The sequence below is a fragment of the Chthoniobacterales bacterium genome, assembly GCA_035274845.1.
GTDB lineage: Bacteria > Verrucomicrobiota > Verrucomicrobiia > Chthoniobacterales > UBA10450 > AV80.
In genome coordinates this window covers 230,686-286,544 of sequence record DATENU010000010.1, presented here as the reverse complement: position 1 = coordinate 286,544, position 55,859 = coordinate 230,686, and the positions used below count along the sequence as shown (strand labels likewise).

At 59.2% G+C, this 55,859-nt stretch carries 58 protein-coding genes (2 of these 58 only partly in view); 29 read left to right on the top strand and 29 right to left on the bottom strand.

Translation table 11 applies throughout. The features are described from left to right. On the bottom strand, positions 1–1,083 hold the 5' portion of the coding sequence (gene dnaK / locus VJU77_06540) for a molecular chaperone DnaK (GenBank protein HKP03010.1). Its footprint begins 873 nt before the window's first position; 1,083 of the gene's 1,956 nt are visible here — the first part of the coding sequence; it begins with the start codon at positions 1,081–1,083; its stop codon lies off the left edge, out of view. Positions 1,084–1,367: 284 nt separating this feature from the next. Between dnaK and VJU77_06535 the strand changes: the two genes are divergently transcribed. Next, positions 1,368–1,733, top strand: a complete 366-nt coding sequence (locus VJU77_06535; protein HKP03009.1) for a hypothetical protein — start codon at positions 1,368–1,370, stop codon at positions 1,731–1,733. Between the two features lie 110 nt (positions 1,734–1,843). On the opposite strand, the gene VJU77_06530 is transcribed toward VJU77_06535, so the two are convergent. Beyond that, positions 1,844–4,387, bottom strand: coding sequence for an ABC transporter permease (locus VJU77_06530; protein HKP03008.1), 2,544 nt, complete (start codon positions 4,385–4,387; stop codon positions 1,844–1,846). A 141-nt stretch (positions 4,388–4,528) separates the two neighbouring features. On the opposite strand from VJU77_06530, the gene VJU77_06525 reads away from it, so the two are divergent. Genes VJU77_06525 through VJU77_06515 form a run of 3 tightly spaced genes read left to right on the top strand, consistent with a single transcriptional unit; the run spans position 4,529 to position 5,994 of the window. After that, on the top strand, positions 4,529–5,119 hold the full coding sequence (locus VJU77_06525; protein HKP03007.1) for a hypothetical protein: 591 nt from the start codon (positions 4,529–4,531) through the stop codon (positions 5,117–5,119). A gap of 31 nt (positions 5,120–5,150) precedes the next feature. Next, entirely contained in the window at positions 5,151–5,537 is a 387-nt protein-coding gene (locus VJU77_06520; protein ID HKP03006.1) for a hypothetical protein, read from the top strand. A 43-nt stretch (positions 5,538–5,580) separates the two neighbouring features. Beyond that, positions 5,581–5,994: a hypothetical protein gene (locus VJU77_06515; GenBank protein HKP03005.1), complete on the top strand. Its 414-nt coding sequence runs from the start codon at positions 5,581–5,583 to the stop codon at positions 5,992–5,994. Between the two features lie 247 nt (positions 5,995–6,241). Here the strand turns inward: VJU77_06515 and VJU77_06510 are convergent, their stop codons facing one another. From VJU77_06510 to VJU77_06500, 3 genes are read right to left on the bottom strand one after another with little or no spacing between them, the layout of a single operon-like run. Beyond that, complete coding sequence (locus VJU77_06510; GenBank protein ID HKP03004.1) at positions 6,242–8,971, bottom strand: hypothetical protein; 2,730 nt, start codon at positions 8,969–8,971, stop codon at positions 6,242–6,244. After that, a complete protein-coding gene (locus VJU77_06505; GenBank protein ID HKP03003.1) occupies positions 8,968–9,849 on the bottom strand; it encodes an SIR2 family protein in 882 nt (293 codons plus the stop codon). The genes VJU77_06510 and VJU77_06505 overlap by 4 nt, the downstream gene beginning before the upstream one ends. A gap of 3 nt (positions 9,850–9,852) precedes the next feature. Next, a complete protein-coding gene (locus VJU77_06500; protein HKP03002.1) occupies positions 9,853–13,401 on the bottom strand; it encodes a CHAT domain-containing protein in 3,549 nt (1,182 codons plus the stop codon). A gap of 376 nt (positions 13,402–13,777) precedes the next feature. On the opposite strand from VJU77_06500, the gene VJU77_06495 reads away from it, so the two are divergent. Together VJU77_06495 and VJU77_06490 are read left to right on the top strand one after the other, a co-directional pair. Beyond that, entirely contained in the window at positions 13,778–15,406 is a 1,629-nt protein-coding gene (locus VJU77_06495; protein HKP03001.1) for an FAD-dependent oxidoreductase, read from the top strand. Positions 15,407–15,463: 57 nt separating this feature from the next. Next, entirely contained in the window at positions 15,464–15,796 is a 333-nt protein-coding gene (locus VJU77_06490; GenBank protein ID HKP03000.1) for a (2Fe-2S) ferredoxin domain-containing protein, read from the top strand. On the opposite strand, the gene VJU77_06485 is transcribed toward VJU77_06490, so the two are convergent. Further along, on the bottom strand, positions 15,793–16,182 hold the full coding sequence (locus tag VJU77_06485) for a DUF488 family protein (protein ID HKP02999.1): 390 nt from the start codon (positions 16,180–16,182) through the stop codon (positions 15,793–15,795). The two genes, VJU77_06490 and VJU77_06485, sit on opposite strands and share 4 nt — an antisense overlap. A gap of 245 nt (positions 16,183–16,427) precedes the next feature. On the opposite strand from VJU77_06485, the gene VJU77_06480 reads away from it, so the two are divergent. The 3 genes from VJU77_06480 to VJU77_06470 all read left to right on the top strand — a co-directional run bounded on the left by VJU77_06480 (position 16,428) and on the right by VJU77_06470 (position 17,920). Then, entirely contained in the window at positions 16,428–16,679 is a 252-nt protein-coding gene (locus VJU77_06480) for a hypothetical protein (GenBank protein HKP02998.1), read from the top strand. A 207-nt stretch (positions 16,680–16,886) separates the two neighbouring features. Continuing rightward, positions 16,887–17,525, top strand: a complete 639-nt coding sequence (locus VJU77_06475) for a TMEM175 family protein (GenBank protein ID HKP02997.1) — start codon at positions 16,887–16,889, stop codon at positions 17,523–17,525. Further along, positions 17,522–17,920, top strand: coding sequence for a VOC family protein (locus tag VJU77_06470; protein HKP02996.1), 399 nt, complete (start codon positions 17,522–17,524; stop codon positions 17,918–17,920). The genes VJU77_06475 and VJU77_06470 overlap by 4 nt, the downstream gene beginning before the upstream one ends. A gap of 6 nt (positions 17,921–17,926) precedes the next feature. Here the strand turns inward: VJU77_06470 and VJU77_06465 are convergent, their stop codons facing one another. Then, positions 17,927–18,775, bottom strand: coding sequence for a hypothetical protein (locus tag VJU77_06465; GenBank protein ID HKP02995.1), 849 nt, complete (start codon positions 18,773–18,775; stop codon positions 17,927–17,929). An 11-nt stretch (positions 18,776–18,786) separates the two neighbouring features. Here VJU77_06465 and VJU77_06460 point away from each other — a divergent pair, with 11 nt between their 5' ends. Further along, positions 18,787–19,281 (top strand): hypothetical protein, encoded by a 495-nt coding sequence (locus VJU77_06460; GenBank protein ID HKP02994.1) that lies wholly within the window; start codon positions 18,787–18,789, stop codon positions 19,279–19,281. Positions 19,282–19,420: 139 nt separating this feature from the next. After that, the gene (locus tag VJU77_06455) at positions 19,421–19,741 is read left to right on the top strand and encodes an STAS domain-containing protein (GenBank protein HKP02993.1); all 321 of its coding nucleotides are present in this window, start codon (positions 19,421–19,423) and stop codon (positions 19,739–19,741) included. Between the two features lie 12 nt (positions 19,742–19,753). Here VJU77_06455 and VJU77_06450 read toward each other — a convergent pair whose 3' ends face one another. After that, positions 19,754–20,905 carry a serine hydrolase domain-containing protein gene (locus VJU77_06450; protein HKP02992.1) on the bottom strand — a complete coding sequence of 384 codons (1,152 nt, stop codon included), beginning with the start codon at positions 20,903–20,905 and terminating at the stop codon, positions 19,754–19,756. A 69-nt stretch (positions 20,906–20,974) separates the two neighbouring features. Between VJU77_06450 and VJU77_06445 the strand changes: the two genes are divergently transcribed. Beyond that, the gene (locus tag VJU77_06445; GenBank protein ID HKP02991.1) at positions 20,975–21,571 is read left to right on the top strand and encodes a hypothetical protein; all 597 of its coding nucleotides are present in this window, start codon (positions 20,975–20,977) and stop codon (positions 21,569–21,571) included. Between the two features lie 40 nt (positions 21,572–21,611). On the opposite strand, the gene VJU77_06440 is transcribed toward VJU77_06445, so the two are convergent. Both VJU77_06440 and VJU77_06435 read right to left on the bottom strand, forming a co-directional pair. Beyond that, positions 21,612–22,160 (bottom strand): hypothetical protein, encoded by a 549-nt coding sequence (locus VJU77_06440; GenBank protein ID HKP02990.1) that lies wholly within the window; start codon positions 22,158–22,160, stop codon positions 21,612–21,614. A 146-nt stretch (positions 22,161–22,306) separates the two neighbouring features. Continuing rightward, positions 22,307–22,891, bottom strand: a complete 585-nt coding sequence (locus tag VJU77_06435; protein ID HKP02989.1) for a peptidoglycan-binding domain-containing protein — start codon at positions 22,889–22,891, stop codon at positions 22,307–22,309. Positions 22,892–23,294: 403 nt separating this feature from the next. On the opposite strand from VJU77_06435, the gene VJU77_06430 reads away from it, so the two are divergent. Then, positions 23,295–23,786: a hypothetical protein gene (locus VJU77_06430; GenBank protein HKP02988.1), complete on the top strand. Its 492-nt coding sequence runs from the start codon at positions 23,295–23,297 to the stop codon at positions 23,784–23,786. Positions 23,787–23,836: 50 nt separating this feature from the next. Here the strand turns inward: VJU77_06430 and VJU77_06425 are convergent, their stop codons facing one another. Beyond that, the gene (locus VJU77_06425) at positions 23,837–24,427 is read right to left on the bottom strand and encodes a L,D-transpeptidase (protein HKP02987.1); all 591 of its coding nucleotides are present in this window, start codon (positions 24,425–24,427) and stop codon (positions 23,837–23,839) included. A gap of 300 nt (positions 24,428–24,727) precedes the next feature. On the opposite strand from VJU77_06425, the gene VJU77_06420 reads away from it, so the two are divergent. The 4 genes from VJU77_06420 to VJU77_06405 all read left to right on the top strand — a co-directional run bounded on the left by VJU77_06420 (position 24,728) and on the right by VJU77_06405 (position 28,530). Then, positions 24,728–26,359 carry an ATP-binding protein gene (locus tag VJU77_06420; protein ID HKP02986.1) on the top strand — a complete coding sequence of 544 codons (1,632 nt, stop codon included), beginning with the start codon at positions 24,728–24,730 and terminating at the stop codon, positions 26,357–26,359. Between the two features lie 118 nt (positions 26,360–26,477). Continuing rightward, positions 26,478–26,801: a hypothetical protein gene (locus VJU77_06415; protein ID HKP02985.1), complete on the top strand. Its 324-nt coding sequence runs from the start codon at positions 26,478–26,480 to the stop codon at positions 26,799–26,801. A gap of 120 nt (positions 26,802–26,921) precedes the next feature. Next, on the top strand, positions 26,922–27,779 hold the full coding sequence (locus VJU77_06410) for a peptidoglycan-binding domain-containing protein (GenBank protein ID HKP02984.1): 858 nt from the start codon (positions 26,922–26,924) through the stop codon (positions 27,777–27,779). 277 nt (positions 27,780–28,056) lie between these two features. Then, positions 28,057–28,530 carry a YidB family protein gene (locus VJU77_06405; protein HKP02983.1) on the top strand — a complete coding sequence of 158 codons (474 nt, stop codon included), beginning with the start codon at positions 28,057–28,059 and terminating at the stop codon, positions 28,528–28,530. 54 nt (positions 28,531–28,584) lie between these two features. On the opposite strand, the gene VJU77_06400 is transcribed toward VJU77_06405, so the two are convergent. Further along, positions 28,585–29,214 (bottom strand): L,D-transpeptidase, encoded by a 630-nt coding sequence (locus VJU77_06400; protein HKP02982.1) that lies wholly within the window; start codon positions 29,212–29,214, stop codon positions 28,585–28,587. A gap of 236 nt (positions 29,215–29,450) precedes the next feature. Between VJU77_06400 and VJU77_06395 the strand changes: the two genes are divergently transcribed. Beyond that, on the top strand, positions 29,451–30,758 hold the full coding sequence (locus tag VJU77_06395) for an aminotransferase class V-fold PLP-dependent enzyme (GenBank protein ID HKP02981.1): 1,308 nt from the start codon (positions 29,451–29,453) through the stop codon (positions 30,756–30,758). A 41-nt stretch (positions 30,759–30,799) separates the two neighbouring features. On the opposite strand, the gene VJU77_06390 is transcribed toward VJU77_06395, so the two are convergent. Further along, positions 30,800–31,192, bottom strand: a complete 393-nt coding sequence (locus tag VJU77_06390; GenBank protein ID HKP02980.1) for a hypothetical protein — start codon at positions 31,190–31,192, stop codon at positions 30,800–30,802. Between the two features lie 395 nt (positions 31,193–31,587). Between VJU77_06390 and VJU77_06385 the strand changes: the two genes are divergently transcribed. Together VJU77_06385 and VJU77_06380 are read left to right on the top strand one after the other, a co-directional pair. After that, positions 31,588–32,067: a hypothetical protein gene (locus tag VJU77_06385; protein ID HKP02979.1), complete on the top strand. Its 480-nt coding sequence runs from the start codon at positions 31,588–31,590 to the stop codon at positions 32,065–32,067. A gap of 265 nt (positions 32,068–32,332) precedes the next feature. Continuing rightward, on the top strand, positions 32,333–33,379 hold the full coding sequence (locus tag VJU77_06380) for a WD40 repeat domain-containing protein (GenBank protein HKP02978.1): 1,047 nt from the start codon (positions 32,333–32,335) through the stop codon (positions 33,377–33,379). A gap of 82 nt (positions 33,380–33,461) precedes the next feature. Here the strand turns inward: VJU77_06380 and VJU77_06375 are convergent, their stop codons facing one another. Beyond that, positions 33,462–34,073, bottom strand: coding sequence for a DUF2726 domain-containing protein (locus VJU77_06375; GenBank protein ID HKP02977.1), 612 nt, complete (start codon positions 34,071–34,073; stop codon positions 33,462–33,464). 88 nt (positions 34,074–34,161) lie between these two features. Between VJU77_06375 and VJU77_06370 the strand changes: the two genes are divergently transcribed. Next, a complete protein-coding gene (locus VJU77_06370) occupies positions 34,162–34,734 on the top strand; it encodes an isoprenylcysteine carboxylmethyltransferase family protein (protein ID HKP02976.1) in 573 nt (190 codons plus the stop codon). Positions 34,735–34,839: 105 nt separating this feature from the next. Here the strand turns inward: VJU77_06370 and VJU77_06365 are convergent, their stop codons facing one another. Then, the gene (locus VJU77_06365) at positions 34,840–35,052 is read right to left on the bottom strand and encodes a DUF2188 domain-containing protein (GenBank protein ID HKP02975.1); all 213 of its coding nucleotides are present in this window, start codon (positions 35,050–35,052) and stop codon (positions 34,840–34,842) included. A gap of 164 nt (positions 35,053–35,216) precedes the next feature. Between VJU77_06365 and msrB the strand changes: the two genes are divergently transcribed. Next, positions 35,217–35,816: a peptide-methionine (R)-S-oxide reductase MsrB gene (gene msrB, locus VJU77_06360; protein ID HKP02974.1), complete on the top strand. Its 600-nt coding sequence runs from the start codon at positions 35,217–35,219 to the stop codon at positions 35,814–35,816. A gap of 225 nt (positions 35,817–36,041) precedes the next feature. Here the strand turns inward: msrB and VJU77_06355 are convergent, their stop codons facing one another. Both VJU77_06355 and VJU77_06350 read right to left on the bottom strand, forming a co-directional pair. Next, on the bottom strand, positions 36,042–36,608 hold the full coding sequence (locus VJU77_06355) for an HIT family protein (protein ID HKP02973.1): 567 nt from the start codon (positions 36,606–36,608) through the stop codon (positions 36,042–36,044). A gap of 216 nt (positions 36,609–36,824) precedes the next feature. Further along, positions 36,825–37,223, bottom strand: coding sequence for a hypothetical protein (locus VJU77_06350; protein HKP02972.1), 399 nt, complete (start codon positions 37,221–37,223; stop codon positions 36,825–36,827). A 949-nt stretch (positions 37,224–38,172) separates the two neighbouring features. Between VJU77_06350 and VJU77_06345 the strand changes: the two genes are divergently transcribed. Next, a complete protein-coding gene (locus VJU77_06345) occupies positions 38,173–38,424 on the top strand; it encodes a hypothetical protein (GenBank protein HKP02971.1) in 252 nt (83 codons plus the stop codon). Between the two features lie 507 nt (positions 38,425–38,931). Here VJU77_06345 and VJU77_06340 read toward each other — a convergent pair. Both VJU77_06340 and VJU77_06335 read right to left on the bottom strand, forming a co-directional pair. Next, on the bottom strand, positions 38,932–39,447 hold the full coding sequence (locus VJU77_06340) for a DinB family protein (protein ID HKP02970.1): 516 nt from the start codon (positions 39,445–39,447) through the stop codon (positions 38,932–38,934). Between the two features lie 85 nt (positions 39,448–39,532). Then, positions 39,533–40,024: a hypothetical protein gene (locus VJU77_06335; GenBank protein HKP02969.1), complete on the bottom strand. Its 492-nt coding sequence runs from the start codon at positions 40,022–40,024 to the stop codon at positions 39,533–39,535. 254 nt (positions 40,025–40,278) lie between these two features. On the opposite strand from VJU77_06335, the gene VJU77_06330 reads away from it, so the two are divergent. After that, positions 40,279–41,022: a hypothetical protein gene (locus VJU77_06330; protein ID HKP02968.1), complete on the top strand. Its 744-nt coding sequence runs from the start codon at positions 40,279–40,281 to the stop codon at positions 41,020–41,022. 194 nt (positions 41,023–41,216) lie between these two features. Here the strand turns inward: VJU77_06330 and VJU77_06325 are convergent, their stop codons facing one another. Then, entirely contained in the window at positions 41,217–41,396 is a 180-nt protein-coding gene (locus tag VJU77_06325) for a CsbD family protein (protein HKP02967.1), read from the bottom strand. 306 nt (positions 41,397–41,702) lie between these two features. On the opposite strand from VJU77_06325, the gene VJU77_06320 reads away from it, so the two are divergent. Together VJU77_06320 and VJU77_06315 are read left to right on the top strand one after the other, a co-directional pair. After that, a complete protein-coding gene (locus tag VJU77_06320; GenBank protein ID HKP02966.1) occupies positions 41,703–42,947 on the top strand; it encodes a peptidoglycan-binding protein in 1,245 nt (414 codons plus the stop codon). A 254-nt stretch (positions 42,948–43,201) separates the two neighbouring features. Next, positions 43,202–43,486: a hypothetical protein gene (locus tag VJU77_06315; protein ID HKP02965.1), complete on the top strand. Its 285-nt coding sequence runs from the start codon at positions 43,202–43,204 to the stop codon at positions 43,484–43,486. Positions 43,487–43,755: 269 nt separating this feature from the next. Here the strand turns inward: VJU77_06315 and VJU77_06310 are convergent, their stop codons facing one another. Continuing rightward, the gene (locus VJU77_06310) at positions 43,756–44,190 is read right to left on the bottom strand and encodes an SET domain-containing protein-lysine N-methyltransferase (GenBank protein ID HKP02964.1); all 435 of its coding nucleotides are present in this window, start codon (positions 44,188–44,190) and stop codon (positions 43,756–43,758) included. 235 nt (positions 44,191–44,425) lie between these two features. Between VJU77_06310 and VJU77_06305 the strand changes: the two genes are divergently transcribed. Continuing rightward, positions 44,426–46,360: a choice-of-anchor Q domain-containing protein gene (locus tag VJU77_06305; protein HKP02963.1), complete on the top strand. Its 1,935-nt coding sequence runs from the start codon at positions 44,426–44,428 to the stop codon at positions 46,358–46,360. An 80-nt stretch (positions 46,361–46,440) separates the two neighbouring features. Further along, entirely contained in the window at positions 46,441–46,791 is a 351-nt protein-coding gene (locus tag VJU77_06300; protein ID HKP02962.1) for a hypothetical protein, read from the top strand. Positions 46,792–46,823: 32 nt separating this feature from the next. Here the strand turns inward: VJU77_06300 and VJU77_06295 are convergent, their stop codons facing one another. The 3 genes from VJU77_06295 to VJU77_06285 all read right to left on the bottom strand — a co-directional run bounded on the left by VJU77_06295 (position 46,824) and on the right by VJU77_06285 (position 50,551). Further along, positions 46,824–47,825 carry a Fic family protein gene (locus tag VJU77_06295; GenBank protein ID HKP02961.1) on the bottom strand — a complete coding sequence of 334 codons (1,002 nt, stop codon included), beginning with the start codon at positions 47,823–47,825 and terminating at the stop codon, positions 46,824–46,826. 160 nt (positions 47,826–47,985) lie between these two features. After that, positions 47,986–48,567 (bottom strand): ORF6N domain-containing protein, encoded by a 582-nt coding sequence (locus VJU77_06290; GenBank protein ID HKP02960.1) that lies wholly within the window; start codon positions 48,565–48,567, stop codon positions 47,986–47,988. Between the two features lie 19 nt (positions 48,568–48,586). After that, positions 48,587–50,551, bottom strand: coding sequence for a cytochrome c peroxidase (locus tag VJU77_06285; GenBank protein ID HKP02959.1), 1,965 nt, complete (start codon positions 50,549–50,551; stop codon positions 48,587–48,589). Between the two features lie 280 nt (positions 50,552–50,831). Between VJU77_06285 and VJU77_06280 the strand changes: the two genes are divergently transcribed. Then, positions 50,832–51,227, top strand: a complete 396-nt coding sequence (locus VJU77_06280; GenBank protein ID HKP02958.1) for a hypothetical protein — start codon at positions 50,832–50,834, stop codon at positions 51,225–51,227. 93 nt (positions 51,228–51,320) lie between these two features. On the opposite strand, the gene VJU77_06275 is transcribed toward VJU77_06280, so the two are convergent. The 5 genes from VJU77_06275 to VJU77_06255 form a co-directional block, all read right to left on the bottom strand. Continuing rightward, positions 51,321–51,767 carry a hypothetical protein gene (locus VJU77_06275; protein ID HKP02957.1) on the bottom strand — a complete coding sequence of 149 codons (447 nt, stop codon included), beginning with the start codon at positions 51,765–51,767 and terminating at the stop codon, positions 51,321–51,323. Between the two features lie 61 nt (positions 51,768–51,828). Continuing rightward, positions 51,829–52,062 carry a hypothetical protein gene (locus VJU77_06270; protein HKP02956.1) on the bottom strand — a complete coding sequence of 78 codons (234 nt, stop codon included), beginning with the start codon at positions 52,060–52,062 and terminating at the stop codon, positions 51,829–51,831. An 84-nt stretch (positions 52,063–52,146) separates the two neighbouring features. Next, on the bottom strand, positions 52,147–53,016 hold the full coding sequence (locus VJU77_06265) for a peptidoglycan-binding protein (protein ID HKP02955.1): 870 nt from the start codon (positions 53,014–53,016) through the stop codon (positions 52,147–52,149). 142 nt (positions 53,017–53,158) lie between these two features. Further along, positions 53,159–54,319 (bottom strand): ferritin-like domain-containing protein, encoded by a 1,161-nt coding sequence (locus VJU77_06260; GenBank protein ID HKP02954.1) that lies wholly within the window; start codon positions 54,317–54,319, stop codon positions 53,159–53,161. A gap of 248 nt (positions 54,320–54,567) precedes the next feature. Then, positions 54,568–55,859 carry the 3' portion of a formylglycine-generating enzyme family protein gene (locus VJU77_06255; protein HKP02953.1) on the bottom strand. 346 nt of this gene lie beyond the right edge of the window, so 1,292 of the gene's 1,638 nt are visible here — the last part of the coding sequence; its start codon lies beyond the right edge, outside the window; the stop codon is at positions 54,568–54,570.

Here is a 55,859-nt window from a genome sequence, read left to right as displayed (position 1 = left end):
GCCTTTATGCGGCTCCTTGCCAATCAAAGTGCGTGCGGTCTCGATGACTTTCGGCATACGAGTCATACCACCGACGAGCACCAGCTCGTTGATGTCTTTCTCGGCCAGCTTCGCGTCAGCGAGACAGGCCTTCACCGGCGGAACCGTCCGCTGGAAGAGTGAATCGGTGAGCTGCTCGAGCTTCGAACGGGTGAGCTTCTTTTGGATGTGCTTCGGCCCGCTCGCGTCCGCCGTGATGAACGGCAGGTTGATCTCGTATTCCTGGGAAGACGAGAGCGCGATCTTTGATTTCTCAGCTTCTTCCTTGATGCGCTGGATGGCGTCCGGCTGCTTCGAAAGATCGATGCCGCTGTCCTTCTTGAATTCGCCGACGATCCAATCGACCAGGATGTTGTCCCAGTCGTCACCGCCAAGGTGAGTGTCGCCGTTGGTCGCCTTCACTTCGAAGACGCCGTCGCCGATTTCGAGCACGGAAATATCGAACGTGCCGCCGCCCAGATCGTAGACCGCGATCTTCTCGTCCTTCTTTTTATCGAGACCGTAAGCGAGCGAAGCCGCCGTCGGTTCGTTGATAATGCGGAGCACTTCGAGGCCGGCAATCTTGCCCGCGTCCTTGGTCGCGTTGCGCTGTGAGTCGTTGAAGTAGGCCGGCACGGTGATGACGGCCTGCGTGATTTTCTCGCCGAGCTTTGCTTCCGCGTCTGCTTTCAACTTCGCGAGAATCATCGCGGAAACTTCCGGCGGCGAAAAAGTCTTCTTCTCGCCGTTCACTTCCACCTGCACGTGGGCGTCGCCGTTGGCCGCCTTCACGACTTTGTACGGCACGCGATGCTCTTCCTCGCGAACTTCATCAAACTTGCGGCCCATGAACCGCTTGATGGAAAAAACTGTGTTGGCCGGGTTGGTCACCGCCTGGCGTTTCGCGGCCTGACCGACGAGCCGCTCGCCGTTCTTCGCGAACGCGACGATCGACGGCGTGGTGCGCGCGCCTTCGCTGTTCTCCAAAACAACAGGATCGCCGCCCTCCATGACAGACATACAGGAGTTCGTCGTCCCCAAATCGATACCTAAGACTTTAGCCATAATTAGAAAAATCCTTTCGTGAACCGAGAAATGGTTCGCGCTTCTTTTAGCAATCCATATTCCGATCACGTCTCGGCAACGTAAGTAACTATTGTAAAGGCAGTTATACTATTGGACCGAATAGGCGTTTGTCCGTAAAACGGGACATCGTGTCGCGAAATCCAGCGCAGATGGTGCCTGTGTGTCACACCTCTCCTTTTCCTTGGCCGAGTCGCCCAAACCAGCGGATAATCCGCAGACTTTCTCCGAAATTCCGGTATGTGTTCTGCTTAATTCTCCGGTCCATGCAACCCACGGGCGGCTCGACTACTTCCATCCAGGCGCCGAGCAGCGACATCGTGTTCGCCTGCTCGAACTGCGCCACCTCCTACGTCGTCGATGCGGCTGCAGCCGGGATGACCCTGACCTGCCAGAAATGCGGCAAGCCGACCACCGTTCCGAAAGCGACTATCGTGGCCGCGGCCGAGAATGCGGTCCGCATTTCCGATCTCCAGCATCAGTTGAAGGAAAACGAGTCGCAACGGACCGAGATCACGAGCTACATCAATCAGCTCAGCATCCAGTTGCATCGTTGGCAGCTGCGCTTGCAAAGCCTGAACGAGCGCCAGCAAAAACTGGAAGCGGAATTGGCCGCCGCGCGCCAAGGCTAATTCTTCTGTAGCCGCGCATGGTAGGGACGGCGCGCTGCGCCGTCCGCCGTTGCAACGTTTGGCACTCGGACGCCGCAGCGCGGCGTCCCTACCAAAACAAAAACCAACACCTACTCCGTCCTGAGCGCCGTCATCGGGGTGACTCTCGTCGCGCGTTGCGCGGGAAAGAAACAGGCGAGGAGCGACGCAAACGCGAGCATCACACTCGAAGCGAGGAGCGCGAACGGATCGTTGGGGCTTACTTCGTAGAGAATCTGGGAAAGCACCCGACCTACCGCCAGCGCCAGAAGCAATCCGAATACAACCGCAAGCCCGGTCTGCATCGCGCCCTGGCGCATGATCAAACCGAAGACGTCGCTGCGTCTCGCGCCGAGCGCCATTCGGATTCCGATCTCGCGGGTCCGGCACGCGACCGCGTAGGCCTTCACGCCGTAGACGCCGACCACCGCGAGGAGCAGCGCGATGCCGCCAAAAACACCAAACAGAACCGCACCGAGGCGCACGATCCAAAGCCCAACGCTTTTTTCCATGAGATCGACAAACGGCGCGATACCGAGGATCGGCAGGTCCGGATCGACTGTGCGCAGCATCTGGCGAACGGTCGGAATCATCGCCGCGACCGCGCGCCGGTCTTTGCTCGCGATCCGCACGTGGAGATAAACATTGCCGCTTTGCGCCACGGCCAGGGGCACGAAAATGCGGCGGAGCAGCGTGTCGTTCTGGACATCGTGGCGATGGGTGCCGACCACGCCGACCACTTCGAAGTCGTTAGGCGAACCGTCCCGCGGCGCCTGCGTGTAACGAACGTGCTGGCCTATGGCGTCCGTGTTCGGGAACAGCTTCTTCGCCATGGATTCGTCAATGATCGCGACCCGCGGCGCCTGCTTGTTCTCCGCTTCGGCCTGGGTGAAATCGCGGCCGCGGAGAATCCGCACGCCGATTGCGTCGAAGTAACCTGGCGTCGTGGCAGTAAACAAAGCGCCCGCTCCCGGGTCCGGCGCTTTCGGATCGGTTGGCATCGTTTCGCGGGTGGACATGATCCGGCGGGTATTGGTGAAGTTGCCGTAGGGCAACATCGTTCCGATCGCCGCCGCCTGGACTCCGGGCAACTCGCGCGCACGTTGAATTGCCGTGAACATGAGCCGCTTCGCTTCCGCCGGCTCTTTTTTCACGAGCGAAAAATCCAGTTCCGTCACGAGATCGCCGGCCGCGACAAATCCCGGATCGAGCCCGCCGGCCTTGAGTGCACCGCGGAAGAACAAACCGGCGGCAAAGAGGAGCATGAGCGACAAGGCGATCTGGGCCATGACCGAAATGTGGCGCGGCGCGAAGAACCGGCTGAGCCGCCCGATCCGCGCCGGTTCGCCGACCTGTTGTTTCAAGTCGTTCACCAGATCGGTCTTCGTCGCCTTCAAGGCAGGCCCGAGACTGAAGAGTAAAGTGGCCAGCAGGCAAAAGAGGAAGGTCACTGAAAGCACCGTCACGCTCGGATGGAGATCGGCGACGAACGAAAAGTTGAGGGAGCCGAGCATTCGTCCGAGCGACTGCAACATGAGGCCGTTGCACCAGACGCTCACGGCCAGGCCCACCGCACCGCCGGCAATCGCGAGAAGTAATCCTTCGCAGAGCAACTGACGCACGATCCGCCAGCGCGACGCCCCGATCGCGATCCGGACCGCAATCTCTTTCGCGCGTGAGGTCCCGCGGGCCAGAAGCATGTTCGCCAGGTTCAGGCTCGCGATGAGGAGGACCGCGCCCGCCATTCCCATGAGGAGCGTCGCGATCAAGGCAATCGGGCCATCATCTTCCGGACCGGTGCTGAGACTGAACCGGGACGGCTTTTGAATTTGGAGCTCACGCGCGAACTCGGCGTCCGGCGGCTGGATCGCGTTGAAACGCTGGCTTAGAACCGGCAGGCGCGTTTTCGCGGTCTCCAGCGTCAGCTCAGGCCGAAGCCGGGCGGACAAATTAAGCGTGTAATTTTTTGGCTGCGCCAGGTCGGTGGCGACATCCGTGTCGCTAAAGGCGGAGCCGATTTTCGAAAACATCCCGAGCGGCACCCAGATATCGGGGGCGATGAGCGCGCTGATCCCGCTGAACCCGTCCGGCGAGATTCCGATCACGGTGTAGGGCTGCCCGTTGATCTGGAGCTCGCTGCCGACAAAATCCGGGCGGCTACCCATTCGTTTCCAGAACCCGTAACTGGCCACGACCACGGGAAGATTCGCGTTCGGTTTGCATTCTTCGGCGTTGTAGAAACGCCCGCGAAATGGCTGGACGCCCATCATCGTGAAAAAATTCTCCGAAGTCAGGAAAGCAAAGCTGCGCCGCATCTCGTGCTCCGCCCCGATGCCGGCGACCGTGAACTGGAGCGCCGCCACGTCGGCGAACACTTCTTTCGCGTTCTCGCGCAGCTCGCGAAATTCGTTGTAGGAAAACTGCCGGTAATCGTGGTTCGCGCTTTGCCGGGCGGTGAAGACGTTGACCACTTCCTCCGGTTTCACCGGCACCATGGGCCGGAGGACCACGCCGTTGATGAGGGCGAAAATCGCCGAGTTCACTCCAATGGCGAGCGCCAGGGTGATGACCGCGACAGTGGTAAATCCCGGCGTCTTGATAAGCTGCCGGAAAGCGAAACGAAAATCCTGGATCATAGGGTTGGCCTTTCCTGTGAGATGCAGCGGGACGCGCTTTTGGATTCAATGTCCTGAGCCTACACGCGCTGTCCGCGAAGCTCCGCTCGTGAGGACCATTAGCGTGAATCGTAATTTGCTCTAATTGTTAAGCTCAACGCGATGGCCGACCAACCGACACCTCTCCTCTCACCAGAGGTTCGACGTGGCGCCGGCCATTACGAAATACTTGGTGAGACCTATGCCAAATTCGAATTCTTCGAGAACGGCTGGAATCCCTACACGCGCTTTCTCGACGTTGATAAAGTGGATCTCATCCTTCGAAGGCGACACCGAAACCGACCGCGTTATCGCGAAGTGCAAGTCAAGTACGGCAAACTCTATCCGGTTGGCTCGCGCTGGGAACGTGCGCTGTTCGATTACACATCCTGGCGCTTTTTTCGAGAAGACGAGTTCGAGGGGTACCTGGATCACTCCGATTTCTTCATCGTGCTAATACTGGCAGCCGATATCGGCTATCAGCGCGATATCTTCATATTTCCTGTCCGTGATTTCGTCCGGTTTGTTAAGTGCGCCATTCCAAGCAAGGGACAGCGGAAGGTCTATATCTCCCGATCAGTCCACGATCCTGCAAAATGGTATCTTCGCCGATTGGCCAAAATCACGGCATTGACGCCGGACGCCGTTGAGGACGTTTCGAGCTATCGTCGAAACTTCGCGGTTCTGGATCAAGAATTGACCATAGACAAATAGCCAGTCCTCCACATAACCAAACATAATTCCTATGTCCAAAATACCTAGCGGCGGCACCGATATGTGGTGCCCAAAATGCGAAGTGATAACCACGTGCAAAGCTGTGCCAACGAAAGAGGTGGATTACTTCGTCGAGTCGGGTCAGCGTTGGTTCAACCGCGATCATACAGATGTTCGTTGGTTTCGCCGCGGTCGCCTATGTCTCAAGTGCGGAAACCGCTTCCTGACCGCGGAGGCGACGGAAGTTCTCATCGACGAATTAATTGAGCTTCGAGACGCGCTCGCTCAAGTTAAGTCCAATACGGAGGAATATGTAAAGAGATCGGATAGCGCAGCCAAAACCCTAAAGAAGCTCAATGAATCCTTGTCGGGACTCAGAGCTTTGAAGATTTATACCAAACTACCGAACAAACCGTAGCAACGTACGCGACGCCCGGTTTTCGCTAAGCATTTTATCAGACATGGCCGAGCGTCCCGAAAGAGAACTCGCATCTGACCTTGCTGAAGTCGCCATCGATGCAGTGCTGGATGACGGATTGCTTAAGGATATTCCGATTGTGGGCTCGCTGATTAACCTAGCGAAATTTGCGAAATCCATTCCCGACCGCATCTTTGCGGCGAAGGTGGCTCGCTTTGTCTCCGCGCTCAGTCGAATCAGCAAACCCAACACTCAGGCGTTTCTGGTGGAGATAGCTGGTGATTCTGCCAAGCGTTCGAAACTCAGTGAAGTGCTTACTCTGACGATTGATCGCATGGATGACCTCGAGAAGAGCGAATACATCGCATGCGTATTCATGGCGTACGTCGAGCAAATGATCGATCTGACAGTTCTTAGGCGACTCGATTTCCGATGCGTTTGGAAACGACCTTTCTGATTTTGTTGGATTTATGCTTACGGAGGCAAAGAACCCTCTTTATCTCCCGATGGAATTGCGAGCCTTGACGTCCACGGCATTGGCCCGCGACTCAGGCGCGACACGCGGGGCTGAAGGGCCGGTTCCTTTTGCCACTGATCTTGGCGTGAAATTCAGTGAGATCATCGCCAAATACCGCGATCGGAGCACTCCAGCAACAAACACCACTTAGCCGCGGCAACCCCCGCCTCCCCCTTTGCGTCGGTTTTTACTTCGGCGCCTCGGCGTGCGGGAGAAAAGCATCGCCGCCGGGGATCCGTTTCAAATCCCACAGGCGCGCGGTGCCGTCGCTGCTCGTGGTCGTGAAATTGGTTCCGTTGGGCGAAAATTCGACGGACCAAAGGGCATCGAGGTGGCCGCGGAGGATGGCGACGCACTTTTTGGTTTCGTAGTTCCAGAGCCGCGCGGTGTGGTCCCAGCTCACGGTTACGACGCCTGGACCATAAGGTGTGAAGCAGGCGGAGTAGAGCGGACCGGTGTGGCCCTTTAAGGTGACGATGCCCTGCTTTTCCCGGGCGTCCCACACTTGAGCGGTGTTGTCGGAACTCGTGGTGAGGAAGAAGGTGTCGCCCGGTTTAAAGATGACATCGCGCACCGCCTTCTCGTGCGAAATGATGGCGAGCGTCGCGCCGGTCGGCCGATCCCATAAGATCGCGCGGCCGTCCGCGCCGGCGGTGAGGATCCAGCGGGCTTGCGAATCCATCACGGCTCGCCGGACTGACGCGCCGTGGCGGAGCACCTCGCTGTCCTTGGCCGGGTGAGAGGAAAAAAGGACAGAGTCGCCCTTGGGGAAATTCCAAAGCCGCGCCGTTCCATCGCTGCTCGGCGTGACGAGCCAGCTCTTTCCGCGGAACTCGACCAGGTTCGGCGCCCAGACGTCGCCGGTATGTTTTGCCAGGACGACCGGCGGCGTCTCCGGTGCGGCTACGTTCCAGATTCGGATTTGATTGTCCTTGCTGGTGGTGGCGAGCCAGTTGCCGTCGCCGCTCCAGGCCAGGCCAGTGACCGCTTCGCTGTGGCCCTTGAGGAAAAATGGTTTATTGGGTTCGCTGATTCGCCAGAGCGCCGCCGTGCCATCGTCGCTCCCGGTGGCGGCCTGCCAGGCGCTCGTATCCCCGCGCGGTTTCGGATTGAACAAGGCAACATTGACTTCGCCACTATGGCCTCGCAGCACGCCATCCTCATCGGCTTTGAGATCCCAGATCCGCGCTGTCTGGTCGTGACCTGCGGTGATAAGGAAGAGGTTTTCGACACTCAATTTCCGCGGATAAGCAGACCCAAATGCGGCGGAACTGTAATGAACCCCCCAGACGGCGCCTTTATGGCCGACGAAAAGTTTGTCAGTTACATATTCCACGGCACCCGCCTCGGCCGCGAACGGCGGCGGCGTGGAAGCGGGCTGGGACGGCCCTTCCGGAGCAGGCCCAGGCGTAACTGCTTCGTTGGCAGTTATTCTTTCCTTGGTTTCGATGGAATCGGTCGCGCTCCGGGTGGTGTCGATTCCGCCGAGCTTATTCTTTTGTTCGTAGACGACTAACTCCTTCAGGGCTTCCTCTTTTTCTTCGAACGCCTTCTCCTTCACCTTGGCCAGCCGCGCGTCGTCCTTCCTTTTTTCACGCACGAGGTAGAACGAAATTCCTGCGCCGATGAGGATCAGGGTAAGGATGACCGCCGCCACCGCGACCGCGCGACGGCGCCATCTGCGCAGGGCGATTCGGGCGTCGCTCAAAACCCGCTGGCGCTGGATCCAGGGAACGAGGAACTCACTCGTAATATCGTAGAAATAGGCTTCGTTCCGGCGCTGGCGGCGGACGAGGCGGGATTGGCCGGACAACTCTTCGAGCGCGCGCTTGCCCGTCGCCGCCGGGATTTTTTCGCATGTGTGCAGCCTTTCGAGCAGGTCGGATTCGAGAATGATATTGCGCGTGCCGGCGCTGGTCACAAGATGCCGAAGCAGGGCCACAGCCGGTTCGCGCAGGCCTGTGCTGAGGCGATCGAGCGAGCCGGTGAGATGACCTTCAAGAAGTTTCTGCACGACTTCGGCGCGGTTCGGCGTCGTGTCGAAAAGCGATTCCCCTTTGGGATCGCGCCAGAGCGAAAGGCACGCGATCTGGACCTCGGTGAGGTTGATGGAACCGCTCTCGCTCCGTTCGGCGAGCGCGGCACAGAGCTTGTCCGCCAGCTCGTCGGTAATGATGCGGCCGAAATGTTCCGGCGGAACCTCAGAGGTGAATGGCCCGCGGATCAATTTCTTCAACACGGTCGAATCCGGAGCGGTGAGACGGATGTGCTGGTCGCGCAGGTTCGGGACCAGCGCGAAAAGCCGGGAAAGTTTGGCCAGATAATCCTCGCGAAAAACGAAGAGCAATTTTACCGGCAGCGTTTCGTCGCGGAGAAGATCGCGGAAAAATTCGAGGAGCGTGTTCTGCGCCTGCGCCGCCTCGGCCAGTTTCTCCCGGTTCTCGGGCGCTTCCTCAAACAGGGTCACGAACTCCTCAAACTGATCGAAGATGAGGAGCGGCGCGCCGCCTTCGTGTTCGAGGCCGAGTTTCGCGTTGACGTCCGCGGTCGAAAAGACGAGCCGCTGCCGCGGTTCGTCGTCGGCTGCGAAACGCGAGGGCAGGAATGGCGCGGTCCCTTCATCCGTGAGCGAGATTCGTTCGACGACGAGCTCGGCGCCCGGCACCGGTTGGACGCGGAATCGTTCGGAGAGAAAGCCTTCCTCGAGCATGGCGGGAATGAGCCCCGCGTTGATGATGGAAGATTTTCCCGTGCCTGATTCGCCGTAAAGCAACGTGCCGCGATAGATCGAGACCAGGCGAATAAGGCGGCGGATTTCTTCCCGCCGCTCGAAGAAAATCGGGCGGTCGACAAAACGGAATTGCTCGATCCCGCGGTACGGTTCGCTCGGCCAGGAGAGTTTGGGAAGCGCGATCATGCCGGCATTTCCGTTTTCTTGATCCGCTCGTAGAGCGCGGGCACGAACGACCAGACATCCTGGGTGACGAAACGGACGTAACGGCGCTGGTCGCTCCAATACCGGACGATGAGCTGGTCCGGTTTCGGATCGATCGAGTAGGTCTCTGGGAAGAGGGCCTGATCGAGGTTCACCCGCATCGCCTTGAAGAGGAGGCGAAGATTGTAATCGATGAGGCTGTAGCCAATGAAGAGGGTGGGCCAGCGTTTGAAACGGTAGAGGAATGTTTCCGGCACGGGATGGTAAGGCGCCTTGTCGCTCATTCGCAAAACGAACTGGATGTAATCCTCATCCGTGATCACGGCTGAATCCGGCTCGTCCACGTCGCCGTGCAGTTTGCAGACGAACGGGTTCGCCGGCGTGGGATCGTCGGTCGGATCTTCGGTCGGAATTTTCGCCGAAGGGCTGTAGATGCAGAGCTGCGGATCTTTGCCGGCGGCGCGGAGCGATTGTTCGAAGAGCTGGTCGAAGTTTGTCGTCATCACGAGCGGAAAATCGAGGGCCGCCAGGGCGCGAACGATTGGCGACGCGATCTTGTTCACGTGCACTTCTTCCTTGATCCGCCGCATGAGGCGATTGCGCGAAAGCTTATCCTCGTAATGCCAGCCGACGCGTTTCAGGTCGCGTTGGTCGGCTCCCGGAAAGCGGGCGAGATAATCGCTCTCCGTCGCCAGGGCCTGGGAAAGTGCTCCGCCCAGAGGCGGCCGCCGAGCCTCTGGATAGGCGTCGACATATTTTTGGTCCGTGCCCGGGGGAGGGCCGTAATGAACCCCGGCCCCGAGGAAGAGAATGCATTGCCCTTTGCCGACGGCCTCAGCGATCGTGTCGAGATCGTCCATCGCTCAATGCTTGCGCCGGCGGGTTTGTTTTGATTTGGCTGGGCGGCGCCCGGCTGTCTTTGACTCTCGCCGCGTTTTCGCCTTAGGCGGGCCGGATTCGACGGGGCGCGCCCCTGGAGAAAGCGGTTCCTTTTTCGGGCCGTCGCCCGGCTCGCTGTGAGGCGGATTGAAAAAGCGAAAATAGGGATTGCCGTAATGTTGATAGGCGCCCCAGGTTCGCGTTCCTTCAGGCTGTCTCGCGATCGCAACCCGGGCGGCGCGCATTGCTTCATGCAGGTAGGCAGGCCGAAAATCTCCGTCCAGGCCAAACATCTTCGCGTAGAGAGTCGTGGCAAAGGTGCGCGCGGCCGTGTCGTTTACCGGCCATCCCGTGCAAATGAAGTTGGCGACACCACGGGCAAAAAACGATTCGGCGAAGCTCGGGGCGAGGTCCGCGCTGCGCTCACTCGCGCGGTCCGGAGTGATCCCCGATTCGCAGGCGTTTGAGAAAATGAATTTCGGGATGCGGTCGATCCGGTTCAGCTCGTTCGCGGTCAGCCGTTCGTCATCTCTCGCGGAGAACACCCAGCCGGAGTTCGAGGGGTCAGATTTGTCGTAGATGCAGTGCCCGGCGAAGTGGAAAATGTCGAAGTCTTCGAGCATCAATTTTTTGAGCACCGTTGTCCGTTTCGCCTGGGCAGGACCAAAGAGGCGAGTGACCAGGATTCTCGACGGGCCCATGGGGTCGTCGCTCTTGAATCTCTCAAGCAGACTGGCAATTTCTTCGCCCTCAGCCTGGGCGCCTTGGAGCGGAGCGTCGAGGGCGGGGTCCGCGACAATCAGAGCTTTGATTTCCCGTTTCGGTGGAGGCGGCGGCTCCGGGGCGGGAGCAAAGGTTGTCCGCAATTGACGGGTCAGGCCGTAGGTCGTGCCCAGGAATTTCTCGAGGTCGACCGAACCGCTCTCGGCCGTCTCGCGCCGGTCCCACGGCGCCGTTCGCGCCACCATTTCCCAATGGACCCTGGCGCTGCTCGAATCAAGAATCAGGACAATCGGTGCCCGCGTGTAAATCTGGGAACGGATGTCTTCGGGCAGGAGAAGTTTTTCCAGGAAGCGGCCAGCCTCCGTCTGCGCCTCGGCCGCGGCCCCGGCCAGTTCGTCGTTGGCCGATTCCACCAGCCGCGGGTCGAGCGCGATGTCGCGCTGCGGAATGGCAGCGCTTTGGGTGAGCGCAGCGAAACCGTAGCCTTTGCGTTGCCGGTCAATCGTTAGCCGCACCGGCACGAGTTCATCCGCTTCCCGCGCGCCGACAGCGGGATCAAATTCCTTTTTCACTTCGGCGCAGGCTGTCGCGACCGCTTCGTCCCGGGCCTTGGCGATAACCTCGTCGGACGGGCGCTCATATTCGATCTGCAATGCGCCGGGCGGATCCTTCTCCACGGCCTGCAGGGCCTTGTTCAGCTTGTTGAATGTGCGCGCGTTATACTCGACAAACGTGATCTGGCAGATGCCTCTGCCTGCGTCCGCCGGAGAATTCAAGAGCGCCCGGCTAATGCCGCGCAGCCATCCGTCGACCGCATCCTTCACCGGCAGGTTGCCGGTCCCGGCGCCGATCAGGACAGTCGCCAGATGAGTTTTTCCCAGCCGGCCTAACGACCAGCAAAGTTCCTGGGCCAGAACGGTGAGCTCCGGCACGCCGAAGTGACCTGGCGTTCCCATTCCGGCCAGGACCACGATCCGGCCTTCCTTGCGCGGATCGGGCAAAATGAAGGGCTCTCCGAGACTGCCCGGAATGTGACCGCGCTCGGTTAGCAAAGTGAGCAAGAGCTCTGATTCGGGAACGGTTTCGGAACCACTCGCAGGGGTTTGCCTGCCCTTTGATTCCTTGAGATATGCCGCGCTGATCGCTTCATCCAAGGCGCGCTCGGCGGCCTGTGGTCTCACCCCGAAATAATGGCCTACTGCGATCGCATCGATCGCTTTGCCGTTCGGCGAAGCCTCGACCGAGTCAATTCCACCTTTGACGAGCGCGATTTTTATCGTGGCTGAAGGGCTGGGCGGCGCGCCGCGCGATCCCTTTGTTTGTTCATCCTTCGCGTCGCCTCGTGGTGGCGGAAATTCGGACGGCGACGAAGGCAGACTCTTGCCGCTGGTCGTCCGGGATTCGGCGTCCGCCACGAAACTTTCCAAAATGATCTCTTCGGCTTCCTTCTCTTCCTCTGATACCGGAGCGCTGTCAGGATCGTCGGCCGCTCCCCGCGTTCTAGCCCGGGTGGTTTGGACGATCTGCTTTAGACGAATCTGATCCCTCTCGACCTGAGCACGCTCCGCGAGCTCGTCCACAGCGTCCGGGACCAAGGCTCGCGCCGCGCCCGGGTTTGTGGAGGGCAGCGAACAGGAACCGGTTTCCAAAAGCTCGGGCACGGCGCCGATAACGCTCTCGTGATTGGGTAACGCGCCGTGGGCGGCGTCCGCGAAGTAGGTGGGGACCTTTTCGTCGCCCTTCTTAAGAAAACCGAGGACATGTGGCACTGTGCCATCTCCATTCAAGGAAAAGCTATAAGCGTCCATCGATCCAAGATCGGAGAGATTGGTGATGTTCTCGGAGGTGCGGCGATTGTAGCCCGCGACATAAGTCATCCGCTTGGGATCGACTACCCCGGCAAGAGCCTGGTGCGACGACAACGCTTTATCGAGAAACGACTGCGGGACCGAAAACTCGCCGTAGGTCTCTGACCGATAAAGTTTTTGCATCTCCGGGAGAACCAAAGGAGAAGGCAACATCTGGTAGGAGCCCGGAAACGTGTTGATGATCCGCAGGACGCCGCTCCTGTGTTCCAGATCGGCAATCATGATCATTTTAACCGCGGTCTGGATTCCCGTGATGATTTGCGGGATGGCGAAAGAGCCGTGATTTGGTGTGCCCAGCATGATCAGCCGCCCGCCGGCCACGCCCCCCTTTCCCTTGGAGTCCCACGCCCGCTCCCAGCGTTCCGGGTAATTCAGGATAAACGTGCGAGAAACCAGGCCGCCCATCGAATGAGCAACCAGATGGACCGGCGTGTCGGAGCCGAACCATTCATTGATTCGGTCATTCAACGCTCCCGCCGACTCCGCTAAATCCCGGCGCCAATCGAAAGGAAACGTCTGGACGTTCCAGTCGAAAGCCAGGCCGACCATCAGCTCTGAGTACCACCGTTTAAGAAGTCCGGTGGCGCGGACGTCATAAACTGACTGCCCGTCGTTATTCATTTCGAGCCATTTCGTGGCGCCCATGATGAGGCGGGGCAGACTTAACCAGACCGGACGGCCACGGTTCGCTTCAAAGCGCTGTAACTCTGATCCCATGATGCCGTGCAGGATCACGACATTGCCTTTCTTCTCCGCGCTTCGCGTGCTCCGGGTCAACGATCGCAGGGCGCTGCGCCGAAGCCGTTCATACCGTTCGGCGCCCAGGTGAAGGCGAAGAACGCGATCTTCGTCCGGACCCGGGCGGCTCAGAATGAGGATCAGCTCCTCGGCGTTGGCGCTTTCAAGCCGGGCGATGAAAGCGCGTTCTTCTGCAGGCGTCATGAGGTGTTGGATTACGGTTGGGGTTGGGCTCGGGACTGGGCGTGAGGGGCTCTACTCGGATCGCCCTCGAAGGGAGAGCTGCCGAGCCGGGCGGAGATGGGGTCACGTATTGCTTTTACGGCAGCCGGCCCCCGCACTTCCATCTAAATCCGATGTCGACCGAAAAAATCCGAAATGAGAAATTTGCGGAGGGCGCGATCCGCAGCGGAATTTTCAAGCGCAACGCTGCGTCCGCGATTGGCGGCGTGGAGAGGCGCGCGAATTTCTCAGCCAGCACTTGATTCTTCATCGGGAAAACTGGTCTCAACTTATCCGACCGAGCGGCCGGCAACAACCGGCTTGTCCGGTAAGGGGGTTCCTGCCACGATCCCGCTCCATGCCGTCCGGACGCACCCCATTTTTTCGAAAACTAACGCAGACGGTGCGCCAGGCGCATTGGGTCAATCAACACCCCGGTCATCGCGAATTCTTTTTCGAGGCGCGGGAAGCGTCGCGCGTTTCACGCCGCGATTTTGTGCGTCTGCTGGGCGCGGCCGGGCTCTGGACAGCGGGAGGCGGGCTGGCTTCGCCTTTCGCCCGCGCCGGCGAAACTCCAACGCCGGGGACGAATGGAGGTGAGCCGGTGGCCATCCTTGGAGCGGGCACGGCGGGGCTCACTGCTGCTTACCGTCTGATGAACGCCGGAATCCCGTGCGAAATCTTCGAGGCGAGCGAACGGACCGGCGGCCGCATGTTCACGAAAACCGACTTCAACAAGGATGGAATGTTCTGCGAGCTTGGTGGCGAACTGGTCGACACCGACCATGCCGACCTGATCACGCTGGCCGGTGACCTCGGGGTGGAAATCCAGGAGCTTAAGGGCGGTGACGCGGGCGCCGACCTCTATTTTTTTGGCGGGAAACATTACACCGATAAGGAATTGATTCCGCTCTTCGAGCCGTTCGCGAAAAAACTCGCCGCGGACAGCGCCGGCCTTGTCGACGACGACGACAACTTCACGGCCAAGGCGAAGAAATTCGACCGGCTCAGCCTGGCCGCTTATCTCGCGGACGCTGGGAAGGGCGTTGAGAAATGGGTGATCGAGATGTTGCGAGTGGCTTACCTCATCGAGTATGGCCGCGAACTCGCGGAGCAATCGTCGCTCAATCTGATCACGCTCCTGACCGCCGATACGAGCGACGGATTCAAGATCTTTGGCGAAAGTGATGAGTCGAAGCGGATCAGCGGCGGGAGCAGCTCGCTGCCGAATGCGCTGGTGAAAGCGCTCGAGGGCAAGGTGAAGATTAACCGGGGCCATCGGCTCGCCCGGGTCGCGCAAAACGGTCCGAACCTGGCCCTCGATTTCGCCGCGGAAGGCGGCACGAAGTCGGTGAAATTTTCCCGCGCGATCTGTGCGCTGCCGTTCACGATGCTCCGGGAAATCGAGGGAGTAAGAGCGCTTCATTTGAGCCGCGAAAAACGCAAAGCGATTGCGGAACTCGGCTACGGCCACAACGCCAAGGTCATGCATGGTTTCAGCGAACGATGGTGGCGTAATTCCGCCGCCGGCCTCCCGGTCTCGAGCAATGGAAGCCTTCTGACCGACCTGCCGTTGCAATGCACCTGGGAAACCAGCCGCGGCCAGACCGGAGAAAGTGGGATCCTGACTAATTTCCTCGGCGGCTCCGCGACGAAGAATGTTGGCCCGGAACGCTACGAGAAATTCAAGGAGGAACTGAACCGCGTTTTCCCCGGCATTCGTGAGAAATTTGACGGGAAACGGGCGGTGATGAACTGGCCTGAGTACCAATTCACGCGCGGCAGCTACACCTGCCCGCTCGTTGGCCAGGTCACCACGATGCTGGAGGTGGCGGCGGAACCGGAGCTCGATGGCCGTTTGGTCTTTGCCGGCGAACATACTGCCGGTGAGCTTTCCGGTTTCATGAACGGCGCGGTGCAATCCGGTAATCGCGCGGCCGAGGAAATCATCTCGCCCAAGAAGAGCGAACTAAAGAAAGCCGCCTGATCTGTCTGCGCCAGGCGACCCGGTTGACCGCGATGGCGCCGGCTGCCAACCTGCTTCATGCCGCAACGAGAGCGCTACCTCTTTGTCTGCACCAACCGCCGGGAGGCGAACCATGAGAAGGGATCGTGCGCCGAGAAAGGGTCGGAAGCCGTCCGGGCGGCCTTGAAAGACGAGCTCGCCGCGCGCGGCCTGGCCAAAGTGAAAGCGCGCGCCTGTTCGTCCAGTTGCCTGGATCAATGCTCGAGCGGGATCTGTATTCTCGTGGAACCCGACCATTTCTTTTATGGCCGCGTGACGTTGAACGACGTGCCGGAAATCGTGGAAGCGCTGGGAACTGATCGCCGAGTCGAACGGTTGGTGCTTACTCCCGAGGATCTGGCGCGCGGCTAAATCTCTCTTTCCAACGCCGCCTTCAACAGATGGCGATGGCAATGCCGCTCCTCTTCCGCGCAATGACAAAGCAGCGTGATCGTTTGCTTCTTCGCCAGATGCTGAAGCAAACGCAGGGTGAATTTCTGACCGTGGTTCTTGATCCGTTGATTACGGGCATCCACCCCGCCCGGTTCGAGCAGTTCCTTGAAGTAGCGCCGGCTGAATTCCGCCCAGGAAAGCTTGCCGCCCACGAATGCCTCCCGCAATTCCTCGCTCGGTCCGAGGTTCGCCATCCAGACATCAAAACGGTCACTGCCCAGGCCTCTGCCCCGGCCACGCGCCGCGAGGATTCGCAATCCATCCTTCGCTTCGATCCTGGTATGAACGGACTTGGTTTTGAACATGAAACGCTGGGCGAGCCGGGCCCGGCCACTCCTATTTTCGAGGAAAAATCAGCCTGGCGCCAGAGTGATTCCCGAACAAACTGGTCCACTCGTTAGGGGCTGTCTCTGAGCGGCAAAATCGCTGTTTAACCCTTCGATTAGCCCCGGGTCCGTGGCTCGGTTTTCGCCCTCGTCGAGACCTATAAATATTGCTTGCAGTCCCCCGGGCGACCGCACATTCTCGTGCCTCTGCTTAACCACAACCTATGAAATCACTCATCTATTCTATCACCTGTCTGTTGGTTGCCGGGCTCCTGAGCTCGTGCAACACCAGTAAGACCGAAACCACCACCACGACCCCGCCTTCGAAAGCTCCGGCCAAGAAGGAGACGACGACCAAGAAGTCCACGACGAAGAAGTCCGCGGACACGACCAAGAAGTCGTCGACCGACACGACAAAGAAAGCCGACACGACCAAGAAGGAGAAGACTTCTCCCTCGCCGTCGCCTACGCCGTAACGGAGGTTTCGCGCTCCATCATTGGGGCAGTTATTCAGCAAGGTTAGTCAGCCGCCGAGTGCGGCTGACTAACTGAAGCTGCTTTGTCCGAGCAATCTCATGCTCGACAGGTCATCCCCCCAGGGAATGGCCTCTCCGTCTCCCGCGATCTGGGAAGGCGAGGCTGGAATAATGCATTCCGCCCGAAAGGCCGTAAATATCCACCAGATGCAAACGTCCATTCCTGATTCGCGGAGCAAGCCGGAGAGCGAAGCACGCTTTACCCATCGGCTGGAAGCGTTCAGCGATCTCGTGTTCGGTTTCAGCCTTTCCCTGCTCGCTACCCGGCTTGATATCCCGGCAAAAGTTTCTGACGTTTTCAAACCCGCCCATTGGGCAACCTTCATCGTCACCTTCGGGATCATTTGCGTGCTCTGGCTGGCGCATTACCGCATTTTCCGGCATCGCTTTATCGCGCGAATGCCAGATGTTATCGTGAATTTCGTTTTCCTGTTCGGCATCGCAATCCTGCCGTATACCGTCCAGACCTTCCTACGCTTCGGAACCGGGGATGCCACGCTTTTGTATTTTGGCGATTTCGGGCTCGTCTTCGCCGCCCTGGCGGCGCTGCGCTTTCGCGGCTTGCTTCAGCGGCGCGGTGATCCGGACGTCGATGTTCGGCTGAACGAATGGAGGGCCACCGTCCGGCAATTCATCATTGTCCTCGTCATCCTCGGTTCCCTCGTGGCCATGAATGCCGGCCTGATTCCGAAGGAAAAATTTTTCACGATCGTGCCTGCGACGCTGATTCTGATCACGCTGGGCACACGCTTCGCGGTGAATCGTCTGCCAGGATTCCTGCAATGAGAAAGAAAGTTCCGTTCACCGTCGGCGTTGTCGGTCATTTCGGACTGGCGGTCCGCAGTCCGAAACGGAGCGCGAAATGGTTCGCGCGGTCGCTCGGCTTGAAGAAGCAATTCGAGTTTGAAAACGGCGTCGCCATTGGCAACGACCATGTCACCATCGCCTTGTTCAAAGGCAAACCCTCGCCGGCCACGATCGACCACATGTCCTTTCATCTGCCGAACCTGACGACCTTACGAAAAGCGCTCGCCCATTTGAAAAAGCACAAGGTCGACCTGGAGGATCCCGGCGACGAAATCGGCCCCGAAGCGCCTGGATCCCCGCATATGGGTCTCTGGTTTCGCGATCCAGACGGCTACCGCTGGGAGCTGAGCGTCCAGGGCAAGAGCCGGCGTTGATCGTTCTTACTCAATTAAACTGCGCGGCGGAAGTGAAGGAATCTCTTCCAATTCCATCGAGCCATTTGCATAACCCAGCCGGAAACAGGTTTCCCCGTCGGGCGCAACCGCCCACAGGTATTCTGGCTTGTGACAAAGGGCGAACTCGTACCTCGGATGATTCTGGGGAAACCCGCAATCCTGCCGTCCGTGCGGGCCGCGTCTCGAGCAAGCGCGCAAGTCCACGATGAGTTTCTCCAGCTCAACCAAGCTTCGCCTCACCTCGACCCACACCAGGATGTTGCCGGCCGGTGACTTCACCAGGAGGTCGAGCCCGAAAGCGGCTGCGCGGTGTTCCTCGCTGCCGGCTTCCAGCGCCACATGGCTCTTCAGCCATCCTCGCTTCAGAATAAGCAGGGAAGCCGTCGCCAGCTGGCAGACCACTTCGCGCGCGAGCCGTGGGGGCGAACAATCGTGCCGAAAAATCTGACCTATTTTCGGTTTCGGATCTTCCTCAGTCGCGGAAGGAAATAGCTCGCTTTGAAGATAGCCCGCCGCGTCCGGCAAAAAGAGGCCTTCTTCCAGTCCCAGTAGAAAATACTTCGCCTCGTCGCCTCCCAAGGGCGGATTAATGCGAAGACCGGAAAGAGGCCGGCGTTGTCCGGTCGCCTCGCACGCTTCGGCGAATTTTTCGTCCAGCCACCGCTCCAGTTCGCCGGTCCAATCTCTCTCCGTCACGCCGTTCAATTTTCCAATATCTCGCGGCGCGAAAAACTGCCAAGGAGTTTGATTGTCTGCCGCCGATTTCTCGATGCGCGGCGAAGTATCTTCTTGCCGGACGATCGCGGTCGGCGGTATCTCTTTGGCCGCAACCAAAAAATCAAATCATGAAACTAATCTTCACTACCCTTGTCATCGCCACCCTTGGCGCGATCTCCGCCGACGCCAAAATCTTCAAGCTGCCTAACGAAGACTTCGCCATCGCTTCAATCGACATGCCCGAATCCTGGAAACCGCAGGAAGCCGACACCGGCGTCTATGGGCAGAGCGCGGACAGCGCCGTCTACCTTTCCGTCGTGGCGGTGGGGAGCGAAAAAGGGATGAGCGCGGAAATCGACGACACGTTTGAGATGCTCAAGAAGCACAATGTCACGCTCGACGACTCGACCAAGAAGGAACAAAAATTCAAGATCGGCGATCTGGATGCGACCGAGTTGCTCTTTCAGGGTAAGGACGAAGATGGTCCGGCCGCGGTCAGCATCGTGTTCGTCCCGATCAAGGATAAGCTCATTATCATGACCTACTGGGTCACGACGGCGAAGGAAAAGGAACACCTGCCCGAAGTCGGCAAGATCGTTAACAGTCTCAAGCCCGTTTCCTGATCCGCAGGGGACGCCTGCTTTTTGCAACTTCGAGAGCGCCAATCGGGATTGCCCGGTTGGCGCTTTCTGCGTTCGGGCGCCGAAGGTGCAGCTTGTGTTGACAGGCAAACGCGCGGGGTGGCATGATCCGCGAACCACCATGCCGGAATCCCAATCTGCCAACATCTTCTCCCCCGAAGGCGCGATCGATCTCCACGTTTCGCCTGAGATGCGCACTTCGCTGAGAGCCATTATCGACGAAAAGCCAAAGCGCCTGGTGGTCGATTTGTCGCGCGTTCCATACGTTGATAGCTCCGGGATCGCGGTCCTGATCGGCGCCATGCAAAGCCTCGAACTCGAGGGCGGCGTCTTTATGCTTGCCGGAGCCCAGGAAGCGGTTCAGATGATCCTGGAAAGCGCCCGGCTCGATCAATATTTTCGCCTCTTCCCGAGCGTGGACGCTGCTCTGGCCGCGCCCTAGGCGATTTTCTTCCTAATCGCCGGCAAACAAGGCCAGGATTTCTTCGGCGAGATCGCTTGTGTCCAGATCGCCGTTGTTGCTGAGAACCGCCACCGTGAATCCTTTCTCGAGATCGAGAAGAAGATAGGTCGCCGATCCGGCCCAGCTTCCACTGTGGGAAACAATCCGCCGTTTTTTCTCCAGGACCCAGCCGAAACCGTAGCCATCGCCATTCTCGGTCTTGATTTCCCTTCCATTGTCATAGCGTCCGTTCGTCCAGGCCAGCTCCTGGGAGCGCCGGGTGATGACGGTTTGATTGCGCAAAGCCTTGTCCCACAAGCTGAGTTCGCGAATCGATGTATAAACACTGCCATCCCCCGTGATCACGGTCGGGGATGACGACCGTTTCACGTCCCCCTTTTTGTTAGTCTCGTAGCCTTTGACCGCCGTGGTGGGGAGCTTCGTTTTGCCGTCGAGAACGAGCGTGCGCTCCATGCCCGCCGGCCCAAAGAGATGATCGCGCACATATTCCGCAAAGCTGTGCCCGCTCAACCGCTCAACGATCAAGGCGAGCAAGGCGTATTCCGAGTTGTTGTATTCGTACTTCACGCCCGGCGCGCGGCGAGGCTGGGTCCCGTTCAGCCATTTGAGATGACCCTCATTGGTGAGGGTGGCGAATTCTTCGTCGCTCCCTTCCCAATCGTCGCTGGTGTAATCGGCTAACCCGGAAATATGATGAAGCAAATCAGCTACCGTCACAGCGCGTCCCTTTATCGGCACGCGGAAGTCCTTCAGGTAATCGGCGACAGGCCGCTCGAGAATCAGTTTTCCTTTTTCCACGAGCGTCAGGATCGCGACACCGGTCATGTGTTTCGAAACCGAGGCCAGGTCAAAGAATGAATCCGCGGTGATTGGAAGGCGCGCTTTTACATCCGCCAGGCCATAACCGGCCATGTGCAAGGGAACGCCGTTCCGGGAAACAAGAACCGCCACTCCCGGTCCATCAGAATCAATCTTATTCTCGACCAGCTCCCGGATTGCCTTCTCCCGCGAGCTCGGTTCCAACCCCTGTAAACGAACCGGCGCCGCGAGTGCAACCGTCAGGGTCAGGAAGAGGCGACCACTCTTACTAAGAGTTCGGAAAAGATGCCCGGGTGCACAAAAAAGAGTGCTTGTAACTTTCATTCGGTCTGGCCAGTCTGACCTTGAACCCGAAGAACCAACCCCTCTTCATTCCCCATAGAAAGGACCCTCATGAAACTAACGAAGACAATAGCCATCCTTTTGTCGAGTTTGGTCTTAGCGCTGGTGGTTAGGGCTGCCACTCCCAGCCCCAGCCCGGCGGCCAAGACGACTGCGGCAGACAAGACCAGCCCCAGCAGTAAGAGCTCGCCCGCGGCAGCCAGACCAACTGATAGCGATCTGGCGGTGCCGATGGAGGAGCCGGGCTCTGTCCCGACCATCCAAGGTACGCCCGCCAACAACAACCCGCCCAAACCAGTTCTGTATTTGCTCGAGCAACAGCATTACACGGCGAACGGGAAGAATTGGGTTCGTTATCGCTATGACGTGTTGAATAAGAACGACTATCCCGCAGCCATGTTTGCGGCCGCACCGAATCTGCCGGCCTGCGGCAGCAACACTAATGCGTCCCGCACCTGGGTGGACTTCTTCGATTCCACCGGAAAGCGGCTTTACGGCTTTTGCGCCCTGAGCGCGCCGGCCGACCTGGGCAAGATTTGGTTTGCCTTGGAGGAAGGCGTGATTCCGCCGAGCTACGTCTACATCGAGCTCAACGACCGCCAGACTAACACCAAATATAAATCCAACCTCGCGGATACGACGATTTAGGCCGCGGCCGCACCCCTGGGTCCGGTGCGCGGTTAGGTTCCTAGCGCGATAAGGCCGGGGATGGCATGGAAGTCCATTCCATCAACGCCTTCTCAACTTTCGGGCCATGGTCGCTTAGCCATTCGCTCATTTGATCCCCGATTTTCTCGCCGTAGATGCGGTGGGAATAGACGAAGGAATATCCTTTTCCATCCACCATTCTAAACCGGGCGAAAGCCACCTCGATAAACTCCGGGCGGCCGAAAACTGCCGCGATGAAATGTTCCGCCGGCCGTTTGGGAGTCCGCGGAATGGAATCGGTCCTGAGGATTTTGGCCTCGGCCTTCTTGTAATTCTCCAGGACCGCATTGGCCGCGGCGGCCAGACCGTCCCCATCCTGCACGTCCGGATATCCGTTCACGGTGATCATGTCCTCGAATTGATCGAGGTTGTCCTGCCCTTCCGGCGTAAACTCATGCTGGTCGGCATGGGACCAGCGATGAACGTAGGTTGCGTCCTGAAAGGTAAACCCCTTCGGCTCGCTCGCCCGGCACCAGAGCGCTGCGCCTGCTGTTGTCAGGATCAGGACAAGGACCGGAAGTCGTTTCATTTGTGACAGATGTTGGATCTTAGTTTCCTTCGACCTAACGACCGTATTTCAAAAGCAGCGCCGTCAGGAACGCGATCGCAATCGCGTTCTTGAGCGAGAACCGCATCAGATCGGAGACCGTGCGGCTGGCACATGCGCAGCCGGAATTATCGCAGCCGCAATCCTTCGAGAATCCTCCGGTCGATAACGCCCGTCACGGCCAGGTGGTGGTCGCGCTGGTAATTGCGGAGCGCTGCCCGCGTGTTGGCATTGAGCCTCCCATCAATCGCGCCACTGTAATATCCTTCCCGGGAGAGGGCGGATTGGACCTCGCTTATCCGCGAAGAATCGTAAACGGCTTCCGTCGGGTGTTGCTCCTGCGGGTATTCGGCCGTGGGATAGCTTTCGTCGTAGTACGAGCCGTCGTCATAGTAGGAGTAATAGGGATAGTACGGGTAGTAGCCGTATCCCCACCAATACGGCCATGGATCGTAAATGATCCAAGCGTTGTTGTGCCAGTGGCACCGATGCCCGTTCCAATTATGGTCGTGGCTCCGATCCCAGTTCCGGTGCCAATTGGCTCCCTGCCGTCCCACGATGCGGCCCTGATTGAAACTGTTCGTGCGCGTGGCGCCCGTCCGCGCGGACGAGAGCTGGGCGGCGGAATAGTTCCTGGTTCGATAGGCGACCGTTCGGGTGGCGCCCACGCGCGAGCCCGAGGCCGAATAAAACCGCGCGTTCTGAGCATTCACCCGATTCGCATATCGCGGATAGGATGATCTGGAGTACCCCCGGCTGCGATAGCTCGCGCCGGAATAGTATCGTGCGCCCGGAGAATAGTAGGAGCGGCCGCCCCCGTAGCCTCTGGAATAGCCGCCGGAAAAATGCGCCGGGGCCGAGAAATGACCGCCGGAAAAAGAAGCATGCCCGCCTCCTCGTCCGTGAGCTGGTTGCAGTAAAACGAAAGTTGCGATTACGCCGAGACTGATTGTGCCGATAATTTTCATACGTGAAATCCTCCTCACGGCACATCGTGAAGAAAATTTCGCGATTTGGCGAGCATACTTTTTAGAAAAAAAGCGGGTACCCCGCCGGGCGCCGAGTCGCGCTCGCATACCAAATGCTTGTACCCGAGGGCAATTCCCCCTTGTTCCCATGATCGACCAGGAAAAATTCGACCGTTTAATGCCCCTCGCCTGCCAATGGGCCAAGGCCCAGGAAACTTACGTCCTCAAACACGGACTTCCTCTCACCGCCCGGCAGATGGCCGATGCGCGGCTGGCCGGCGTCCAGGATTCTTCCCGGGTGCGCGTGCTGGTGGTCGACCGGATCTCATTGCCGGAGGATGAGGAACTGGCCGAAACCGCGCGCCGTGCCCAAATCATCACCGACGCATCTCGGGCGGTGGCCATTGGGCACGGAATCATCATTCGGGCCGACAGCTGGCAGAACCGCGAGCTCCTTCTCCATCAATTGGTCCACGTGGCGCAATGCGAGCGCAGTGGCGGGCTGAATTCTTTCGTCGAGGAATATCTCTCCGATCGCCGCACTTGTCCTGACTTCAGTGTTGGATCGCTCGAAGACGAGGCTCGTGGCCTGGCGCGCGAGATTTGCGCCGCCGACAAGCTGGCGAAGCAGACCGCGTAGTCGCCTTCGCGTCAAACGAGCGCTCTCAAATCCGGCTCCACGCAGTCAGGCTAATTCGAGGCCAGCCGGGGAAGCTGAGAATTGCTCAAAGCGTGCTGAGCCAGGGCGCGGCCAAGATGCGCGTTCGACACGTCGATCTTCGTGCCGACATTGACCGCGCTAAAAAGCCGGGCGACGTCGCGCGAACGCATCCGGATGCAACCATAGCTGGCCGGGCGTCCAATGAGGTTTTCCACAGGTGTGCCATGAATGTAGATGGCGCGGGAATAGGCGCGGGCGTTGCCCTTTTCCAAACCGCGAAGCCAAAGAATCCGGGTCACGATCGGATCGCGGCCCCGCGCATTCGGCGGCAGGATTTCGCCGGTCGGCCGCCGGGATTTAAAGACCGTGCCGAGAGGCGCGTTGGCGCCGATCTTGGAGGCGATTTCAAGCGAACCGAGCGGAGTCGCATAGCTGCCCGGGTTGTCGCCAACACCGAATCTCGACGTCGAAACCGGGAATCGCGCGGTGACCGTGCCGTGGTCGATCAAGGCGAGCGTTTGATCCGGAACACTGACCACAATCGACGGCGCGGCTTCCGCGCGATTGAGAATGGCCGCAGCAAACAAAAGAATAGCGATGAAGAGATGGAGAAGCCTCATGCGCTCCTGAATTAGCAGCGCCCGTGCCTCGTCTTTCCGGGAGAGTACTGAGATTGCGCGACGAAATCAGGATGGGGATGATCGGGATGGAACGCGTGAGCGCAATGACACGCCGATGCCCAAAGCCGAGAGCAGCGGCACCGTTACCAAAGTCCCCGGCAGCTGACATTTTCGCCAGCCTTTCTCCTCAAAAAAGTCGCCGCAAGATACGGAAATTCTCCTCCGCAAAAAGAATGATTCCTGCTCACTAAATGGGTGTTCCGGGCACACTAGCGACTTGTGAGGGAACCGCCCTACAAAATGAGAAAACATCAGATAACCGGCGAACGTTTCCCCCACGAACTCGAGATTCTCCGCCAAATGGCGGACGGCTTGCCCCAGATCCTCTGGGTAGCTCGGCCGGACGGCTCCTCCGAGCATTATAACAAACTGTTCCACGACTATACCGGCCTTCCTTCGGAGGAATCCACCGGCGAGGCGTGGCGCGAGATCATTCATCCGGACGATCGCGAGAGGGTGGAAACTTCCTGGGCCGAAGCGCTCCAAGCGGGCGCTCCTCATGAGGTCGAATTCCGTCTGAAACGCGCGGATGGCGAGTATCGCTGGTTTCTTCGGCGGGCGCTGCCTCATCGCAATCCCGATGGGGAAATCGTGAAATGGTTTGGGGTCTGCACCGATATCCACGAACAAAAAGAAACGCAGCAGACGTTGCGGGCCGCGCACGACGCCATGAGCCGCGAGAACATTCAGAAAGATGAATTTCTCGGCCTGGTCTCGCACGAACTGCGCACCCCGTTGAACGCCGTCTTCGGCTGGACCCGTCTCATGCAGGAACATGTGCTGGGCGAACAGGAACGCGCGCAGGCGGTCGACGCCATCGCGCGCAATGCCGAAGCGCAGGCGCGGCTGATCGAGGACGTGCTCGATATCACCCGAATCGTAAACCAGAAGCTTTCTCTGGATCGCGCCATTGTGCAGGTCTGGCGCATCGTCACCGAAGCGATCGATGACGTGCTGCCGTCCGCCGACGCGAAGGGTGTCGCGCTCATTAGCGAAGTCGAGTCGCACGATCTGCTCGTGCACGCCGATAAGATGAGGCTGGAGCAGGTGGTGCTGAACCTTCTCGCGAACGCGGTGAAATTTACGCCTCGCGGTGGCGAGGTCCGCATCGGCGTTACCCAGCAAGGCGAGTTCGCCACTATTGTTGTTTCCGATACGGGCCAGGGCATTGGCGCCGACTTGTTGCCGCACATTTTCGAGCGGTTTCGCCAGGGCGACAACCGTTCCACCCGCCGGCAAAGCGGGCTCGGCCTCGGGCTTGCCATTGCGCATCAGCTTGTCCGGCTCCACGGCGGAGAAATTGAGGTCGAAAGTGCGGGCCTGAATCAGGGGAGCCGTTTTACGGTGCGACTCCCGATCCTGGCTGTCGGCAACCTTCCCTCCGCCAAGAGCGATCCGGCCCACTTCTGGACCGAAGATCCCTTTCCGGCCGAACATCTCCGCGGCCTGAACGTCATGGTCGTTGATGACGAACCAAGTGTGCGAGAGCTGCTCGGGCTTGCTCTGGCCAAGTGCGGCGCCTCCGTCACTCCCGCCGCTTCGGTGGAAGACGCGCTCGCCGTTTTGTCGAATCTGCACCCCGACGTGGTGGTGAGCGACATCGCCATGCCCGGAATGGACGGATATGAATTCCTCCAGAAATTGCGCGAGGTCGTGCCGCCGCGGGGCGGTCGGGCCGTGCCGGTCATCGCGTTGACGGCCTGCGCGAGCGGGCAGGATCGCGATCTCGCGTTGCAGGCCGGCTTCGACCGCCACCTCACCAAGCCGGTCGATCCCGCGGAGCTCGTCCGCGTGATTGCCCAGAGCCATTCCGCCCGGCGGGTGGCGAGCGGATCTGCCGTCGCCGTTGCGGTCGAGGATCCTTCCGACTGAAGCAGGCCCGTCCCGGCAGTCGAAGGTGGTGAATTTTCGTGGCCAGGCGCGCAACGAAGCGTCCCGTTTTGCGGTCGCGCCTGCCGCTGGCATAGGCGCTGCTAAATGACTCAACACCATGAGCCAGAGCCAATTCTCCACTTTGATGAGCCAATATGGCGGCGAAGCCGAGCAGCAGAAAGTTGCCGAGCATCGTGCCGACCGCCGACACCAGACATTCCAGACCGTTCGTCGCGTTTGCCTGCTTCTCCTTCTCGTCGCCGCGTTTGCCGCGGCCACCGTTTATCGGGGTGAAGTGCAGACCGTCATCACCAAGGCGATGGACAAGTTCCACGGGCCTTCTGCCTACACCAAGGCCGAGACCAACACCCGGAACAAGATCGCCGACATCAGCAAACAAGCCGAGCAACGCAAAGAAGCGATCGAAGCCACCTACAAGTAGCCGGGACATCTCCGGCTTCTTTTTCCTTTCCCGCCCAGATCTTGACGGCTTAAAGCCGTCAAGATTGAAGCGTCCACATTCTGCAGACGCATCCGCTCGGCGACATCCGATTCCCCGGTGATGAAAGGAGTCTTGGTTTGTTTCCTGGCCGTCACTTTTGGGATGCTCGGTTCCCTGCGCGCCGACGAAACCATCCGCGCCGTCCAAACGCGTCTAAAAACCGGCGGCTATTATTTCGGCGAAATCACCGGCCAATACGACAGCAGCACCGCCGCTGCGGTCACGCGCTACCAGATTCGGAATGGCCTGAAAATCACGGGCCAGCTCGATCCTCAAACGAACTACGCCCTGGGTGTGAGCGAAACGAAACCGGAAATGCCTTCGCCCAGGTTCGGCGAAGATGTCTGGCGCTATCTCAAAAAGAGCGACCAGGAACAGATCAAACGAATGATTGCCGAGGACGCCCGTTCGAGCCAGGCAAACACATCCGGCGCGGCCAAAATGAGGAGCTCCGGCGCGCTCAAGCCCGCGAGCCCCGCTCCGGCCCCGCACCCGCGCGACGCGACCCGTCCTGCCGTCACCACAGACATTCCCGCCTCCGCCTACAATCGCGAGCGGCTCCGCGATTACATCGGAGCGTTCATCCTGGCTGGGCTCGATCCTCAGGTGGGCGCCGAAACGGAATTCTTCGCGGAAGCCGTAAACTATTTCGGCAAACCCGGTGTCGCCCGCGAAACGATTCGCCGTGACCTCCAACGCTATAACGCTCGCTGGCCGCAACGCTCCTTTTCGCTCGCCGGCGACCTCGAGATCACCCCCGTGAACAACACCGACCTGAAAGTCTCATTTCCCCTTCGATACAATTTGCGGAACGGCTCCCGGCATTCATCTGGCAAAGTCCTGAAAACGCTCGTCCTGGAAAAAACTGGCAGCGACGATCTCCAGATTACTGCCGTGGACGAACGCAAAACGAACTAGCGGATCTCGAAGCCCACCGCCTGTAGCCCCCTGCCGGTCGCGGAGCAACTCTCAGGAGCATCTTGTTTTCTCCGCCCGGATCTTGACGGCTTAAAGCCGTCAAGATTGACGCGGCCCATGCGGCATTGGCGTGTAAACATCGCGGAGTGTTTTATTTCCACGCCGAATTCTCTCCCTATCCGTCTCCGCTTTGGCTAACCTCGGCCTGAAAAGTGGCCGCGACAGCGTGGTTCACCGGCACCGGCCTTCCACGAACGAACCAAACAGAAAGAACGTTATGGGATTCCTCGACTCAATTCTCGGTGGACAAAACAGGCCCGGTCCCGATACCGGCGGCGCGAACCCGCTCCTTGGTGTGCTCGCCGGGCTGCTTGCCCAGAGCGGCGGGCTGCCGGGACTCCTCAACAAATTCACCCAGGCCGGACACGACGATAAAGTGAAATCCTGGATCAGCACCGGCGACAACGAGCCGATCGCGCCCGATCAGGTTAGGAATGTGGTTGGCCAGGATCAGATCAACGCAATCGCGGCAAAGCTCGGCGTCGATCCAGCGCAGGCATCGCAGCTCCTGGCGAAATTCCTGCCGAATATGGTCGATAAGCTCACGCCGAACGGCCAGGTCGATCCCTCAGCCGATCATTCGACAAACCTGGCCGGTCTGCTCCCGTCGCTCCTCCAGGGTTTCGGGGGCGGAAACCTGAGCAACATCTTCGGCTCGGGTCCCACCGAAGAACAAGCGTCAGCGGGTTAGGCCTCTTCTGCAGCGGCGGTCTCCGACCGTCGAAGATTCGCCCAACCCCGCCAATTACATGCTTTGGCGCTTGTTCGACGGCCCGGAATTTTCCGCCAGGCGAACCCCACGCATCTGCTGTTTCACGTTCGCCTGGGCGATCGCTCCGCGCAGGTTGGTGTTCGTGATCTCAATCTTCGTGCCGACGCGCACCGTATTGAAAAGTCGCATTACGTCGGTAGAACGCATCCGGATGCACCCGAAGCTGACGGGTTTGCCAATGAGCTTTTCCACCGGCGTGCCGTGGATGTAAATGCCGCGTGAATAGGCCCGGGAATTCTCCTTTTCCAGACCGCGCAGCCAGAGGATCCGGGTCACGATCGGGTCGCGCCCCGGGGCGTTCGGAGCGAGAATTTCGCCAGTCGGCTGCCGGGATTTGAAGACGGTTCCGGCACGCGCGTTCCCGCCGATCTTGGAAGCGATCTCGAGGGAACCGAGCGGCGTGGCGTAACTATTGGATCGATCGCCGAGGCCAAATTTCGAGGTGGAAACGGAAAACTTTTCCCGCACCACCCCGCCATCGACCACCGCCAGGGTTTGATCCGGGACGCTGACCACGACGGAAAGCTCCGCCGTGGCCTTCGAGGGAGAGAGAACAGCCGCCGCCAGACAAAGGAGAGAAAACGTGTATTGGAGAAGTCTCATAGATTTTAGGAGCGGGAGAGATACTTCGGGAGACGCTTCGAGCCCACTTAATCAGTTTGAGAACAGTTAGGAACACTTTGGGTACACTTTGGCGCTCCGCGCTGTGACCACGGCGCTCTGTCGCCGGGCCTGGAGAACGTCTCGACGCAGCGAGTCGTCTACAGCGTGCTTCGCCCTTTCGAGTTTCCCGAACGAATGATTGCATCGGCGCGCCCGAATCGCTTGAATCCTTCTTCGTGCCCGAACGCACTCGACGCGACTTCATTTCCCTCGCCGGCAAGGGCCTGGGCCTCGCCGCGCTTTCGTCCGCCACCGTGGCGGCCCTGCAAAAAAATGTCGAAGCCGCCACGAAAACGGTCGCCCGTTTGACGCCGGAAGAAGCAGCCCAGGACGAAGATTATTGGGCCGTCATTCAAAGATCGTTCAGCGTCACGCGCGGCATCATCAACCTGAATAACGGCGGCGTTTCGCCCAGCCCGCGCATCGTCACGGAGGCGTTCGTGCGTTACACCTGGCAGCAGGAAGACGCCACCGCTTACACGATGTGGCAGCTCCTCGAGCCCCAATGCGAAACCATCCGCACCGGGCTCGCGGAATTGTTCGGCTGCGACCGGGAAGAAATCGCCATTACCCGGAACGCTTCCGAATCGCTCGAGACGCTTTTGCTCGGCATGGACTTCAAGTCCGGCGACGAAATTCTCACCACCACCCAGGATTATCCGCGGATGCTGACCACCCTGCGGCAGCGCGAAAAACGGGAGAACCTGAAGCTCAAGCTGATCCAGATTCCAATCCCGCCCAAGAACCTCAGCGAGATCACCGCCGCGTTCGAAAAGGGAATTACCGATCGCACCCGCCTAATCCTGATGGCCCACATGGTCAACATCACCGGCCAGATCACGCCTGTGAAAGCGGTCTGCGACATGGCGCGCGCCAAGGGGATCGAAACGATCGTGGACGGCGCCCATTCCTTTGCCCAATTCGACTTCAAGCAAAAGGATCTCGGTTGCGATTACTTCGGGACCAGTCTCCACAAATGGCTCTACGCGCCGAAAGGGACCGGCCTGCTTTATGTGAAGCGCGACAAGATCGAAAAGATCTGGCCGATGATGGCCGCGGAATCAAAGCAGGCCTCGGACATCCGCAAGTTCGAGGAGATCGGCACCCACTCGGCCGCGATGAAGCTGGCCATCGGCGAAGCGATTCTTTTTCACAACGGCATCGGCGGCCCGCGCAAGGAAGCGCGGCTCCGTTATCTCTCCCGCTATTGGATGAACAAGCTCAAGGACGTGCCCAAGATCAAGTTCAACACCTCGTTCGATCCGAACCAATCGTGCGCCATCGCGAACGTCCAGATCGAAGGCACCAGCCCCGAGGCCGTGCAAAAGTATCTCTTCGACAAACACCACATCTTTACCGTGGCGATCGTGCACGAAGAGTTCCAGGGGATCCGCGTCACGCCGAACGTCTATACGACTCTCGAAGAGCTGGACCGCTTCTGCGAACAGATGGAATTGATCGCCCGCAAAGGCCTGCCGGCTTAACGGCGTTTCTGGAAGACCAGCGCCGTCTCGTTCCTGCTCGCTTACTTCCAGGTCGCGGTCGCGTGGTCGTTCTTGTAGTGAATGGTTACTTCACTGATCGTGGAGAGGTCGAGATCAGTCCAGAAGCGATTCTCGTTGTCCGTGAACACAATCTTGATGTCCCACTTGGTTTCCTTCTCGTGGGCGCGGCTGAAATGGATCTTAACTGACTTGCCGTCCGGCACCTGATCGTCGGGACCCATCACATCATCGCCCCAGTCCTCCGCTTTTGACGGCGAAATGAAAACCTTATCGATGGTGTAGCCCGTGTCGTTCACGAGCGTGAAATCGAGTGCGCTTTCCGCCTTGGCCGATGCTGGCGTGAACGAAACGGCCAGCGCAATAAGAGCGAAGAGCGCGGTGAACGATGAGATCAGTTTTTTGGTGTGTTGCATGGGATGTTTTGAGGTGGTTAGGCTGTGGCGTGCAGTGTGTAGGGAACAGTGAGACAGGAGTCAAAGAAATATTCGCCGCGGCCTAACGAATGTTAGCAACTCGGTCGCATTGGCTACTTTAGGTTTACCGAATTCAGGCCTGGCCCTGCTGGGCCCTTCGCCTGCTGAGACGAAGGGGGCGTGAACCTGGTGTTGTCTCTTCACGTCACATGTCACACGTCACTCGTCACTTTGCCGAATGCGCTCGCAAATGTATCGGCGGACGACATTTGCCCGATTTTCATTCTCTCTTTTCCTAGTTGACCGTTCACGGGCCGGTGCGAGCATCGCGCCAGGATACGTTTGAATCCTTTTCCAGTTTTCTCCGAATCAGTCCATCCAACCAAACTCGTACTATGAATCACACTCGCTCCATCATCGCTTCTCTTCTTCTCTGCACGATCGCCTTCGCCGCTCCCGCACTCCGCGCTGAAACTCCGCCCGATCAGGTCAAAGACGCCGGCGCGATCAAGCTCACGACGGAGCTTCTCGATAAAATGGACGCCTTTATTAAGGCCGTCGGCGCCGACGCCGCCGCCAAAGCGGAGCTGGACGAGATCGGTAAGGACCCGGCCGTGAGCAAGGACCAGGACGCCTGGGCCGCCGCTATTACCGCGAAATGCCCAAAGACGTCCGAACACATGAAGACGGCCGGCATTACGGCCTCCGACTTCACCAAAGGCATCTCCGCGATCATGGCCTGCGCCATGAGCGAAGACATGGCGAAGTCGGATAACGCGACCGCCAAAGCCAACGCCGAATTCGTCGCGGCCAACAAGGAACGTGCCGAAAAGATTTTCGGCGGTTTCATGGAACTCAGTATGCAGAAGCCGTAGGCGCTGTAGCCACGGCTGTGTCGCCGTGTCTGCAAGTAAGAATTAAGAAGGAAGAATTAAGAAAGGAGGCGCGTTTGGAGCGGCGGTCTCTTGACCGTCGAAATCGTGAAGCCGAAATGATTTAACCGCCGCGTCCGAGCCCGGTGCGGTTTTGATCATCCTGCCGGGCAAAAGTAACAACGCTGTTACCAAACACACCCATCCGCCGCCCGCCTGTGGGCGCGCGATGTCGGCTCCGAAACCGATCTCTTCGTAGGAGGGAAATATGAAGAAGAACTCGATTTCATTTTTAGCCGCGCTGGCTGCAATCTTCCTGCCCGGGGTTCCGCTGGCCCTGGCGCAGGAATCGCCGGCCGTCCTCTGGGAATTTCCAACGCCTAACGGCCTGGCCAACAGCATTGTCGGAGTGGGCTGGGCCCCGGGCTCGGTCGGCCAGGTCGCCATGGGCTCGAACGACCGCTGGTTGCGCACCCGCCGGGCCGACACCGGCCAGGTGCAATATTCCATTCTCGGACCGCAACATAGCCGCGGAGGCGACCAGACCCTTTACTCCACCGATGGGCTGTTCCTCGCCGTCCACCATTCCGCAGTAGGCCTCAACTACCGGGTCTATCGCGTCGCCGACGGCCTCTGGCTCGGCACAATTCTCGTCACCTTTTCCGAAAACGGACTGGTCCAGTTCACGCCCGACGCGCAGTTGCAAAACTCTGTGCCTCCTGATGGAACCATAAACCGCTGGCGCTTCGAAGAGTTCACCGTTGTTTCCACCACCGGAAGCGGCTACGCGGTCGCCACTACCACCATCAATTTTTCGCCCAAAGCCGCTTACCAGGCTGTGGCCTCCGGCGGCACCATCAACATTCAGTCGCGCAGATCCGGCAAGCTCGTGGGCACGTTTCCTGGTGGCCCCGCCCGGGGCTCCACCGTGATGAGGTTTACGCCCGACGGCACGGCGCTCGCGGTCTGGGACGGGGACTCGAATGCCACCCGCCTGCTCAGCATTCCAGACGGCAACCTCCTGAGGGTGTTCCCCGATGCCGTGACCAACGAAGGAATCGGCGCCATTCGCTTTAGTCCCGATGGCGCCAGTCTCGTCACCACCGGTTATCTCCCATTCGAGACCAGCAACGGATGGGAACAAAAAGGGATCGTCCGTTTCTGGCGGGTCTCGGACGGCGCGATGCGGCATCAGTTCGACCAGCACACCGGCATCGGCGTCACCTCGGCTATCGCCTGGTCACCCGACGCCTCCCAGTTCATTTACGGCACCTACGAAGGCGCCGTCGTCGCCGCCCTCACGCCCGCGCCGTAGGAAGGAAGGAAAGGACGCGTGACGATTGACGTGTGACATGATCTGACGCGGTTCCTTCACGTCTCATGTCACTCGTCACGGTTTAGATCGCGGGCCGCCAACCCTTTTGCGGCATATACGCCGCATCAGCGGGAAGAGAGCCCGCGGGAGATTGCGCGCGCACATGGGGTGACAACATTCGCCTGACGTCCTCTAGCTTATAGGCGTGCCTGGCCCGCACCCGGACGATGGGAAGTGAAACCGACGCGAGGACCCGATCGACAAATAGATCGCGCGCCCGCCGCTCTTCGTCGTCGTGCGAGCGATCGTCGAGCTCGATCGCGACCACCGGCGCCAGGTCGCTGTCGCAAAGAATGAAATCGAGATGCTTCCGGTCGATCCGGTTGAAATACGATTGCCAGGAGGCGGCGTCTTTTTTTACATTCACGAGATCGGCGAGCCGGACTTTTGCGAAAACCGTGTGGCCGGGAACCAGTCTTCGGAGAATTTCGTAGAAAGAACGCTCGGCCGCGGAGAAGAAATATTTCTTCCTCGCATACGGCAGAGCCGCGAACGCCTGCACGGCTGAGATCGTCGGTGTGGCGCTTTCCGCCCGTCTCGAGACGAGGCGGATGAGGCCGCGTAAAACCAGTGCGCCGACCAGAAGAAGAATCAACAACCCGAGGAGGACCGCCACGCCCTCATTTTGCAGCACCTCACATGCCGGTTTAGGAAGAAGCAAGTGACATGTGACGAGTGACGTGTGACATGACCTGGCGCTCTCCCTTCACGTCACACGTCACATGTCACTCGTCACTTCCCCTATTCTTCCCATCTGTTGGGGCATCTTCTTCGTCGTATGGGTCGTGGCCGCGATCTTCTCCAAGCGCACCGTTTATCACGAGAGCGGCGCCCGGCGATTGCGTTACCTGATCCCGGTCGTGGTCGGCTGGGTTCTCCTCTTCCGCGGGGCTCGTCTCCCGGCGCCGCTCAACCTCCGTCTCATTCCCCAGACCGACGCCATCCTTATCGTCGCGGAGATCCTGTGCATCGCCGGGCTTGGTCTGTGTCTCTGGGCCCGGGCAGTTCTCGGCCGCAACTGGAGCGGCACGGTGACGTTGAAAGAGGACCACGAATTGATTGTGCGCGGTCCCTACCGCCTGGTTCGCCACCCGATTTACACCGGCCTGATGGCGATGATCATCGCGACCGCGATGCAACAGGGCCACGGCGCCGGAATGCTCGGCACGCTTCTCGTCTTCGTCAGCTTCTGGATCAAATCGAGCTCCGAAGAAGAAGTGATGGTCAAACAATTCCCCGATCAATACCCCGCGTATCGGGCCCGCGTTAAGCGAATCATTCCGTGGATTCTCTAACCGCGGATAACGCGGATTGCTCGGATGGGGGAAGGACGTCCGACCGGCGGACGCCATCCGCAGTTGAGATTCTTCCTTCTTAAATCTTAATTCTTACTTCTTCCTTTACGCGGGGCTTCTCCACTTATCTGGTCCGCCCTTTTTCGTTTTGCGGACGCGTTCCACGCGCGGCTTCGACTTCGGCTCGAGTTTCTTCGAGCGTTTAATGGCTTTCTTCTGGGTCGGTTTAACGTCGCTCGCTCTCTTTGAGCCGGCTCGTCGAATCGCGTAGTCCCCTTCAGGCACCCGCTTTTCCACATACATTCTTTTGTCAGGCATAAGTTCACCTCCGATCCACATGCAATTCGGATTGCGGTCATGAATCAGCTGCATGGAGATGTCGGGCCTTTGGCTCATGTCGACGGTCTGAGACCGCCGCTACAGGCCGAAAATTCTTGCCGGGGGCGGCCAATCTCTGATTGGATCGTCTTGAGGACGATCACATGAACGGCGGACGAATAACCAGCGAAGAAAGGTCGACGTTCAGCAAGTACTTTGGTCTTGCCCTCGTGGTCGCGCTTGGGATCGGGGGAATTTATTTCTTCTTTCTTACCCAGGAGGTAAAGGAGATCACCGGTTTCGATCCGAACCAGCCGGTCCAGAGCGACGCGATTCTTAAACGCCGATTAAAGCCCGAGGTATGGAAGATCGTGCGCGAAAATGGCACCCAGATGCCATTCCAAAACGAATTCTGGGACAACAACCGCCCCGGGATTTACGTGGACGTGATTACCAACGAACCGCTCTTCACTTCGGTCGACAAATACGATGCCAACCTCGGCATGCCGACCTGGAGCAAACCGATCTCGTACGATCTCCTCGTCGAGGTCCCGGACAATTCGCATGACATGCAGCGCATCGAGGTGCGCACGAAGCGAAGCAACGCCCACCTGGGCCACCTCTTCGGCGACCCGCAGTCGCCGACTGGACGACGTTACACCCTTAACTCGGCCGCCTTCCGCTTTATTCCGGTCGAGCAAATGAAAACGGAACACTACGACGCGTACCTGCCGCTTTTGGACAAGAAGCCCGGCCAGCCGTAGGCACGGCCTCGGCGGCGCCGGGGAAATTGTAGGGCAAGCGTTCCGCTTGCCGGGATGAGCGTGGCAGGCGGAGCGCCCGCCCTCCGAACGTCGAAGATCTTTCCCCATCCGTGTCATCCGCGTAATCCGCGGTCCGACAGGAAAACGACCCGTGACACAAGCCCGCCGCCCCCTTCTTCACACGTTCGCATTAGACGAACTCGGCGTCACTCGTCACTTGCTTCGCTATTTCGGCCACGCCGCGCGCAGCTTCGCGGCTGTCTCGTTGTATTCCGCTTCCGCTAACTTTCTCTTGGGCGCGGGAGTTCCAGGCGCTTTCCCTCCGAAGGAGGGGATGACGTGAATATGAGAATGGTAAACAGTTTGGCTGCTGCTGAGCCCGTTGTTTTGTTGCATTCTGACGCCCGTTGCTCCCAGTCCTTTCTTTTGCGCGATCGCCGCTTTCTGCACCGTCGCCATCAGGTGACACATCTCGTCCGGCTTAAGGTCGAGGATATTGCGCGCGCCCAATCGTTTCGGGACCACCAGCACGTGACCCGGCGTGCTCACCTCTTCCTCCGGCAGCGGCATGAAGACGAGCACGCTATCGTCCTCGAATATCTTGGACCTGGCCGCCTCCGCGCTCTTATCGCGGATCAATTGCGCAATCCCATTCTCCGGATCGTATTTGCCCTCGAGCCCGGTATCAGTCCCCGCCGCCGGCAGTTCGGCCGCCGGGATCTGCGCCATCGATGGCGCCATTTGCGCGAACAGAAGCGTGAGCAAGGCGAGAAATGTGACGATCGTTTTCATACTGGGTTGTTGTAGCCGGGACCGCAGATCCCGGTCAACGAAAACGCGGCCCGCCGGGATTACCGGCCCCGACTACAGCTATTCGCCGCTTCACCACGTCACATGTTCGCGTAAACAAACCCGCCGTGGTGGGTCACTTCCCAGAACCACTTTCCCCAGATGCCCAATAGTGGGGATTGACTCCAAATTCGCCTATTGTGTAAGCGCGATTAGCTCCTATCTAGGTGAGGCGCCTGGGCGCGCCTGCGGATAGGTTTCTTGTTCTTCGCGCTCGTGGTTATCCGTTTTTGCCGGTTTTTCCTTCCCGCGCGAATAGCTAGGCCACGGAATATCCAAGGTGTCGATAGGTGTCCCTGTAGACTTCGCTTTGAGGTAAATTTTCTTAATTTCTTGTGGCGAGACGCCCGCCGCGAGTGCGTCATTGGCAAAACTTATCCAGAGCCAGGCTTCCTTCGGATTGTTCGGAACATCCTCAGGATGTTCGCCCCACGGCACTTCCATTACCGCCCAAGAGTACCGGTATTTGCCGCCCGCGATCGTACCCGCGATAACAAACGCGGCAAACAAGATGAGTGAAATACCCCAGACGAGCGGGTCAAATTTTCGTGCGGACACGATTACTCCTCCTTTTTCTTGGCCCCTATCAGCCCGCCTATGAATCCAAAGACTCCGCCGACCGTGCTTGAAATGGCTGTACCGACTACCGGAGAATTCGAGGCCCCGGTAAGGAATCCGATCATAGCGCCGAGGGCAGCAACGCCAAACATTAGCCACACGTAACGAACTGTTCGGTAATTGCCATTACCGGCTCCGTTGTCGCGGTGCATTGATATCGGTCACGGGTTCGGGGTTTTCGGAGGTTGGCGCATTTTCAGCAGAATCGCCAACGCGGACAAGGATTATTTGTTTTCCACCGACGCCCTGCTCGGTGTGGCAGGGGCTCCCGCCTTAGCACAATCGGCACCCGATCTGCTTTCTGCGGAGGGTAATGTTGTATGACATCCTCCAGGACGGTTTCCACACTCCTCTGTCGGCTAGGGAGATAGCAAAATTATTTGATGCTGGCCGCATTGACCGTCAGACGCCCTGCAAGCCCGAACGGGGAAATCATTGGCGGACCGTCGATGAGATATTCCCGCTTCTGAAATACGACACGTCACGAAGATTCGTTTATCCAGCAGCAGAAGCAGCTGCCCAGCTTGAGCGGCGCCGGAATTTTGCGATCGCAGCTTGCTGCGCAGGGGCGGTTGGAATTGCCCTTATCCTCTACTTCGCTTTTCGCGATAGCGGGAACGCTGACCGCTTTAGCCGGCCCGCCCAGACAACGAGTGTTGTCCCGGCGGCTCCGCTGCGCATTTGGACGAATACTGGCCAACCGATCGTACCGGCTCCTCAAGATGGTACGACCGCGGTGGCGGAAGCGCCGGCGCAGCAAATCGACAATCAGGCTCAGCTGCGGCAGGCCGATGACCAGAGACGCGCCCAAATCCAGGCCGACCTGGACCGAGCAAACCACGAGCGGAGCCAGCGTGAGCAGCAACAAGCTGCTGGAAGAGATCAGCCCGTGCCGTTAGATCGTTGGCAAGTGGTAAACGTCGGCGGGGAATCAGTCTCGGTGAAAATCCACGATAACGACGTCACCAGTTTCGATCTCTGGATTAATGGAGTTCGTCGCGGGGAAGTGAAGAAGGAAAAAGGGCTTACCGGCAGTCGAACCGACGAGATTTTGATCTACAACAACGGACGGGCTGCTCTCTATTACGTCTGGGAAATCAGCAAGCTCGGCCACTGCATGCTTCGCGTCCGCGACGCGTAGACTTCGGTTAGCCCTCCATTTCACCGGCCCGCTCCGGCGGTTGGGTGTGTCAACATTCAGATTTCGGCGTTTCGTCTGTGTCGCTAGTAAGCTCTGACCCCAATTTGTCCTTCTTTGATCTGGCCCCTATTGCTCGCGCTTCAGTTAATTCTCGCATCTACACGGACACTTCCATTTTCGTCCAATGGCAACACGTGCATAGGGGAAATCGGGACGCCCGGACGGACTTGGTGGAGGCCTTCCCCTACCAGAGATTGTAAACGGACCGCAACTTCTCGGCGAACACACAAGCGGCGATTGGGACCTGTGGCGGTCAATACTAAGTGGCTAGGCCCGGAGCATCAATTAAGAAGGAAGAATTTTCGCAGCCTGTGACATGTGACATGTGACCTGTGGAGGGCCTGGAGATCGGAGGACAGAGATCAGAGGCCTGATCGCAGATTTTCGATTGTCGCCAAGTGGTGGTCGTCGTGCTGGGTGCCGTGGCCACCAAGTAAGAAGGAAGAATTAAGAAACCAAAGCAGATCGGAGTTCCTCGATGGTGCGAAGATGGTGGTCATCGTGCTCAGCCACAAAGAAACACAGATCAGTTACCGTCATTGGCTGGTTAAGACGCGGATGAAGAGCGGTGCGGGAGAGTTCGGCGGGTGCCATGCGGGCGATCTTTTCTATGATCGCGAAACGGGCGGTGCGGAAGTTTTCCAGGATTTCGGTGATCTGACGGGAGTTATGGTCGGCTTCGTGGGTTTTGCGGTTCTCGAGATCGGCGGGATGAAGGGTTTTGGCGCCGCGGGCGTAATCGTCGAGGCGCTGGTCCCATAACGACTCGAGATCGAACAGGTGCCCGGCGTTTTCCTGGATCGACCACTTTCCATCGCGGCGTTTCCTAAGGACCTCGGGCGGAAGGCCCGCGACCGCGGCAGCGAGGCGGTCGGGCGTGGAGCGGAGACGGTCGAGAATTTCCGGCGCGGCGTCCGAAGGAAGACCGAGCTGGAAGGTGCGGGAGAACCATTTGCCGCTCATGCGGCAAATCTAAAGGAAGAAGGAAAAATAAGAAGGAAGAAGTCGGAGCGGCGGCGGGGCAACGAGGCACTAATGCCCGAGGCGGTTACGCGCGCAGCCAGTGAAGCATGTGAGGGTAAGGAGGGATGCCGGCGGCGAGGGCCTCGGCGCCAATGGCGGTCATGCCGGCACGAGCGAGGCCGGCGGCGCCAGGATAGCAACCACTGGAGAACGTCAAAATTAGGCGGTCGCCACAGCCGCGGTAGCCGCCGGAATGGAAGAGCTCGGCGAGCGGCAGCGAGAGATAGGTGGCGGCGGCGAACGACCACGCAGTCGCTTCGATTTCGCCGGCATCGGGAGCTTCTGTTTCGCCCGACAAACGGTCGTCGAGGAGGTGGCGTTGCGCGGCGGGAGTGACCGCGAGATGTCCGGCTTCGTGAAGCAGATCGCCGGGCCAGGTTAGCCGCGCTCGATCGAAGAGAAGCGTGCCGCGCGAGATGCAAAGGCCGGGAAGAAAAGTTCCTTCAGGAATTTTGTCTTCCCGGACCGAGATGCCGATCTCGGTCAGGAAGGTAACGATGGAATCGAGGGGGCTCACGGCTTCGCCAAGTAAGAAGGAAGAAGGAAGAATTATGAAGGGAAAAGGTGGGGAAAGTGACGCCCACCTGTATCGCCAGGCGAAGCATTGCGGGCAGGTGTGACCCACCACGGCGGGTTCGTCTAATGCGAACATGTGACCCAGCCTTTGTCCGGCAGCTGCCGGACTACGGCTCGGCGGCGTTTGACGTGTGGGAAACCAGAAGGCGCAGAAGGGAAAAGGGGCCAACGGGTTAGGTCTCCGCGAATCTTGTTATGATGAAATCAATTAGTCGGCTGCTGATTTGCGTATTCGCGCTGGTCGCTCTGGGCCGGGAGGGGTGGGCGCAGTCGTCGGCGCAGTTCCGGCCGGCGTTGCTCGGGAATCACAAGAAATCGTTGATCAATATTATCGATACCCAGGGCTTAATGAAGCGGGGCCAGGGCGACGGGTTCGTGATGTTTGGCTGCGCCGTGTCCCAATATGGGAGTGGCTACTGGTCGCGCACTTATCGCGCCTCGCCCAACACGGAGCTGCTCCAAAAGGAGGTCCTGGGCCGGATCGACGAGGCGATGTTCGAGCCCGCGATCTACAAAGGCAGCCGCGCGCCGGTTTACCTGACCGGCTCGGTGGTCTTTGCCGTTCGCGATGGGAAACCGCATCTCCGCATTTTTTTGCACCAGGAAGAAGATGAACTGAAGAAAGGGACCGATTTTGTTGCCCCGCAATGGGCGTTTGAAGCTCCGGGCAATCCGAAGTTTCAGGGAGTCTTTTATCCGCCTTCGGCGCCGGGTCGTGCGGGTGTGGCGTCGTTAAAGCTGACGGTCAATGAATCCGGCCACGTGCAGGCAGCGAGCGTCGTTTATGAGCATCCGCCGGGGGCGGGATTCGGCAAGGAAGCGCTCGCAATTCGGGATGCCGCCTTTATCCCCGGGTATCGCAACGGGAAGATGGTCTCCTGCTCGTTTCTCTGGACCCTTATCTTCACGGGTCCGGGGCGGCAGATGAGCACGGGGTGACGAAGGCAGTGACGAGTGAGGGGAACGCGTCGGCGACGCGGTTGGATTTTCGATTCAGCCGCCGGAGCCGCTTTGGCGAAGGAGGCTTTTCCCCGCCTGCAACGCTAGCGCGTAGCGATTTGCGGGCATGAGATTGGCGATTTTCGATTGAGCAGCGGCGAAGCGGAGCTTCGGAGCTGGACAGGCGGATCGGATTATTCGCCGAAGACTTTCTTTACGTCGCCGACTTTGCGCTGAATCTTCCCGCCGGCCTTTTCCAACGTTCCACGATCTTCCAGATCACGATTCCCAGTGGCCCTGCCAGCCGATTCTTTGACTTTGCCTTTGGCTTCCTGGATGCCGCCCTTGATTTTGTCCTTCGTGCTCGATTTCATAAATATGATTCGCGCGCCGAGCCCGACACGGGCCGAATTAAGAATTAAGAATTATCAATGGAGCGAGTGGGACGGAGATCCGCGACCGCTGGAGCGGTCGGATTTTCGATTGAGGAGTGCGGGCGGGCGAAACGGAGCTTAGTTTCTTAATTCTTCCTTCTTAATTCTGCCTTGGACGCGACGTTGGATAAGTCCAACTGCGCGTCCCTGTGCGATTTATAGGCGTTACGGCGAATCGACGCAAGCGGGGCAATGACGTCCGGCGGTGAATAGATCGCGTCCGTTTAACGACCAAAACAGAGCACCATGAAAAAATTCACTAACTTACTAATAGTCGCTTCGCTGGCGCTGGCTGGAGCCGTGATGGCTCAAGAGCCGTCGCCGGAAGCATCGCAGCCACCAGGCAAGAAGCAGCAGAAAAAAGAGCAGCCGGCGGCCGTGAAGCCACCACCGTCCCGCCCGCCGAAATCTGAGGCTCCGGCCGTGCAGCAGCCGACGACGCGGAAGTCCCAGAAGTCACAGGCTCCGGTAACCAAAGAGCCGACCGCAACGACTCAGGCACCGGCGATGACGCCGTCCCCGACCAAGCAGCAGCGCAACAAGGGGCCGAAGAATCAAAAGAACACGCCGCCCGCGACGACGGCTCCGAGCACGACTGCGGAACAACCCGCTCCGAATGCAGCTCCGACAGCCGCCACTACACCGGCTGCGACGAAGCAAAACACGCCTCGGAACAAGAAGAATTCGAAGGCGGCAGACGCTAACGCGAACACTTCGCCGAGCGCGACCACGCCCGCGCCGTCACCCAAGACAAAGGGCGCGTCCAAGACGACAGCCAGTCCGGCTCCGTCGGCCTCTGCGGCTGCGACAGCCGCGACTACGCCAGCGACAACGCCGGCGGCATCCGCCGCGGCCACTACGCCGCCAGCAGCTGCGACGACACCGCCTGCGGCTAACACGCCTGCCACTACATCACCGGCGGCCAGCGCGGGTCCGTCGGTTGCCGCGGTTAATCCAAACGCAAAGAAACGGCCGGATCAGGCGAAGGTCCAACAGATCCGGCAGCAGCACTCGAGTTTTCGGGCGCAGCCCAAACCGGACCGGGTCCAGCCGGTGCAATTCAGCGCGGGCTTTCGGCTCCCGGGAGTCGAGATGTGGGCAGGACCGCAGTATGAGGTCTATCGCTCTTACCATCCCGAACGGCACGACCGGGGCTGGTATCATCAGCACTATCAGCGGGTGGAGCTAATCGCCGGCGGGTATTACTTCTTTAACAATGGCTACTGGTATCCGGCGTGGGGCTACGATACCGGCCACGAGTATTATGCTTACGATGCGCCGATCTATGTCGGTAAACGGGCGTCGCCGCCTGACCAGGTGATCGCCGATGTGCAGGCCGCGCTCCAGGACATGGGTTATTACAAGGGCGAGGTCGATGGATTGATCGGGCCGTTAACCCGGGAGGCGCTCACCGGTTATCAGCGTGATAATGGGATGACGGTGACGGCAGTGATCGACGAGCCGACGCTGGATTCGCTCGGGATGAGCTGAGCCGCCGCCAAGCGGCGGAAATTCCAAATTCCAAAATCCAAGTAAGTGAAGAAGCCGCCGGGGTGTTCGCCTCGGCGGCTTTTTCCTTTGGAGACGGCGCGCCCTCGCGGCGTTTTTGGGGCGGGCGAAGTCGGTGCAAAGCGTTGTAGGGTGCGCTGTCTCCAGCGCAAGTTTTCAACATTGTTGCGGGAGGATCGCGTCGACGGTCGGAGACCGCCGCTACAGAAGCGCGAGCTCAGCGCAGGCATGGTGCCATGGCTACAGAGAATCCGTTTGGCGATCTGAAGTTTGATGGGGTATTATTCTTTTCTATCGTGGGTTCAGTCGCAGAAATCATTGAAGCAGTAAAGAAACTCCCCGAAGCAGAAAGGGGCGAGTTTCTGCAGCGCCTGGCCGAGATCGACTTTGATGACGCGTGGGATCGTCAAATTGATGCTGATGCGAAGGCCGGTCGACTCAACCACTTGATTGCGCAAGCGGAGGCCGACATCGCCGCGGGCCGCACCTTCCCCCTGGATGAAGTCCTCGGCGACGGCTGAGTTTTGGCGGCTCTACGCGCAGCTGCCGGCACCGCAGCGTCGCGCCGCTCGCAAGGCCTACCGGCTCTGGCAGCGTAATCCGCGACATGGGCCACTTCGATTCAAGAAAGTTGGCGAAGTTTGGTCCATACGTGTCGGCCGCGGCTATCGAGCGCTCGGTCTTCTCAAAGATGAAACGATGTACTGGTTCTGGATCGGCCCCCATGATCAGTACGAGCGGAGTCTGTAGTTAAGACCGGGAGGATCGCGTCGACGGTCGGAGACCGCCGCTACAGAAGCGCGTCGACGGGTTCGGCGAGCATGGTGCCGCGGCATTGGGGGCTTCCGCAGAGACATTCGTAGAGCTTCTTCGATTCTTTCGTAACCGGTTCGTCGATCTCCAACGAGTAATCGAAGAAGAGTTCCTCGCCGGGCTCGATGTCGCGCAGGGCATAAACGAAGATGCGGCCGTCTTCATCGATCGTTTCGCAATTTGGTTCGCAACCATGGTTGATCCAGCGAGCTTCGTTGCCGCCAATCTCCGGATCGATCACCACGCCGTCGTCCAGGCCAAACAGGAAGGTGTGCGGATTGTCCGCGTCATCCGGGAACTCGCTCTCGGGTATTCGCCGGCCGGTGTATTCGATGATGCGGGCACCTTTCGGGATGAACGCGGCGGCGTAGACCCCGCGCTCGTGCACGCCGGATGGAGCGACTTGAATCATAAATTAAGAATTAAGAATTAAGAGTTAAGAAAACGAGTGTCGAGGGGGAGGCTCGGTTAGACGGTAATGCACCTGGGTAGCCGGCGCGAGCGCAGGAGCGCGAGTAATCAATTAGGAAAACGTTATTCCTTCGAACTCTTGATGATCGTCGAATCTCCGGCACGAAGGCGTGCCGGCTCCAACAGAATGGGCTTCCTGAGAGAGTGGAAAAGGGATATCCAAAGGATAACCCTCGGTGAAAATCGGAAAGCTCATTCTGCTTACCCTTCTCGTCGCTCCGGTCGCGATGGGGACGACGTTTACCGTGACGACGACGGAGGATCAAGGCGATGGGGTTTGCACGGCCGCAGGGACCGGCGATGGCTGCACTTTGCGCGAGGCGATCTTCGCCGCCAACGCGCAAGCCGGTTCTGATGAGATCGTGTTCGCCCCCGGTGTCACGGGAACCATTCAGATGATTCAGCAGTATAACGACATTACAGGTGATCTGAGGATCAACGGGCCGGGCGCGCGCAAATTGACCGTTCGCCGCAACACGGGAGGCGACTATCGGATCTTCACCGTCAGTAACGGCACCACCACCGGCCCTCAATTTCAGGTGATCGGATTGACCCTGAGCAACGGAAAGGGCATCGGCAGCGGCGCGCCTGGTGGCGCCATTTTGAATGATCATGGAACCGTTGCGTTGATTGATTGTGTCATTAGCGGCAACACGGCGGGTAACGGCGCCGGAATCAGTAACGACGGTTCGGTCAGCGACGGAGCCACTCTTAACCTGATCAATTGCACCCTGAGCGGCAACGTGGCTTCCCAATTCGGAGGTGCCATTTTCAACTCCGGCGCGAACGGCGGCAACGCTTTTGTCTCACTGGTCAATTGCACGGTAGCCGATAATTCGGCCTCCCGCGGCGCCGCCATTCATCAAACCGGCGCCTCCGGCAGCGCCGACGTGCTGTTCAATCATTGCACGGTAAGCAATAATTCCGCGTCGCTCGGCGGGATCTTCAACACCACCGGTGGTTCCGGATCCAGCCAGGTTCGCGTCCATAGTTCACTGTTCCGGACAGGAGCCACCGGCCCAAACTTCGCCAACAGTGGCGGCACCATGATTTCGGACGGGTTTAACCTGAGCAATGATGGAGCGTTGGACGATCCCGGCACGCCAGCTAACGAGACCTTCTTCACCAACGCGGGCGACAAAATTAATACCGACCCGAAGCTCGATCCCGGTGGGCTGAAGAACAACGGGGGCTCCAGCGATACGATCGCGCTTCTTTCCGACAGCCCTGCCATTAACGGCGGCGATCCGGCCAACACGCCCAGCTTCGACCAACGCAGCGCCCCTCGTCTCGGGGCCAGTGATATCGGGTCGTTTGAATTTGGCGCGGCCCCGCTGGGAACAACTATTCTGGCCAATATCTCGACGCGTTTGCGGGTAGAGACGGGCGACAACGTGCTCATCGGCGGGTTCATTATTACCGGAACCCAGAACAAGAAGCTGATCGTCCGGGCAATCGGCCCGTCGCTGCCGCTCCCGGGCAAGCTGGATAACCCGACGCTGGAGCTGCGGGATTCATCGGGCGCGCTCCTGGAGTCGAACGACAACTGGGTGTCGTCGCCGAACAAACAGGCGATTCTCGACAGCGGGCTGGCGCCGACGGACGACCTGGAGTCGGCGATCGTCCGGAGCCTGCCGGCGAATGCGGCTTACACGGCGATCGTGCGCGGGTTGAACAACACTGCGGGGATCGGGGTCGTGGAAGCGTTTGATCTCGATGCGGCCGTGGATTCCAAGCTCGCGAACATTTCGACGCGCGGTTTTGTTCAGACCGGCGACAATATTTTGATCGCGGGGACGATTATTCTCGGTCAGGCGGCGCAGAAGGTGATCATGCGCGCGATCGGTCCGTCGTTACCCTTGCCCGGGAAGCTCGCGAATCCAACGATGGAGCTGCGCGATCAGAACGGTGCGCTGGTGGAAACGAACGACAACTGGGTAGATTCGCCGAACAAGCAGGCGATCATCGATAGCGGGCTGGCGCCGGCGAACGATTTGGAATCGGCGATTCTGCAGACTCTGCCGGCCAACGGGGCGAGTTTCACCGCGATTGTGCGCGGGGCGAACAATACGACCGGGATCGCGGTGGTGGAGATGTTCGCGGTCCAGTAAACGCAAAGTAAGAAGGAAGAGGTAAGAAGGAGCAGAGCGTCGGACTCGACGCGTTCCAGCGCGGTGGCTAACCTCGACGCATGAGCACCCTATCGAATTTTGTGTCGTTGCATCCCTACTTCAAAGTGCACCCTGGGAAACTGGAGGAATTCAAGAAGGGGTTTCCGGTCTTCATGGACCTGACGAAAGAGGAGCCGAAGAATCTGTTCTATGAATTCAGCGTCAACGGGGACGAGGTGTTTTGCCGGGAAGGATACACGGACGCGGCCGGGCTTCTGACCCATCTGGATAATATTGGCACCTTTCTCGCCAAGGCCATGAACATTGCCGACCTCGTCCGGGTGGAAGTGCACGGGCCGGCGAAGGAGCTCGCGAAGCTGAGAGAGCCGCTGGCGCATCTCGAACCAAGCTGGTTTGAGATAACAAAGTAAGACTTAGGAAAGATCTCGTTAAGAGAGGCGCATTACCTCAGGACATAGCGTCCGGTCTTTTTCGTGCCGAGGCGGCGGACCAGGCCGGCTTTCATGAGGGGGCGCAGGAGATCAAGCGCGCCTTGCTTGGAAACGCCCACTGCATCCCAGATTTCACGCGGAGTCATGGCCTTATGTTCGCGCAGAAGATGGAGCAATTGCTCCTGTTTCGGGCGAAGGACCAGTTTCTTTTTGCCGGCATTCGCACTGAGTTTCTGGATCCGGCTCCAAACCCGTTCGAGGGTTCGGCCTAATCCTTCCGCGCTGTACTCGAGCCAGCTCGTGAGGTCGCCTTTGGCCAGCGCCACTTTCTCCAGGGCGTCGTAATAGCGCGGCCGGTCTTCCCAGTAAAATTCGTCGATGGAAAAGAGATGATGACTGTCGAAGCCGCGGCGGTAGAGCTCCCAGAGGGCGAGCATTCGGCCGGCGCGGCCGTTGCCGTCGGCGAACGGGTGGATGGTTTCGAACTGATGATGAATAATGGCCGAGCTGAGGATCGGCGAGAGTTTTTCGGGTTTGTTCCACCAATCGAGCAGATCGGACATCATCGGCTTGACCTGCTCCGGCCGCGGCGGGATGTAATCGCCGACTCGCACCCGGATGGTGCGATATTGGCCGGCAGTCCCCTGGTCCATGACTTCTTCGGCCAGGATCCGGTGGAGCTTGAGAATGTGCGGATGGGTAATGGCCCGGAGATGCGCGTTTTTTTCCACGAAGCGCAAGCCGGCGAAATAATTGGCGACTTCGCGGCGGGCGCGTCGCGCGGTGGCGGGAATGTCCCGGCCTTCTTCGATGGCGCGGACCTGCTCGAGAGTAAGTGGATTTCCTTCAATCGCCGTGGACGAATGAGCGTTGCGAATCCGGCTGTCTTTCTGCAGAGCCGGGATCCATGGGACCTGGACGGCAGCCGCCAGGATGCGTTCGCGCAAGGCGGCGACCTGCTCGACCTGGGAGAGGAGAGCGGAGGTAATCTGGTATTTGGGCGTGAAGGTCACGGGGATTAGTCAAGTATAAATCAAGTTATGAGTCAAGCGATTTCCGGGGATTAGTCCAGTGAAAGTCAATTTATGGGTCGACTCGGCGATTGTGATCGCCCCACCAATTCGACGGTCGGCCTCCTGCGCGCCAAAGCGCTTCGGCGGCGCGAGACCGCCGCTATTTCCCCGAATGGAATCCGATCTGTTTCTTCGGCGGTTCTGGAGGCGGCTGAAGCAGCGGACGCAGTTTCTGGAAGAGTTCGCGCAACGCAGCGTCATGAAGGAAAAGGGTGTTATCAATCTGCGAGAGACGCTTCATGACGGTTTCGTTCGTGGAAAGCGCCTCTCGCATTTTCACAAAGGCGCGAATAACGAAGACGCTCATCTGGACGGCGCGTTTACTCCGCAGAACGTTCGCGGCCTGGAGCGCGCCATGCTCGGTGAAGGCGTAAGGACGGTATTTGCGATGGACGCCGCGGCCCGTGTTTAAGGTGCCAGTTTGGTACCTTAACGGTCCCGACTCCTCCCGCGTTAACTGAAATACGAAGTCTCGGGGAAAGCGGTCTGCATTGCGTTTTACGGCTCGATTGAGCGCCTTCGTCTCAACTCCATAAATTCTCGCGAGATCGCTGTCGAGAATCACCCGTTGGCCGCGAACTGCGAGCCTGAACTCATGGCTCGATCCATTTGCCGATGGCGCGGACGGGGCGAGCTTCGCGCTCGGCTGCGAGCCAATCGAGACGCTCGAGCGCTTTTTCACTGAGCTTGGTCAGAAGAGATTACCGCAGGTTGTAGACTTCGACGATGCCGAGACCGGTGGAGCCGTTCTTTCCGGCGAGGATGGCGGTGAATTGGCCGGGAGCAAGCGTGGTGAAAATGGCGGATTCGTTCGCGCTCGAGGGAGCGAGACCGCTGGCGCTCAGGAGCGCGGCGGCAGCGGGGTCGTCGGACCAATTGTCGTTGGTGATCAGAGTGGCCCCGTTAGAGTCGTGGAGCTCGAGGGTGGGATCGGCCAGAAGATTGCCGAGGCCAAATTGCGCCAGGGAAGGTCCGAGGCCGCGAATCGCCACGCGGGTGTTCCCGTTATCTCCGCCCAGGATGAAGCCGCCAATCATGACGTTGTTCTGCGCGCCGACAAAACCGCGGGTGCTGATGTTCGCCAGTTGCGCGTCGGCGGCCAGGTCAAGGTCGTAGATTTCGAGCAGAGCCACGCCGGTGGTTTGATTCTTCCCGGACAGGATCGCGGTGTAAGCGCCGGGGTCGAGAGTGGCAATGAGGACCGGTTCGCGGTCGTCGCCGGGCGCGTAGGGAGTGGCCTCGATCAAGGCGCGCTGGCTGTCTTTCCAATTGTCGTTCTGGAAGAGGAGTGCGCCATCGGCTCTACGCAACTCGAGCATGGGATCGTCGAGCACGCCGATGAGCCCGAAGTTAGTCAAGGCGGGGCCGAGCCCGCGGATGAGGACGGTTTTCGAAATGTTCCCGGTGATGATAAAGCCGCCGATGATGGCCTGATCGCCGGCGCCGGCGCCGAGACGCGAGGAAATATTGAGCGAACGAGCGGCGGGCAGCGGGGCCGGAGTGGGGGTGGGCGTCGGGCTCAAACCGGGTGGGACGTTGACGAGGGTGATGGTGCCGGACGCGCTGAAGGGGTTCGACCATTTCGGCTCGAGGTAAACAGCGGTGCCGGAGAGGGTGAGCAGGAACGCTTCAATATCGAGCCGTTCCTGCGGCGTGAGGTTCAACACTTGAACTTGCCCGCCGGGCCGCCGGAGACGCGGATCGAGATTCTGGTTGTTGCCGGGAATGGCGGCGTAGTGATTGATGACCTGGGCGAAGGAAGTGAATCCGCCGTTGTGCATGAAGGGCCCGTTCAGCTGTCCGTTGGAGTCGGCGAGATTCCGGAGCGAAGGCGAGCGGGTGTTCGTTAGGTCGGTGCCGCCGCCGATGGCGAAGATGACGCCGTTATTGAGGCTGTCGGGGTCGATATCGAACTCAGGCGGGCGGTGGCAGCCGGCGCAACCGGCCCCGCCCTGATTAGCCGGGCGGAGGAAGAGTTGTTTCCCATTATTTTCGCTGGCGGTGAAATTTGGGAAGGGCTGCGGGTCGGGCACTGCGGCTCTGCCGGCGTCGTACTTGGAATCGAACGATTGAATGCTGCGAACGAACTGGGCAAGCGCTTTTTGGATTCGAGTTTCGTCGATGGTCGAGGAGCCAAACGCGAAGTTGAAAAGGATCTGATATTCCTGAATGGCGGCGAGTCTCGAGAGGAGACTGGAGAAAGGCGGATCGCCGTTTGTCCCGCTGAAGCCCATCTCGGTCACGCTTTTGATCGGATGGGTCGTTTGATCTTCCAAAGTGACGGCGCGTTCGTCCCAAAAGAAATGAGGCTCGGTGCCGAACCGCGCATTAGGCAGACGAGTGGAATGGCGCGCCGTGGTGCCGCCGACGCCGAAGCTGGCCAGCGCGCTGTCGCTGAACCCGTGGGCCTGCTGGTGGCAGGTGGCGCAGCTGACGGTGTTGTTGCGGGAGAGCCGTTTATCGTAAAAGAGGACGCGGCCTAACGTGGCCCCGGCGTCGGTGATCGGGTTCCCGGGCGGAGTGTTGTCCTTCAGGATGTAGCCGGGCTTTCCCTGGTTCGCGTAATTCTCCAGGGTGCTGAGATCAAGGGTCCCATTCTGCGCGGAAAGCCGGGCCGCGGCCTGCCAGGCGAGGAACATGGCCAGCGCAAAGGGACGGCGTCTCATGGGAGCAGGAGGCTCATCGGTGGAGCAAACACCGGGGAGGTTTAATAGTCGCGCGCAAAAAAGCAAAGGTAAATGATTTGGCGGAATTGGAGACGGCCTGCCCTCAGGCCGTGGATTTGCCGAGATTGTAGGGTGGGCGCGTCGCCTGCCACGTTCCTTCGGCAACCGGAGCGGGAAGAGGACGACGGTCAGAGACCGCCGCTACAGAAGAAGCGTCGACGGAGCGATGCGGGTGATTTATCGATTGGCTTGAGGTGGACAATAGCCGTACCCTCGCTCGATGCGACGATTGCTCGTGTGGGTCCTTTTTTTCCAGATGGCGCGGATGGTTTCCGCAGGTTTGGGGGAGGATGGGGATCAGATTGAAGATGCGTATGGTGGTCCGAAGTCGCGCCGGTTACGCGACGATGGAACGGTGGCCGTTATTTATCAGAAGGACCGCTATCTTTATCAGGTGGTCTTCGAGCGCGGAGTGAGCGTTTCAGAAGAGTATTCGCGTCTGGATGGGGCCGGTCTTTCGGAGAAGGAGATTACGAAATTTCTCAAGAAAAACGGCGGCCCCAAAATGCCGTGGAGCCGCACCGACACGGCGGAGGGGCGACGGTTCGAGCGGGGTGATCACTTAGCGGAAGGGCTCGCGACGAGGACGTCGCTGAAAGTAAGAAGTAAGAAGTAAGAAGGAAGAAAGACGGGAGTTGGCGAGTGGCGCGCCCGAACAGAATTAGGGATCGAGCGGCGAATTTCTTAAATCTTCCTTCTTACTTTTCGCCTACACCCGCACCGTCCTGTGTTCGCAGGGAAGCGCAGTGACGTAGGCGGCAACATCCGCGTAGTTGGCGATCTTGTTCGGAATCAGCCAGGCGACGCCGCCATTCTTGAAATGAATTTCGATGCGCCACAAAACGTCGCCGCGATTCCTGAAGCGGTGGAGTTGCTCGATGACGCAATCGAGCTCGGACCAGGAAAAGCGGTAGCCGTCGTTTCGGGTGAGGCCGTCTTCGGTGAAGATTTTCACGGAGCGGGAATGACCGCGCCAAACCAGATAAAACACCGGGCTCAGCAGGGCGATTGGCATGATCGTCCAGATGAGGGGCGCCAGCCGGAAGCCGTGGCGCAATTGCAACAGATTGCCGAGCGACAGCAGCCCGAAGAAGAGGACCAGGATGAGGAGACAGATAAAGACGGTTTTGTTCGCCTTAACGGGAAGCCGGGTCATGGGAAGGCAGAAGGAAGAAGTAAGAAGGTGACATGTTACTCGTCACTTTCTTCCCCTTCGCCTAAAGATCGTTGACGTCTGAGAGGGCGATGGAAGCGACGGCGATTCCGAGCGCTAATTCGGCGGCGTAAATGGATCGGGCTGTGTTGGGATGGTCGGCCAGCTCTTCGGTGACGGCTTTCGCGAGTTGCGGGCCGATATGCCAGAGAAGGGAATGACGCCGGGGACGGAGCAGGCCCATGAGGCCGTCACCGATGAGAACGAGACCGGCAAGTTCGAGAAAGCGAGATTTCATAAAGTAATAAGATAGCGAAATACGGGATGCGTGCTGAGAGATATGCAGGACGCAGCTTTGGCGAGCCAGACAGCAACGGCCTCGCTAGCCGAGCCCAAGCGTAGACAACGTTGGTTGGTCGAGCGCGGCCGTGGTTACGAGGCCGTTGTCCCGCTGGAAATCGGCGAGAGCCTGGCGGGTGAGCGGGCCCATCAGGCCGTCGACGTCGCCTCTGTAATAACCCTGCTCCTGCAACGTGGCCTGAACATCGGCCACGACCTGGTCGAACGGCGTCCGGTTATCGCCGACATAGATCGGGCCGTCGTACGGATAGTAGGCGGCAGATTGATCGTACCCCCACGCCGGATACCAATACCCGGCGTCCCAATAATACCATCCGCCCCCGATCAGCAGAAGGCTGGCGCTGTAACGCGATTGCCACCAACTCTGGTCGTGCCATTGCGGACGGTACGCCGCGAAGACACGATATTGTGGGCCGGTCCAATTCTGGGCGCCCGCAATCTGATAGTTCTGATTGAACTGCGCGCTGGCGATCGCTGAGTTGGGTCTGGCTTTGAAATTCCGGTGTTGCGCCTGGATTCTCTCGATGGATTCCTTCGGGAGCGGAGTAAATTTCTTGTTCGTTTGGGCCGTGGGCAGCTTCTGGGACTGCACCGCGGGCAATTCGGCCTTTGGAGCGGTCGGCGCTTTGTGGAGCTGTTGTTTGGCAACGTTGTTTTCGTGCGTCTTGGATTTGGCCAGTTTTTCGGCGGAGGGCGGCCGGTTCACCTTCATGTGCGAGTTCGGCGCGGTGCGGGTGGTGTTGACGTGCGGCGCGGCATGGACACGTGGGGCCTTCTGCTTGGGCGCGGACTTTGTTTTGGGGGCGGCCTTTTTGTCGGGGTTCTGGTTTGCGGCGGTGCCCGCGGAAAGCGCAAGAGAGCAGCCGACTAAAATAGCGATGAACGTTTTCATAGTCATGAGTCCGATTGATCTAAGTCTCTTCAATCAATTCGTGTTTGGCCGGTGAAATGGTTGCCGAATGATCGGCCGGTGCGGCGGCGTCCCGACGGCTCGCCGGGGCGAGCCGTCTTCATTCGCCATTACGGATTATCTATCAAATAGACCGGCGGGCCGCGTCTGCTGCCTGGGCCAGGACGTCGAGCGCTTTAAAGAATTGCGTCGATTGTCCGCGGAACAATCCGTCAGCCGTTAGCGCCGAGATCGCGCCCCTGGCGCTGACTTGCTGGGACCCGATTGGACGAATGACGGAACAAGCCGGAAGACTTGGATCAATAAACTGGCAGGGCTCCGGCATGATCAGATTCGCCTGCAGTTCTTCCGGCTGGCCTTTGTGAAGGTCCTCAAAGGTCACGTCGGAATTGTTGATCGGGTCGTGATCGGTCAACGGCGTGGCATTGCCCGCCTTGTCCTGCCAGGTCTGGAAATGCATGACTTCGGCGCCGCCAATGCCGAGAACAACTTCGAGGGCGGTGAGATTCGTTACTTTGCGGGCCATGGCTGCATACAAACTCGTGCCGCCCTGCTCGATGAAGCCAAAGTGGAATCCCGCGGTAAACGCGATGGCCTTGATGTGATCGCTGAGGTTATCAGGGTCGCCCTGCTCGGCATCGTTTCTTGGAATCGCCGCGTGCAGACCCGTGGCCAGACTCGGGACCGCGTGCGGGAACATGGCTCCCAGGTCGGGATTGGTAGTGCTGCGGTAACGCGTCCACCAGCTGGTATCGATCGTTAGCTGCATCAGGTTCGTCAGCCGTCCGATTTGCTGCGCCCCAGTGGCTTGACTGCTGGGCAGGGTGCGGAACTGATCGAGGTTTACCGGAGACGCGCCGGCCGCGCTGAGGAAGGCATTGAGGAAATCAACATGGCTTTGCTCATCGTCGGTGTTGTCGGAGATGTACTGCGGCTGGTCCTCATCGAGGATTTCAAGGGCGGCCCGATAAGGGGATTCCTTGGAATCCTGTCCGCCCAGCTCCGTGTATTGCTGCCATAGATCGGTCTCGATGATCTCAGCCGCGGCCAGAAACCGCAGAATGTCGACGTCTCCCTGGGTGAGAGTTCCTGCGCCGGCTCTTGCTATCGATGCCGTGCTGATCAAACCCGCGCCAGGCGCCAGGAACGCGGCCCCCATTCCGAGACGACGAAGAAAAGTTCGTCGCGGAAGAGGGGGTGGCGGCGCGGCGGCGTGCTTGGAAACGGGAAGTAATTCGACGCTCGAAAATGAGCGGTCAGCCATGGTGTCATTTTGAGTTTTCATGAGATATGTTTTGAGGTTGAATTTGTGTCGTTAGGTTTATCGCGAAGCAGCTCACTAAGTCTGTTTCGTACCTATTGGTTCGTGACTGAACCGAGGCCCCGGCTGGGCTGGAAAGGTAACGTAGTTGTTACTTTGGAAAGGCTGGTGGTCCGCCGGCGATAGCGGCCGCTACAGCCTAAGGAAAACGCGATAACTACCGCGAGCCAGGTCACGGACTGGAGGCAGGCCGCCTCCGTTTTCCCGGAGGCTTAGGGAATCGCCGCTGGGTTTCGGCATTCGCAGACGATGCGAAAGCCGACGTCGTTTGAGGCGTAGTTCGGGGCGTTCGAGCTCCGCGTTGTCGTGCGCAGACTGGTGAAGCGCGATTTCCAGCTTCCACCGCGATAAACGCGAGTGCCGCCGGAAGCAACGCGAGGATTTTTCTTCAACGCGCCGGGCAGCGGTCCGTAGAAATCCGAACACCATTCCCAAACGTTTCCCGCCATATCTTCGAGCCCGAAGAAGCTTGCCCCGAGCGGGAACGCGCCCACGGGCGAGGTCTCCGCGTAGCCGTCGTTAATTTGCTGGTCGCGCCACGGGAAACTGGTACTGGCATCGGCGAAGTTGGCGGAACCGCCGCGCCGCGCGTGGTTTCCCCACGGATATTTCCGGCCATCGTTTCCGCGCGCGGCGTATTCCCATTCCGCTTCCGTCGGCAGCCGGTAATTTTTCCCATCCCTCAAGCCAAGCCATTGGCAATATTTGTCGGCCTCGAGACTGGTGACATAGACAACCGGATGATCGTCGCCGGCCCCTTTTATTCGCTTTTGCCGGTGCCGCGGATCGAACTGCTCATATTGCGCATTGGTCACCGGAAACCGGGACATGTAGAACTCGCTCAGGATCACCTGGGTAATCGGTTGCTCGTTAGGCGCGGCGTCCGGCTCTTCGCTCCCCATCATAAATTCGCCTTCGGGAATCAAAACCATCTTCCCGATGACCGGATTGACGAACTCGGGCGGCGAAGAGGATGGCGTTGGTTTGAAGAGAACGGGTTGGATGATTTTCGGTGCGGGAGGAGGCGGCGTTTTCGGCGGCGGGGTCGGATCGGCCTTGGTCTGGGTTGCGGGTGCTGGTCCTGGCGCTGGCGTTTCCCGCGCAGGGGCGGGGGCCGGGGCGGGAGCGATTTCGGTCTCTTCCAGGAAATTGTCGAAAAGGTATTCAGCCCGCTCCAGGGGAATCCCGAGGCTCTCCGCGATAGCCGCGAAAGCTCGCCGCACCATAGGAGTGGCGTCGGCAAGACTCAGGCGGGCCAGGGCAAGGATATGGAGGAATTCCTTTTCGGCGTCCGTGCTGTTGGTGACCGCGGGTTTCGTTTCTGGCTCCGCCGGTGCGACGCGCTGGGCTTTGTGCCGCCGTAATTCTTCTTCGATGCAGTTCCGGGTCTGCTCTTCCGTCAGGCCGTTGCGCTGCCCGTATTCTGAAAGATTGGCCTCGGCGTCCGCGGTCAGGACCCGGCGCGCGAGGGAGAAGGCGACGTATTTGGAAAAATCGGCCAGCG

Coding starts and splice junctions, on each gene's coding strand:
- VJU77_06410 (HKP02984.1), top strand. CDS start 26,922: ATGAAAGGAGTCTTGGTTTGTTTCCTGGCCGTCACTTTTGGGATGCTC.
- VJU77_06370 (HKP02976.1), top strand. CDS start 34,162: ATGTCACTCGTCACTTCCCCTATTCTTCCCATCTGTTGGGGCATCTTC.
- VJU77_06280 (HKP02958.1), top strand. CDS start 50,832: ATGCGACGATTGCTCGTGTGGGTCCTTTTTTTCCAGATGGCGCGGATG.
- VJU77_06505 (HKP03003.1), bottom strand. CDS start 9,849: ATGGACGATCTCGACACGATCGCTGAGGCCGTCGGCAAAGGGCAATGC.
- VJU77_06365 (HKP02975.1), bottom strand. CDS start 35,052: ATGCCTGACAAAAGAATGTATGTGGAAAAGCGGGTGCCTGAAGGGGAC.
- VJU77_06270 (HKP02956.1), bottom strand. CDS start 52,062: ATGAAATCTCGCTTTCTCGAACTTGCCGGTCTCGTTCTCATCGGTGAC.
- VJU77_06260 (HKP02954.1), bottom strand. CDS start 54,319: ATGAAAACTCAAAATGACACCATGGCTGACCGCTCATTTTCGAGCGTC.
- VJU77_06430 (HKP02988.1), top strand. CDS start 23,295: ATGATCGACCAGGAAAAATTCGACCGTTTAATGCCCCTCGCCTGCCAA.
- VJU77_06315 (HKP02965.1), top strand. CDS start 43,202: ATGGCTACAGAGAATCCGTTTGGCGATCTGAAGTTTGATGGGGTATTA.
- VJU77_06530 (HKP03008.1), bottom strand. CDS start 4,387: ATGATCCAGGATTTTCGTTTCGCTTTCCGGCAGCTTATCAAGACGCCG.
- msrB (HKP02974.1), top strand. CDS start 35,217: ATGAACGGCGGACGAATAACCAGCGAAGAAAGGTCGACGTTCAGCAAG.
- VJU77_06425 (HKP02987.1), bottom strand. CDS start 24,427: ATGAGGCTTCTCCATCTCTTCATCGCTATTCTTTTGTTTGCTGCGGCC.
- VJU77_06515 (HKP03005.1), top strand. CDS start 5,581: ATGGCCGAGCGTCCCGAAAGAGAACTCGCATCTGACCTTGCTGAAGTC.
- VJU77_06385 (HKP02979.1), top strand. CDS start 31,588: ATGAATCACACTCGCTCCATCATCGCTTCTCTTCTTCTCTGCACGATC.
- VJU77_06485 (HKP02999.1), bottom strand. CDS start 16,182: ATGTTCAAAACCAAGTCCGTTCATACCAGGATCGAAGCGAAGGATGGA.
- VJU77_06355 (HKP02973.1), bottom strand. CDS start 36,608: ATGAAAACGATCGTCACATTTCTCGCCTTGCTCACGCTTCTGTTCGCG.
- VJU77_06520 (HKP03006.1), top strand. CDS start 5,151: ATGTCCAAAATACCTAGCGGCGGCACCGATATGTGGTGCCCAAAATGC.
- VJU77_06405 (HKP02983.1), top strand. CDS start 28,057: ATGGGATTCCTCGACTCAATTCTCGGTGGACAAAACAGGCCCGGTCCC.
- VJU77_06265 (HKP02955.1), bottom strand. CDS start 53,016: ATGAAAACGTTCATCGCTATTTTAGTCGGCTGCTCTCTTGCGCTTTCC.
- VJU77_06445 (HKP02991.1), top strand. CDS start 20,975: ATGAAACTAACGAAGACAATAGCCATCCTTTTGTCGAGTTTGGTCTTA.
- VJU77_06455 (HKP02993.1), top strand. CDS start 19,421: ATGCCGGAATCCCAATCTGCCAACATCTTCTCCCCCGAAGGCGCGATC.
- VJU77_06320 (HKP02966.1), top strand. CDS start 41,703: ATGAAAAAATTCACTAACTTACTAATAGTCGCTTCGCTGGCGCTGGCT.
- VJU77_06310 (HKP02964.1), bottom strand. CDS start 44,190: ATGATTCAAGTCGCTCCATCCGGCGTGCACGAGCGCGGGGTCTACGCC.
- VJU77_06480 (HKP02998.1), top strand. CDS start 16,428: ATGAAATCACTCATCTATTCTATCACCTGTCTGTTGGTTGCCGGGCTC.
- VJU77_06470 (HKP02996.1), top strand. CDS start 17,522: ATGAGAAAGAAAGTTCCGTTCACCGTCGGCGTTGTCGGTCATTTCGGA.
- VJU77_06275 (HKP02957.1), bottom strand. CDS start 51,767: ATGACCCGGCTTCCCGTTAAGGCGAACAAAACCGTCTTTATCTGTCTC.
- VJU77_06420 (HKP02986.1), top strand. CDS start 24,728: ATGAGAAAACATCAGATAACCGGCGAACGTTTCCCCCACGAACTCGAG.
- VJU77_06490 (HKP03000.1), top strand. CDS start 15,464: ATGCCGCAACGAGAGCGCTACCTCTTTGTCTGCACCAACCGCCGGGAG.
- VJU77_06415 (HKP02985.1), top strand. CDS start 26,478: ATGAGCCAGAGCCAATTCTCCACTTTGATGAGCCAATATGGCGGCGAA.
- VJU77_06285 (HKP02959.1), bottom strand. CDS start 50,551: ATGAGACGCCGTCCCTTTGCGCTGGCCATGTTCCTCGCCTGGCAGGCC.
- VJU77_06440 (HKP02990.1), bottom strand. CDS start 22,160: ATGAAACGACTTCCGGTCCTTGTCCTGATCCTGACAACAGCAGGCGCA.
- VJU77_06460 (HKP02994.1), top strand. CDS start 18,787: ATGAAACTAATCTTCACTACCCTTGTCATCGCCACCCTTGGCGCGATC.
- VJU77_06450 (HKP02992.1), bottom strand. CDS start 20,905: ATGAAAGTTACAAGCACTCTTTTTTGTGCACCCGGGCATCTTTTCCGA.
- VJU77_06340 (HKP02970.1), bottom strand. CDS start 39,447: ATGAGCGGCAAATGGTTCTCCCGCACCTTCCAGCTCGGTCTTCCTTCG.
- VJU77_06390 (HKP02980.1), bottom strand. CDS start 31,192: ATGCAACACACCAAAAAACTGATCTCATCGTTCACCGCGCTCTTCGCT.
- VJU77_06500 (HKP03002.1), bottom strand. CDS start 13,401: ATGACGCCTGCAGAAGAACGCGCTTTCATCGCCCGGCTTGAAAGCGCC.
- VJU77_06525 (HKP03007.1), top strand. CDS start 4,529: ATGGCCGACCAACCGACACCTCTCCTCTCACCAGAGGTTCGACGTGGC.
- VJU77_06380 (HKP02978.1), top strand. CDS start 32,333: ATGAAGAAGAACTCGATTTCATTTTTAGCCGCGCTGGCTGCAATCTTC.
- VJU77_06325 (HKP02967.1), bottom strand. CDS start 41,396: ATGAAATCGAGCACGAAGGACAAAATCAAGGGCGGCATCCAGGAAGCC.
- VJU77_06400 (HKP02982.1), bottom strand. CDS start 29,214: ATGAGACTTCTCCAATACACGTTTTCTCTCCTTTGTCTGGCGGCGGCT.
- VJU77_06535 (HKP03009.1), top strand. CDS start 1,368: ATGCAACCCACGGGCGGCTCGACTACTTCCATCCAGGCGCCGAGCAGC.
- VJU77_06510 (HKP03004.1), bottom strand. CDS start 8,971: ATGATCGCGCTTCCCAAACTCTCCTGGCCGAGCGAACCGTACCGCGGG.
- VJU77_06330 (HKP02968.1), top strand. CDS start 40,279: ATGATGAAATCAATTAGTCGGCTGCTGATTTGCGTATTCGCGCTGGTC.
- VJU77_06475 (HKP02997.1), top strand. CDS start 16,887: ATGCAAACGTCCATTCCTGATTCGCGGAGCAAGCCGGAGAGCGAAGCA.
- VJU77_06300 (HKP02962.1), top strand. CDS start 46,441: ATGAGCACCCTATCGAATTTTGTGTCGTTGCATCCCTACTTCAAAGTG.
- VJU77_06495 (HKP03001.1), top strand. CDS start 13,778: ATGCCGTCCGGACGCACCCCATTTTTTCGAAAACTAACGCAGACGGTG.